This is a genomic window from Pseudomonas sp. FSL W5-0299, assembly GCF_005930655.1.
Lineage (GTDB): Bacteria > Pseudomonadota > Gammaproteobacteria > Pseudomonadales > Pseudomonadaceae > Aquipseudomonas > Aquipseudomonas mandelii.
The window spans coordinates 55,072-106,280 of the sequence record NZ_RXHX01000021.1 but is presented as its reverse complement, the minus strand read 5'-3'; the positions used below and the strand labels follow the sequence as shown (position 1 = coordinate 106,280).

At 60.8% G+C, this 51,209-nt stretch carries 49 protein-coding genes and 1 pseudogene (1 of these 50 running past the window's edge); 24 read left to right on the top strand and 26 right to left on the bottom strand.

The features are described from left to right. On the top strand, nucleotides 1-330 hold a 330-nt coding region (locus FHL16_RS34095), incomplete at its 5' end, for a hypothetical protein (RefSeq protein ID WP_371917157.1). A 192-nt stretch (nucleotides 331-522) separates the two neighbouring features. Here FHL16_RS34095 and FHL16_RS22510 read toward each other — a convergent pair. Next, a complete protein-coding gene (locus tag FHL16_RS22510) occupies nucleotides 523-882 on the bottom strand; it encodes a DUF6124 family protein (protein ID WP_010455249.1) in 360 nt (119 codons plus the stop codon). A 679-nt stretch (nucleotides 883-1,561) separates the two neighbouring features. Next, a complete protein-coding gene (locus tag FHL16_RS22505; protein WP_077749322.1) occupies nucleotides 1,562-2,458 on the bottom strand; it encodes a LysR substrate-binding domain-containing protein in 897 nt (298 codons plus the stop codon). Between the two features lie 118 nt (nucleotides 2,459-2,576). On the opposite strand from FHL16_RS22505, the gene FHL16_RS22500 reads away from it, so the two are divergent. From FHL16_RS22500 to FHL16_RS22490, 3 genes are read left to right on the top strand one after another with little or no spacing between them, the layout of a single operon-like run. Beyond that, nucleotides 2,577-3,584 carry an aldo/keto reductase gene (locus FHL16_RS22500; RefSeq protein ID WP_077749321.1) on the top strand — a complete coding sequence of 336 codons (1,008 nt, stop codon included), beginning with the start codon at nucleotides 2,577-2,579 and terminating at the stop codon, nucleotides 3,582-3,584. A gap of 11 nt (nucleotides 3,585-3,595) precedes the next feature. After that, entirely contained in the window at nucleotides 3,596-4,393 is a 798-nt protein-coding gene (locus FHL16_RS22495; RefSeq protein WP_077749320.1) for an SDR family NAD(P)-dependent oxidoreductase, read from the top strand. A gap of 26 nt (nucleotides 4,394-4,419) precedes the next feature. Continuing rightward, nucleotides 4,420-4,830 carry an SRPBCC family protein gene (locus tag FHL16_RS22490; RefSeq protein ID WP_010455221.1) on the top strand — a complete coding sequence of 137 codons (411 nt, stop codon included), beginning with the start codon at nucleotides 4,420-4,422 and terminating at the stop codon, nucleotides 4,828-4,830. Nucleotides 4,831-4,966: 136 nt separating this feature from the next. Here FHL16_RS22490 and FHL16_RS22485 read toward each other — a convergent pair whose 3' ends face one another. After that, complete coding sequence (locus tag FHL16_RS22485) at nucleotides 4,967-6,361, bottom strand: sensor histidine kinase (RefSeq protein ID WP_077749319.1); 1,395 nt, start codon at nucleotides 6,359-6,361, stop codon at nucleotides 4,967-4,969. Continuing rightward, nucleotides 6,339-7,022, bottom strand: a complete 684-nt coding sequence (locus FHL16_RS22480) for a response regulator transcription factor (RefSeq protein WP_010455216.1) — start codon at nucleotides 7,020-7,022, stop codon at nucleotides 6,339-6,341. Before FHL16_RS22480 ends, FHL16_RS22485 begins: the two co-directional genes overlap by 23 nt. 277 nt (nucleotides 7,023-7,299) lie before the next feature. Here FHL16_RS22480 and FHL16_RS22475 point away from each other — a divergent pair, with 277 nt between their 5' ends. The 5 genes from FHL16_RS22475 to hcnC all read left to right on the top strand — a co-directional run bounded on the left by FHL16_RS22475 (nucleotide 7,300) and on the right by hcnC (nucleotide 12,286). After that, nucleotides 7,300-8,241: a hypothetical protein gene (locus FHL16_RS22475; RefSeq protein WP_077749318.1), complete on the top strand. Its 942-nt coding sequence runs from the start codon at nucleotides 7,300-7,302 to the stop codon at nucleotides 8,239-8,241. Between the two features lie 304 nt (nucleotides 8,242-8,545). Further along, a complete protein-coding gene (locus FHL16_RS22465) occupies nucleotides 8,546-9,085 on the top strand; it encodes a hypothetical protein (protein ID WP_010455213.1) in 540 nt (179 codons plus the stop codon). Nucleotides 9,086-9,322: 237 nt separating this feature from the next. Continuing rightward, nucleotides 9,323-9,637, top strand: coding sequence for a cyanide-forming glycine dehydrogenase subunit HcnA (gene hcnA / locus FHL16_RS22460; protein WP_010455211.1), 315 nt, complete (start codon nucleotides 9,323-9,325; stop codon nucleotides 9,635-9,637). Beyond that, entirely contained in the window at nucleotides 9,634-11,043 is a 1,410-nt protein-coding gene (hcnB, locus tag FHL16_RS22455) for a cyanide-forming glycine dehydrogenase subunit HcnB (protein WP_077749317.1), read from the top strand. The genes hcnA and hcnB overlap by 4 nt, the downstream gene beginning before the upstream one ends. Further along, nucleotides 11,036-12,286, top strand: a complete 1,251-nt coding sequence (hcnC, locus tag FHL16_RS22450; protein WP_077749316.1) for a cyanide-forming glycine dehydrogenase subunit HcnC — start codon at nucleotides 11,036-11,038, stop codon at nucleotides 12,284-12,286. The genes hcnB and hcnC overlap by 8 nt, the downstream gene beginning before the upstream one ends. 109 nt (nucleotides 12,287-12,395) lie before the next feature. On the opposite strand, the gene FHL16_RS22445 is transcribed toward hcnC, so the two are convergent. Next, the gene (locus tag FHL16_RS22445; protein ID WP_077749315.1) at nucleotides 12,396-14,207 is read right to left on the bottom strand and encodes a monovalent cation:proton antiporter-2 (CPA2) family protein; all 1,812 of its coding nucleotides are present in this window, start codon (nucleotides 14,205-14,207) and stop codon (nucleotides 12,396-12,398) included. Nucleotides 14,208-14,364: 157 nt separating this feature from the next. Between FHL16_RS22445 and FHL16_RS22440 the strand changes: the two genes are divergently transcribed. Beyond that, nucleotides 14,365-15,279 (top strand): LysR family transcriptional regulator, encoded by a 915-nt coding sequence (locus tag FHL16_RS22440; RefSeq protein WP_077749314.1) that lies wholly within the window; start codon nucleotides 14,365-14,367, stop codon nucleotides 15,277-15,279. Here FHL16_RS22440 and FHL16_RS22435 read toward each other — a convergent pair. Both FHL16_RS22435 and tcuC read right to left on the bottom strand, forming a co-directional pair. Continuing rightward, nucleotides 15,269-16,045 carry a substrate-binding domain-containing protein gene (locus FHL16_RS22435; RefSeq protein WP_077749313.1) on the bottom strand — a complete coding sequence of 259 codons (777 nt, stop codon included), beginning with the start codon at nucleotides 16,043-16,045 and terminating at the stop codon, nucleotides 15,269-15,271. The genes FHL16_RS22440 and FHL16_RS22435 overlap by 11 nt on opposite strands. 25 nt (nucleotides 16,046-16,070) lie before the next feature. Beyond that, nucleotides 16,071-17,363 carry an MFS transporter gene (gene tcuC, locus FHL16_RS22430; RefSeq protein ID WP_010455198.1) on the bottom strand — a complete coding sequence of 431 codons (1,293 nt, stop codon included), beginning with the start codon at nucleotides 17,361-17,363 and terminating at the stop codon, nucleotides 16,071-16,073. 205 nt (nucleotides 17,364-17,568) lie between these two features. On the opposite strand from tcuC, the gene FHL16_RS22425 reads away from it, so the two are divergent. Continuing rightward, nucleotides 17,569-17,877, top strand: a complete 309-nt coding sequence (locus FHL16_RS22425; protein WP_077749312.1) for an RcnB family protein — start codon at nucleotides 17,569-17,571, stop codon at nucleotides 17,875-17,877. A 9-nt stretch (nucleotides 17,878-17,886) separates the two neighbouring features. Here FHL16_RS22425 and FHL16_RS22420 read toward each other — a convergent pair whose 3' ends face one another. Then, nucleotides 17,887-18,960 carry a sensor domain-containing diguanylate cyclase gene (locus FHL16_RS22420; protein WP_010455194.1) on the bottom strand — a complete coding sequence of 358 codons (1,074 nt, stop codon included), beginning with the start codon at nucleotides 18,958-18,960 and terminating at the stop codon, nucleotides 17,887-17,889. A gap of 165 nt (nucleotides 18,961-19,125) precedes the next feature. On the opposite strand from FHL16_RS22420, the gene FHL16_RS22415 reads away from it, so the two are divergent. Next, nucleotides 19,126-19,464, top strand: a complete 339-nt coding sequence (locus FHL16_RS22415; RefSeq protein WP_077749311.1) for an FKBP-type peptidyl-prolyl cis-trans isomerase — start codon at nucleotides 19,126-19,128, stop codon at nucleotides 19,462-19,464. 72 nt (nucleotides 19,465-19,536) lie between these two features. On the opposite strand, the gene FHL16_RS22410 is transcribed toward FHL16_RS22415, so the two are convergent. Next, complete coding sequence (locus tag FHL16_RS22410; RefSeq protein ID WP_306092901.1) at nucleotides 19,537-19,884, bottom strand: pyocin S6 family toxin immunity protein; 348 nt, start codon at nucleotides 19,882-19,884, stop codon at nucleotides 19,537-19,539. A 151-nt stretch (nucleotides 19,885-20,035) separates the two neighbouring features. After that, nucleotides 20,036-21,067 (bottom strand): annotated as a pseudogene (locus tag FHL16_RS22405) (D-cysteine desulfhydrase family protein). A gap of 116 nt (nucleotides 21,068-21,183) precedes the next feature. Between FHL16_RS22405 and FHL16_RS22400 the strand changes: the two are divergent. Further along, nucleotides 21,184-22,065, top strand: coding sequence for a LysR family transcriptional regulator (locus FHL16_RS22400; protein ID WP_077749310.1), 882 nt, complete (start codon nucleotides 21,184-21,186; stop codon nucleotides 22,063-22,065). A 33-nt stretch (nucleotides 22,066-22,098) separates the two neighbouring features. Here FHL16_RS22400 and FHL16_RS22395 read toward each other — a convergent pair whose 3' ends face one another. Both FHL16_RS22395 and FHL16_RS22390 read right to left on the bottom strand, forming a co-directional pair. Continuing rightward, entirely contained in the window at nucleotides 22,099-22,842 is a 744-nt protein-coding gene (locus FHL16_RS22395; RefSeq protein ID WP_077749309.1) for an SDR family NAD(P)-dependent oxidoreductase, read from the bottom strand. A 208-nt stretch (nucleotides 22,843-23,050) separates the two neighbouring features. Next, the gene (locus FHL16_RS22390; protein WP_077749308.1) at nucleotides 23,051-24,175 is read right to left on the bottom strand and encodes a cytochrome P450; all 1,125 of its coding nucleotides are present in this window, start codon (nucleotides 24,173-24,175) and stop codon (nucleotides 23,051-23,053) included. 82 nt (nucleotides 24,176-24,257) lie between these two features. Here FHL16_RS22390 and FHL16_RS22385 point away from each other — a divergent pair, with 82 nt between their 5' ends. From FHL16_RS22385 to FHL16_RS22375, 3 genes are all read left to right on the top strand, one after another. Continuing rightward, a complete protein-coding gene (locus FHL16_RS22385; RefSeq protein ID WP_077749307.1) occupies nucleotides 24,258-25,013 on the top strand; it encodes an ArsR/SmtB family transcription factor in 756 nt (251 codons plus the stop codon). Between the two features lie 80 nt (nucleotides 25,014-25,093). Next, complete coding sequence (locus FHL16_RS22380) at nucleotides 25,094-26,314, top strand: putative DNA modification/repair radical SAM protein (RefSeq protein ID WP_077749306.1); 1,221 nt, start codon at nucleotides 25,094-25,096, stop codon at nucleotides 26,312-26,314. Continuing rightward, on the top strand, nucleotides 26,311-27,144 hold the full coding sequence (locus FHL16_RS22375) for a TIGR03915 family putative DNA repair protein (RefSeq protein WP_077749305.1): 834 nt from the start codon (nucleotides 26,311-26,313) through the stop codon (nucleotides 27,142-27,144). The genes FHL16_RS22380 and FHL16_RS22375 overlap by 4 nt, the downstream gene beginning before the upstream one ends. 56 nt (nucleotides 27,145-27,200) lie before the next feature. On the opposite strand, the gene FHL16_RS22370 is transcribed toward FHL16_RS22375, so the two are convergent. The 5 genes from FHL16_RS22370 to FHL16_RS22350 form a co-directional block, all read right to left on the bottom strand. Then, nucleotides 27,201-28,220, bottom strand: coding sequence for a branched-chain amino acid aminotransferase (locus FHL16_RS22370; RefSeq protein WP_010455177.1), 1,020 nt, complete (start codon nucleotides 28,218-28,220; stop codon nucleotides 27,201-27,203). A 242-nt stretch (nucleotides 28,221-28,462) separates the two neighbouring features. Beyond that, nucleotides 28,463-29,845 carry a dihydrolipoyl dehydrogenase gene (gene lpdA / locus FHL16_RS22365; RefSeq protein ID WP_077749304.1) on the bottom strand — a complete coding sequence of 461 codons (1,383 nt, stop codon included), beginning with the start codon at nucleotides 29,843-29,845 and terminating at the stop codon, nucleotides 28,463-28,465. A 3-nt stretch (nucleotides 29,846-29,848) separates the two neighbouring features. Then, nucleotides 29,849-31,126: a dihydrolipoamide acetyltransferase family protein gene (locus FHL16_RS22360; protein ID WP_077749303.1), complete on the bottom strand. Its 1,278-nt coding sequence runs from the start codon at nucleotides 31,124-31,126 to the stop codon at nucleotides 29,849-29,851. Further along, entirely contained in the window at nucleotides 31,127-32,185 is a 1,059-nt protein-coding gene (locus FHL16_RS22355; protein ID WP_010455171.1) for an alpha-ketoacid dehydrogenase subunit beta, read from the bottom strand. 1 nt (nucleotide 32,186) lies between these two features. Beyond that, on the bottom strand, nucleotides 32,187-33,422 hold the full coding sequence (locus FHL16_RS22350; protein ID WP_010455169.1) for a 3-methyl-2-oxobutanoate dehydrogenase (2-methylpropanoyl-transferring) subunit alpha: 1,236 nt from the start codon (nucleotides 33,420-33,422) through the stop codon (nucleotides 32,187-32,189). Between the two features lie 185 nt (nucleotides 33,423-33,607). On the opposite strand from FHL16_RS22350, the gene bkdR reads away from it, so the two are divergent. Then, complete coding sequence (gene bkdR, locus FHL16_RS22345) at nucleotides 33,608-34,096, top strand: Bkd operon transcriptional regulator BkdR (protein ID WP_025111414.1); 489 nt, start codon at nucleotides 33,608-33,610, stop codon at nucleotides 34,094-34,096. A 92-nt stretch (nucleotides 34,097-34,188) separates the two neighbouring features. Here the strand turns inward: bkdR and FHL16_RS22340 are convergent, their stop codons facing one another. Beyond that, nucleotides 34,189-35,052, bottom strand: coding sequence for an MBL fold metallo-hydrolase (locus FHL16_RS22340; protein ID WP_077749302.1), 864 nt, complete (start codon nucleotides 35,050-35,052; stop codon nucleotides 34,189-34,191). Nucleotides 35,053-35,213: 161 nt separating this feature from the next. Between FHL16_RS22340 and FHL16_RS22335 the strand changes: the two genes are divergently transcribed. The 4 genes from FHL16_RS22335 to nahK all read left to right on the top strand — a co-directional run bounded on the left by FHL16_RS22335 (nucleotide 35,214) and on the right by nahK (nucleotide 41,385). Then, complete coding sequence (locus FHL16_RS22335; protein WP_077749301.1) at nucleotides 35,214-36,020, top strand: sulfite exporter TauE/SafE family protein; 807 nt, start codon at nucleotides 35,214-35,216, stop codon at nucleotides 36,018-36,020. A 175-nt stretch (nucleotides 36,021-36,195) separates the two neighbouring features. Further along, nucleotides 36,196-37,380: a porin gene (locus FHL16_RS22330; protein ID WP_010455156.1), complete on the top strand. Its 1,185-nt coding sequence runs from the start codon at nucleotides 36,196-36,198 to the stop codon at nucleotides 37,378-37,380. 275 nt (nucleotides 37,381-37,655) lie between these two features. After that, nucleotides 37,656-38,819 (top strand): nitric oxide-sensing protein NosP, encoded by a 1,164-nt coding sequence (gene nosP, locus FHL16_RS22325; protein WP_010455155.1) that lies wholly within the window; start codon nucleotides 37,656-37,658, stop codon nucleotides 38,817-38,819. Beyond that, entirely contained in the window at nucleotides 38,788-41,385 is a 2,598-nt protein-coding gene (nahK, locus tag FHL16_RS22320; RefSeq protein WP_077749300.1) for a hybrid sensor histidine kinase/response regulator NahK/ErcS', read from the top strand. Before nosP ends, nahK begins: the two co-directional genes overlap by 32 nt. A gap of 180 nt (nucleotides 41,386-41,565) precedes the next feature. Here nahK and FHL16_RS22315 read toward each other — a convergent pair whose 3' ends face one another. The 6 genes from FHL16_RS22315 to FHL16_RS22285 all read right to left on the bottom strand — a co-directional run bounded on the left by FHL16_RS22315 (nucleotide 41,566) and on the right by FHL16_RS22285 (nucleotide 46,843). After that, complete coding sequence (locus FHL16_RS22315) at nucleotides 41,566-42,231, bottom strand: response regulator transcription factor (RefSeq protein ID WP_010455152.1); 666 nt, start codon at nucleotides 42,229-42,231, stop codon at nucleotides 41,566-41,568. Between the two features lie 56 nt (nucleotides 42,232-42,287). Beyond that, nucleotides 42,288-42,845 carry a PQQ-dependent catabolism-associated CXXCW motif protein gene (locus FHL16_RS22310; RefSeq protein ID WP_077749299.1) on the bottom strand — a complete coding sequence of 186 codons (558 nt, stop codon included), beginning with the start codon at nucleotides 42,843-42,845 and terminating at the stop codon, nucleotides 42,288-42,290. A 297-nt stretch (nucleotides 42,846-43,142) separates the two neighbouring features. After that, entirely contained in the window at nucleotides 43,143-43,934 is a 792-nt protein-coding gene (locus FHL16_RS22300; protein ID WP_077749298.1) for an ABC transporter permease, read from the bottom strand. After that, nucleotides 43,931-44,662: an ABC transporter ATP-binding protein gene (locus FHL16_RS22295; RefSeq protein ID WP_077749297.1), complete on the bottom strand. Its 732-nt coding sequence runs from the start codon at nucleotides 44,660-44,662 to the stop codon at nucleotides 43,931-43,933. The genes FHL16_RS22300 and FHL16_RS22295 overlap by 4 nt, the downstream gene beginning before the upstream one ends. Then, a complete protein-coding gene (locus tag FHL16_RS22290; RefSeq protein WP_077749296.1) occupies nucleotides 44,659-45,618 on the bottom strand; it encodes a YVTN family beta-propeller repeat protein in 960 nt (319 codons plus the stop codon). The genes FHL16_RS22295 and FHL16_RS22290 overlap by 4 nt, the downstream gene beginning before the upstream one ends. 40 nt (nucleotides 45,619-45,658) lie before the next feature. Then, nucleotides 45,659-46,843 carry an ABC transporter substrate-binding protein gene (locus tag FHL16_RS22285; protein ID WP_010455147.1) on the bottom strand — a complete coding sequence of 395 codons (1,185 nt, stop codon included), beginning with the start codon at nucleotides 46,841-46,843 and terminating at the stop codon, nucleotides 45,659-45,661. A gap of 159 nt (nucleotides 46,844-47,002) precedes the next feature. On the opposite strand from FHL16_RS22285, the gene FHL16_RS34735 reads away from it, so the two are divergent. The 3 genes from FHL16_RS34735 to FHL16_RS22275 are packed head-to-tail and all read left to right on the top strand — an operon-like array spanning nucleotide 47,003 to nucleotide 49,025. Further along, nucleotides 47,003-47,125 (top strand): hypothetical protein, encoded by a 123-nt coding sequence (locus tag FHL16_RS34735; protein ID WP_255311831.1) that lies wholly within the window; start codon nucleotides 47,003-47,005, stop codon nucleotides 47,123-47,125. Between the two features lie 2 nt (nucleotides 47,126-47,127). Next, nucleotides 47,128-48,390, top strand: coding sequence for a sensor histidine kinase (locus tag FHL16_RS22280; RefSeq protein WP_077749295.1), 1,263 nt, complete (start codon nucleotides 47,128-47,130; stop codon nucleotides 48,388-48,390). Continuing rightward, entirely contained in the window at nucleotides 48,387-49,025 is a 639-nt protein-coding gene (locus FHL16_RS22275) for a response regulator (RefSeq protein WP_010455143.1), read from the top strand. The genes FHL16_RS22280 and FHL16_RS22275 overlap by 4 nt, the downstream gene beginning before the upstream one ends. Nucleotides 49,026-49,164: 139 nt before the next feature. Here FHL16_RS22275 and FHL16_RS22265 read toward each other — a convergent pair whose 3' ends face one another. Continuing rightward, nucleotides 49,165-49,812, bottom strand: a complete 648-nt coding sequence (locus FHL16_RS22265; RefSeq protein ID WP_077749294.1) for a pentapeptide repeat-containing protein — start codon at nucleotides 49,810-49,812, stop codon at nucleotides 49,165-49,167. Nucleotides 49,813-50,047: 235 nt separating this feature from the next. Then, on the bottom strand, nucleotides 50,048-51,209 hold the 3' portion of the coding sequence (gene exaA / locus FHL16_RS22255) for a quinoprotein ethanol dehydrogenase (protein ID WP_077749293.1). 731 nt of this gene lie beyond the right edge of the window; 1,162 of the gene's 1,893 nt are visible here — the last part of the coding sequence; its start codon lies off the right edge, out of view; it ends in the stop codon at nucleotides 50,048-50,050.

Below are 51,209 nucleotides of genomic sequence, written 5' to 3'. Positions count from 1 at the left end.
GGCGTGGTGCCTGCCGACATCGCGCTGCTGAACGACATTGTGCAGGTGGCCGGCACGGGGGAAGCGTTCGCAGCCTTGCGTAAGAATGGTACCGTCGTAGCTTGGGGCAACCAGCGTATGGGTGGGGATACGTCAGCGGTTGAGGACCAACTGATCAATGTACAAGCCTTATACTCCAGCTACGAGGCGTTCGCCGCCCTGACCTCCGATGGTCGCGTTGTAACCTGGGGTAACCCGGGAAAAGGAGGCGACAGCAGTGCAGTGCAAGACCAGTTGGTCGGTCAGGTTTCCTATCAGGTAAGTGCAGTTTCGCGTGGAGTGAGTGTTTAAGGGACGGATCGATTGACTACGCATCGCAACACTGGACTGGGGATTGAGCCAGTGGTGATGCTGGGTGAGTTGGCGGTGGAAATAAAAAGGGGATGCATCTATTTATCTGTCCGCTGGGCCGCGAAGCGGCCCCAGGAAAATGGGACCGCTGCATAACTCAACGTCAGTTATTCACTCACCGCAGAGCGGCACTTATATGGGCAGATCGATCTTATCCAACACTCGGTTCGCCGTGATCTCCGCCATCATGATGCTGTTGGAAATCCCCAGCAGGGCGTAGCGCGACTCTCCCTCCAGGTGATCCACCAACTGATGGACCATCACGTCGACCGAGGCGAGTATTTCCACCAGATAAACCGCCAGGGTTTCGGCCGTGGCCTCGGGGTCTACGGAGAACAGAGTGCTGCGGGTTCGCGGGGTGGCTTTGATGTCGGCGTTCGATGGGAAGTGGAAGTCGAGGGCGCGCTCGGCGGCTTCGTTGAGCTTTTTTGAATCGGGTTCGTAGGGGGAGACCGGATCGGTGTCCGGTGGGTTGGGCGTTACTTTGAACATATGCTGAGTTTCCAAATTGGGTGCCACCCCTCTTGCGACTAAACGTAAGGGGAGGCAGCTGCACGCAGGTTAGTCGACCGGGAAACTCAGCAATCCGGCGCGCCCGAAAGCGCCCTGCGTACAGCCACCATCAGATACAGGAATGAAAGACCTGCATGACAGATGCACGCACAACTGAGTTAACGCGGGCGACTAAACCCGATCACTGATGAGCAGTGACGGGAATCAAGTTACCGAGCGGCCCCAAGGCGCACAAGCCGGCGGATTCTGGCGCAGCCGTAGGCAACGGCGCAAGGATTTGTAGCTTTCAGGACGTATCTTCGAGAGTGTTTAAACAAACACCGTTTCAGGCTTAAACAGACGCGCGCGACAGCATCAATTCATCCACCCAGCTTTGTGGGTTGCACAGACCGATTGAGCAAATCTCATCTGTTGGTTATGCGGTGTTTGGGGCGGCCTCATCGCGAGCAGGCTCGCTCCCACAGGGGTATGCGTTCCAGATGTAGGCGCGAGCCTGCTCGCGATGAGGCCAGCCGCCCCGACACATATTTTTGATCGTTCCCATGCTCTGCGTGGGAATACCTCCAGGGACGCTCCGCGTTCCCGCGTTTGAAAGGGACGCAGAGCGTCCCGGGCTGCATTCCCACGCGGACGGTTCGACGCCTCGACGCGGGAACGATCAATGCGGGCCCGATTCGGTCAGCACCTTCCTGAACGTCTCCACCAGCGGCCGCAAATTGATCCGGTGCCACGCCGCCCACAAGGGCGTGGTAAACGAAATCCACGGCACTTCCCGCAGCACCACACCCGGCGGCGCATTGCGGCTCAAGCCTTTCTGAATCATCGCAATGCCCAGCCCCGACGCCACCAGCCCCAGCGCAGTGAAGGGCTCGGTGGCTTCCATGCGGATGTCCGGGGTGAAACCGGCGCGGATGCAGGCGCTGACGAAGTCTTCGCGGCTGGCGCAGTTCTGTCGGTGTTGCACGCCGATCCATTCCTGACTGGCCAGGTCGGCCGGGGTCAGTGTGGCCTGGTGGGCGAGGGGATGGTGTTCGGGCAGGGCCAGTAGCATCGGGTCGTCCAGCACCTGAAACCCCAGCAGGTCCGGGTCGTCGGCGACGGGCGGTTCACTGACCAGGGCGATATCCAGACTACGCTGGCGCAGGCCTTCGAGTTGTTCGGCGGAACTCAGGTTGTACAACGCAACGTGCACGTTCGGCCGGTCGACGCGCAGCACCCGCAGGGCATTGGGCAGTACGCCAGCGTGCATGGCGTTTTCGATGTAGCCGATGCACAGGCCGCCTTCTTCGCCGCGACCGAGGCGTTTGCCCAGGGATTCGAGGCGGCTGGCATGGGTCAGGAGGGCGCGGGTTTCGGCGAGGAAGGTCTGGCCGTCGCGGGTCAGGCGGATGCGCTGCTGGCTGCGCTCGAACAGGGTCAGGCCCAGGCGTTCTTCAAGCTGGGCGATCTGCCGGCTCAAAGGTGATTGGGAGATGTGCAAGCGTTCGGCGGCGCGACCGACGTGTTCTTCTTCGGCGACGGCGACGAAGTAGCGCAATTGGCGGATGTCGATCATGTAAGACCTATAGGGACTCAAGTACTGCGCATTATGTCTTGGACGGTCCGATCATCGCAATCTAGGATCTGCCCAACGGTCACTCAGCTGACCTCTGACACTGACGAGGATTTGAACCATGAGCTTGAAAGACAAACTGCCCGGCGCGCTGGGTTTCGGCACGGCCCCGTTGGGCAACATGTTCCGCGCCATTCCTGAAGACGAGGCGCGGGCCACCGTTCACGCGGCCTGGGATGCCGGCGTTCGCTACTTCGACACCGCGCCGTTTTACGGTTCGGGCCTGTCGGAGATTCGCCTGGGTGCTGCACTGGCCCAATACAACCGCGACGACTACGTGCTGAGCAGCAAAGTCGGCCGGGTCATCCTCGATGAAGTCGAAGATGCATCGGCCCGTGACCTGGGCGAAAAGAGCGGGGTGTTCGAACACGGCCGCCCGAACAAAATCGTCAACGACTACAGCGCCGACGCCACGATGCGCTCCATCGAAGACAGCCTCAAGCGCCTGCAAACCGATCGCCTGGACATCGTCTGGGTGCATGACATCGCCCAGGATTTTTACGGCGACCAGTGGCTGGAATACTTCAACCAGGCCCGCACCGGCGCGTTCAAAGTGCTGACCCGTTTGCGTGAAGAAGGCGTGATCAAGGGTTGGGGCCTGGGCGTGAACAAGGTCGAACCTTGCGAGCTGACCCTTGATCTGACCGAAGCCCAACCGGACGGTTTTCTGCTGGCGGGTCGCTACACTCTTCTCGACCACGACCGGGCCTTGCAACGTCTGATGGACGCGGCCTTGGCGCAGAACGTCGAAATCGTGGTCGGCGGCCCCTACAGCTCGGGCATTCTGGCCGGTGGAACCCATTTCGAATACCAGAAAGCCAGCCCGGCGATCGTCGACAAAGTGGAGCAGATCAAACGCATCGCGGCGGCCCACGGTGTCGACATCAAGGCCGCTGCGCTGCAGTTCTCACTGGCTAACCCGGCCGTGGCTGCGGTGATTCCGGGCTCCAGCCGTCCGGACCGGATTGCCGAAGATGTTGCGGCACTGTCGGCCGTGATCCCCGCTGCATTCTGGCAGGCGATGCGTGACGCGAAACTGGTGAGCGAACGCGCGCCATTGCCCCTCTGAGGAGTTTGAGCATGAAAATCGATCTGACTGGAAAACTCGCCATTGTCAGCGGCAGTACCGCCGGCATTGGCCTGGGCATCAGCAAGGCGCTGGCCGAATCCGGCGCCACGGTGGTGGTGATCGGCCGCGAGACGGCCAAGGTCGAGCAGGCGCTGGCGAGCATTCGCCAGAGCGTGCCGGGCGCGCAATTGCGTGGCCTGACCGCTGACCTCGGCACCGCCGACGGTGCCGAAAAGCTGTTCGCCGCCGAACCGCGCGCGGACATCCTGGTGAACAACCTCGGGATCTTCAACGAGGTGGATTTTTTCGACACGCCGGACAGCGAGTGGACGCGCTTCTATGAGGTTAACGTGATCTCCGGCGTGCGCCTGTCCCGGCATTACGTGCCGGACATGGTCAAGCAGGGCTGGGGCCGGGTGATTTTCCTGTCCTCGGAATCCGGGATCGCCATCCCCGCCGACATGCTTAATTATGGCGTGACCAAAAGCGCCAACCTCGCGGTGTCCCACGGCCTGGCCAAGCGGCTCGCGGGCACTGGCGTGACGGTCAATGCGATCCTGCCCGGCCCGACATTGACCGATGGCCTGGAGCAGATGCTCAAGCAGGCCACCGCCGAATCGGGGCGTAGTGTCCGGGAAGAAGCCGATGCGTTTGTGCGCAAGGCCCGGCCGACCTCGATCATCCAGCGTGTGGCGAATGTCGAAGAAGTCGCGAACCTGGTGGCCTACATCGCCTCGCCGCTATCCTCGGCCACGACGGGCGCGGCATTGCGGGTCGACGGCGGTGTCGTCGACAGCATGGCCATCTGAATTTATTGATTGAGAGAGAGGATTACATGGCAAAGGCATCTGCATTTATCGACATTCCGGCTTCGGCCGATGAGGTGTGGCAATTGATTGGCGGTTTCGACACGCTGCCGGACTGGCTGCCGTTTATCCCGAAAAGCGAACTGAGTGAAGGCGGGCGAGTGCGCAGCCTGCAAACGGCGGATGGGGCGAAGGTGGTTGAGCGGTTGGAGACGTTTGATAACGCCGGGAAGACTTACAGCTACTCGATTTTGCATGCACCGTTTCCGGCGACTGAGTACCTGGCGACGATAAAGGTCGAGGCTCAGGGGCAGGGGGCTCGGGTGACGTGGTCGGGTCGCTTTACGCCCGACGGTGTCAGTGAAACAGAGGTTGAGGCGTTGTTTGCCGGGATCTATCAGGGCGGTCTTGAAGCCCTGCGGGCGAACTACCCAGCCTGATAACACCATAAATCCCCTGTAGGAGTGAGCCTGCTCGCGATGACGTCTTCAGCTTCAACATAGAGATTGACTGATAGACCGCTATCGCGAGCAGGCTCACTCCTACAGGGGGATGTGTTCGTTCAGGGAGACCGGGTCAGGTCTGGGGAATCAGATCGTGGCCGCAATCGAGCACCAACCGCGCACCGCCCAGTTCACTGGTGCCCACTTCAAGCGCAAACCCATGCAGGCTGACAATCGCCGCGACGATCGACAGCCCCAACCCGAACCCGCTTTTCTGATTCCCACTCTCGGCACGGTAAAAGCGCTGGAACACCGCTTCGCGTTCGCTTTCCGGGATACCCGGCCCTGAGTCGAGCACTTCGATTCGCGTGTGCCCTGCGTCATTGACCCCGCGCAAAATCACCTCGCCACCGGGCGGGGTAAATTTGATCGAGTTGCTCAGCAGGTTCGCCACGGCTTCAAACAACAGCGCCCGATCGCCGTTCAACATTGGCAGTGACGCAGGCAATTGCAGCTTGAACAGCAGCTCGCCTTCTTCCGCCAGCGGCAGGTAAAAATCATGCAGCTCCTGCAACAACGGCACCGGATCCAGCTGTACAAAACCGGAACGCCGCTGGCGGTCCTCCAGTTCGGAAATCCGCAGCAGTCCACGAAACCGCGCCATCAAGGTATCGGCTTCACCGAGCACCGAGTCCAGCTGCACGGCCAGCGTCGAGCCGTCATCCGCCTGCTGCTGGATTCGATACAGCTGCGCCCGCAAGCGTGTCAGCGGTGTGCGCAGGTCATGGGCGATGTTGTCGCACACGCCCTTGACCTCGTTCATCAAGCGTTCGATGCGTTCGAGCATGGCGTTGACGATGGCCGCGAGCATGTCCAGCTCATCGCGGCGATTGGACAGTGGCAAACGCCGGGTCAGGTCGCCGGCGACGATGGCCTCGGCGCTGGCCTGGATTGCACGAATCCGCCGCAGCGGACGCCGCCTCAACAGGTGCCAACCGGCGATGCCGGGCAAAATGGTCAGCGTCACGCCCCAGAGCAACGCGTGCAGAATGATCCGGGTCACGGCAAACAACGAACCGTTATCGCGAACCAGCACCAGCCAGCGACCGTCCTTGGTCTGGGTCGCGACGGCGTCGCAACTGTCGGTGGGCAGGCTGGGGTCGTCAGACTCGGCGCAGTCGCCGAGCATGTGGATCTTGCCATCCAGCGGCAAGCCTTCGGGCATGTGCCGCAGCGCACCGCTGAGGTAACGGTGCTGCGAATCGAACAGGCCATAGGCGTCGATGCCGCGAATGTCGAAGGTCATGCTGACGGCGAGGGCGTCGGCCAATTGTTCGCCTTGAAAGTGCGAAAACAGGTGCTGGCGCTGCATCAGCGAGTGTTTGGCCAGATTGTCCAGGTACGCGGACACCTCGTAGTACATGACCCCCATCAGAATCCCGCTCCAGATCACGAACAGTGAACTGTAGAGCGCGAGCAAGCGGCTGCTGGATGAGCGCCAGCCGTTAGAGGGGTTCAGCAATGACATAACCCGAGCCTCGCACGGTCCGAATCAGTGGGACTTTGCCAGGCGGGTCGATCTTCTTGCGCAGCCGGCCGATGTGCACATCGATGAGGTTGGTGCCGGGGTCGAAGTGATACCCCCAGACTTCTTCGAAAATCATCATCCGCGACAGAATCTGCCCGGTGTTGCGCATCAGGAATTCCAGCAACTTGTACTCGGTGGGCAACAGCGTCAGCAGTTGATCGTCGCGGCTGGCTTCGTGGCTGATCAGGTTCAGCTCAAGATCGGCCACCCGCAGCGTGGTTGCCTGGGCCGTGACCGTATTCTGGCGACGCAACAGGACTTCAACCCGGGCGGCCATTTCATCGGTGGCAAACGGCTTGGTCAGGTAATCGTCCCCGCCGGCGCGCAAGCCGCGCACTCGTTCATCGACGTCGGAGAGGGCGCTGATCATCAGGATCGGCGTGGCCACGCCCATGGTCCGCAGCGTGGTGACAATGGCCAGGCCATCGAGCTCCGGCAACATGCGGTCGAGGGTGATCAGGTCGTAGTTGCCGCTGACCGCACGCTCCAGACCTTCGCGGCCGTTGTTGACCCAATCGACGTCGAGGCCGTGGCTACTGAGTTCGGCGACGATTTCCCGGGCGGTCACGGCGTCGTCTTCGATGGTCAAGATGCGGGTCATGGGGCCTGCCTGATTAGAGGTGCTCAACATAGAGCGGCATTTTGCCAAGAAATGACCGCCGGCTTTCTAAATAAAACTTCATGCGAGCTCGCTTTTGATCAATGCATAAAACCCGCCGCTATTCAGCCATCCTTGCAAAATGCAACGGGGTTGGAAGTTCAAAATTTATAAGTCATTGAAATAAAACGATTTATTTAAAGTTGGCGACTGGCACGGTGACTGCACTTCCTTCTTCGAAGAGTTGTAACACCATCTTTCTGCCTGGAGCGATAAAACAATGAATAGATCCTCTGATGGTTTCTATCCCGCCTACGAAGAATCAAGCACGCTATCGGGTGTGTCCTGGGGCGCGATCTTTGCCGGTGCCGCTGCAGCGGCGGCGTTGTCGCTGATTCTGGTGCTGCTGGGATTTGGTCTGGGATTCTCGGCTGTTTCACCCTGGGCCAATGAAGGCGTGAGTGCCAAGGGCCTGGGGATCTCGGCGATCATCTGGCTGGCCGCTACGCAAATCGTCGCATCCGGGCTCGGTGGTTACATCGCCGGTCGCTTGCGGGTGAAGTGGGCCAACATGCACGGCGATGAAGTCTATTTCCGTGACACTGCCCATGGCTTCCTGGCCTGGTGCGTGGCCACGCTGGTCACCGCGACACTGGTCGTCGGTTCGGTCAGCAGCATTGTCAGCGGTGGCGTGCAAGCCGGGGCGAGTGTGGTCGGTGGCGCTGCCAGTGTTGCGACTCAAGCGGCGGGCACCGCGGCGGGTAATACCGACAGTGACCAGTACGGCTATTTCGTTGACAGTCTGTTCCGCGATGATCGTCCGGCTGCCGTCAGCGATGACGCCGCCCGCAGCACCGTGACTCGCATCTTCGTTCGCTCCCTGAGCAATGACGGTCAGCTGTCCGCCGAAGACCGGACTTACCTGGCGCAATTGGTCGCCCAGCGCACCAACCTGACCCAGGCCGATGCCGAGCGCCGTGTCGATGAAGTCTACGCCCGCACCCAGAAAGCCGTGGCCGACGCCAAGCTCGCTGCGCAACAAGCGGCTGACACTGCCGCCAAAGTCGCTGCCTGGACATCACTGTGGATGTTCATTGCACTGCTGATCGGTGCGTTTTTTGCCAGCCTTGCCGCGACCTTCGGCGGCCGTCGTCGGGATGCCGTGGTGTATCTGGAAACCGACACCTACGTGACCACCACTTCCGTGCCACCTGTTCGCTAACCCAGGAGAATTACCATGCGCTCATTACTACTGTTTTTTCTTGGCGTGCCCATCCCGATCATCATCCTGATCGCCCTGTTCATGCATTGATCGACTGAGGCTCTTGCCTCTGCCGCTTCCGCCTCGGGTGGAAGCGGCGTTTTGCTTTCTGGCGGCCAATAAAGCGAAGATGCCCCACTGTGGGAGCGAGCCTGCTCGCGATAGCGGACTTTCAGTCGATGATGATGTCGCCTGATGCACCGCTTTCGCGAGCAGGCTCGCTCCCACCTTTATTTTGCATTGACTCAAGAAGGGGAGAAGTACGTTGGACAAAAAGGAAATCAAGCGGCAACTGGTGGCGATGCTCGACGCCGGGCGCTCCAAAACCGAGACGTTCAAGGCGTTCTCCGGTGGGGCGGTCAAGGATCGGGTGCTGGCTTACTGGATTGGCGCCCGGCCCGATCCGGCATTGCGGGAAAAGCATTCACGCAAGGTCACCCTTCTGATCGCGCTGACCTGCGTACAGGCCTTGCTGGGTGCGGTGTCCGGGTTTTACCTGGGCGCGATGATCGGTTCTGGTGCGGTCGTGTTTTTCACCCTGTTTGCGGTGTTGGTACCGCTGGCGTTTGCCTGGGGCTTCTACAAAAACGTGGCACAGGCCTACACCATTTACGTGATTCTGACCGTCAGCCAGATTTCGCGGATGTTCAAGGGATATGAAGAAGACCCGGTGATGACCGTGGTCGGCGTCGTTATCACCCTGGGCATGGTGTTCTTCGTCGCCTTGGTAAAAAACCTGTTGTTCCCGGACCTGGGCTTCGTGGGATCGAAAAAGGTCAAGGGTCAGTACGTTTTCTCTAACTGATCGGCAGGTTGGGGGGGCGGAGTCTTTCACTGGCCTGGATCAATATTCTCTTCTGCAATATCTCCTACCGTAAAAGATCCAAGCCCCTTCTGTGGCTTCGACTACATTGCTTTGACGCGCACCCTGTTGCGCTGTCGAAGTACCGGTGCGAGCCTTTTACCGAGTCGTTGGCCCGCAAGGTGTAGTGCAGCAAGGAGCTGTGGAACCTCACCTGAACTCTCATGGAAGAACATCGCAATGCCTCGCCTAGACAGAATGTTTGATATCCAGCCGCTACCGCGCGCGGATATGACTGTGCATATCAACGGCCAACCGGTCAGCGCCGCCCTCGGTGAAACCGTCCTCTCGGTCATTCAATCCCTTGGCCTGCGCCAGGTGGCCCGTAACGATCACGACCAAATCAGCGGCGCCTATTGCGGCATGGGCGTGTGCCAATGCTGCCTGGTGAAAATCAATGGTCGGCACAAACGTCGCGCCTGTCAGACCGTGGTGCGTGACGGCATGCGGGTCGAAACCCAAGTCAACCGCATCGTTGAGCAGGAGGGTGTATGAGCCTGCTTCCAGTGATCGTCGGCGGTGGGCCGGCAGGGATGGCGGCGGCCATTGAACTGGCCCGGCACGGCGTGCGTTGCACGTTGCTTGAAGAAGCTTCGCGGCTGGGCGGCGTGGTCTATCGCGGACCGTTGCGCGATGGCGTGCAACTGGACTATCTGGGGCCGCGGTACTCGGAGGCGCTGGCCACCTTGCATGGCGAGTTCCAGGCGCAAGCAGCGCTGATCGAGGTGCGCCTGAATCACCGCGTGATCGGTGCCGAAGGCACGCGCGCGTTGGTGGTGCTGGACAGCGAGGAGCAGTTACAGAAAGTCGACTACCCGCAATTGCTGCTCGCCGCCGGTTGCCATGAACGCAGCGTGCCGTTTCCTGGCTGGACCTTGCCCGGGGTGATCCTGCTGGGCGGCCTGCAATTGCAGATCAAGAGCGGGGTGGTCAAGCCTCAAGGCCCCGTGGTGATTGCCGGCACCGGCCCTTTATTGCCGTTGGTGGCCTGTCAGCTGCACGCGTGCGGTGTGACCGTCGCGGGTGTTTACGAGGCCAGCGCGTTCGGCAAGATCGCTCGGGAAAGCCTGTCACTGCTGAACAAGCCGCAGTTGTTCCTCGATGGCTTGAGCATGCTCGCGTTCCTCAAGCTGCACGGCATCCCCATGCATTACGGCTGGGGCGTGGTGGCGGCGCAGGGCGAAGGAGAGCTGAATGCCGTGACCGTGGCGCCATATTCCAGCACTTGGGTGCCGGACCTGAGCCGTGCCGAGCAGATTGCTGCGCAAACCCTGGCGGTTGGCTACGGTTTTATCCCGCGCACCCAACTCAGTCAGCAGATGGGCCTGAACCACGGGTACAGCGACGACGGTTATCTGCGGGCCAGTGCCAATATCTGGCAGCAAAGCAGCGAGCCTCACGTGCACCTGGCCGGTGACATGGGCGGCATTCGCGGTGGCGAAGCGGCGATGCTCGCGGGACGGATTGCGGCCACATCGATCCTGCTGCAACGGGACGTGCTGGACGCGGAACTGGCCCTGGTACGGCGCAATCGCTATTTGTCGAAACTCAAGGCCATCGTGCGCTTTCGCGCGGCGGTCGACCGATACACCGAGCGCGGCGCCGGGCAAACCGCGCTGCCGGCCGCCGATACGGTGATTTGCCGTTGCGAACACGCGACCCGCGCCGACATCGACCGGGCGCTGGAGCAAGGCGTGCAAGACCTGGCCAGCCTGAAAATGCGCACCCGGGTGAGCATGGGCGATTGTCAGGGGCGGATGTGCGTCGGCTATTGCACCGACCGCTTGCGCGAAGTCACCGGTCGGCAAGACGTGGGTTGGTTGCGGCCGCGTTTCCCTATCGATCCGATTCCCTTTTCTGCGTTCCACTCCGTCGGCACGGAGGCCGCGAATCATGAGTAAGTTCTATGACGTGGTCATCGCCGGTGGCGGTGTGATCGGGGCGTCCTGCGCCTATCAGTTATCCAAGCGCAAAAACCTCAAAGTCGCCTTGATCGACTGCAAGCGCCCGGGCAACGCTACCCGCGCGTCAGCCGGCGGCTTGTGGGCGATTGGCGAGTCGGTAGGACTTGGCTGCGGGGTAATTTTCTTTCGCATGATGTCAGCCAACCGCAAGCGTGAAGCCCAGGGTTCGGCGGTGGTGGTGGATTCCAGCACGCCGCACATCCTGCCGCAGTCGTTCTTCGATTTCGCCTTGCAGTCCAACGCGATGTACCCGGCGCTGCACCGCGAGTTGAAAGACCGTCACGGGATGGATTTCAAGTTCGAAAAGACCGGCCTGAAATTCGTGATCTACGACGAGGAAGACCGGCTCTACGCCGAACACATCGTAGCCTGTATTCCCCATTTGGCCGATCAGGTGCGCTGGCTCGACCAGGCGGCGCTGCGCGCGGCCGAGCCGAGTGTCAGCCATGAGGCGAGTGGTGCGCTGGAATTTCTCTGCGACCATCAAGTCAGTCCGTTCCGACTGGCCGATGCCTACACCGAAGGCGCGCGACAGAACGGCGTGGACCTGTATTTCAACACCAACGTCACCGGGGTTTTGCACCAGGGTTCTCGCGTCAGCGGTGTGCAGACGGCCGAAGCCGGGGTGTTTCACTGCAGCACGCTGATCAACGCAGCGGGTGCCTGGGCGGCGGATTTGAGTGAGCAGGCCACCGGTATCCGGATTCCGGTGAAACCGGTGAAGGGGCAGATTCTGCTGACCGAACGCCTGCCGAAAATCCTCAACGGTTGCCTGACCACCAGCGATTGTTATGTGGCGCAGAAAGACAACGGCGAGATCCTGATTGGCAGCACGACGGAGGATAAAGGCTTCGACGTGAGCACCACCTACCCGGAAATTGCCGGGTTGGTGCAGGGCGCGGTGCGCTGTCTTCCCGAGCTGGCGGATGTGAATCTCAAGCGGACCTGGGCGGGGCTGCGGCCGGGGTCGCCGGATGAGTTGCCGATTCTCGGGCCGATGAACGGGGTGGAGGGTTATCTGAATGCCTGTGGGCATTTCCGCACGGGGATTCTGACGTCGGCGATTACCGGGGTGCTGCTGGATAAACTGGTTAACAACGAACCGCTGCCGCTGGATATCACACCGTTCTTGGCGGATCGGTTTGCCGAGGAGCGCGTTGGGCTGAAGAAGTTGGCCTGACATTACACCGCGTTATCGTTCTTCGCGGGCAAGCCTCGCTCCTACAGGTCTGGTGTCCTTGTAGGAGCGAGGCTTGCCCGCGAAAGCGGCATAAGACTCACCCAATGACTCAAGCCTTGCCCGCTTCCCGCTCCTCCATCTCATCCGCCTCAAACAACCGCGCCAGTTCCGCCCGAGCTTCCTGGGCGGTCTGCAGCACCTTCGCGGCATCGTCATAAACCGCATGCTGAGCCTCCAGCACCTGTTCATCGTGATGCTTGAAGCGCTTGATCCGCGCATCGGCCTGCGCCTGGGTCAGCCCCAGTCCGACCAGGGTGCGACGACTCATTTCCAGGCTCGAATAATAGGTTTCACGAATCGCCTCGGCGCCCAGGTCCACCAGCCGGTGCACGTGCTGACGGTTACGGGCCCGGGCGATGATCTTGATGTGCGGATAGAGCTTGTGCACCACCTCGGCGGTCTTGATGTTGGTGTCCGGGTCATCGGTGGCGATGACAAAGTACTCCGCCTGCTCGACCTTGGCCGCGCTGAGGATTTCCGGGCGCATCGGGTCGCCGTAGAACACCGGCACGCCGCCGAAACTGCGGGACAGCTCGATGGTTTCCACAGACGTGTCCAGCGCCACGAACTTGATGTTTTGTGCCCGCAGAATCCGCGCCACGATCTGCCCCATCCGGCCCATGCCGGCGATCACCACACGCGGTGCGTCGGTGTCGATGTCGCGGAATTTCTCCGGCACCACCACAGGCTGCACCTTCGGCGAATACAGGCGTGCGCACAGCAGCAACAGCAGCGGCGTGACCGCCATGGACAGGGTGATCGTCAGCACCAGCAAGTCGTACAGACGCGCCTCGAACAACCCCTGGTCGCGGCCAATCTTGAACACCACAAACGCGAATTCACCACCGGCAGCGAGCACGATGCCGAGGCGAATCGCACTGACCCTGCCCAACCCGCCGGCCAATCGGCCCACCACAAACAGCAGCGGCAGTTTGATTGCGATCAGCAACAGGGTCAGGCCCAACACCGTGATTGGCGCGCTGAGCAGCAGGCTCAGGTTGGCGCCCATGCCGACGCTGATGAAAAACAGGCCCAGCAACAGGCCCTTGAACGGTTCGATCTGCGCTTCCAGTTCGTGACGGTATTCAGAGTCCGCCAGCAGCAACCCGGCGAGGAACGCCCCAAGCGCCATCGACACGCCGACCAGGTCCATCAGCCACGCCGTGCCGATCACCACCAGCAACGCGGTGGCGGTAGACACCTCGGGCAAACCGGTCTTGGCCACCACGCGAAACACCGGACGCAGCAGATACCGCCCGCCGATCACCACCACCGCGATGCTGCCCAACACCCGCAAACCGTGATTCAAATCCTCGGTCGCCGTCGTGGTGTGATCACCGCCCGCCAGCAGCGGCACCATGGCAATCAAGGGGATCGCGGCAATGTCCTGGAACAGCAGAATCGCGAACGCCAAACGCCCGTGAGGGCTGGTCAGTTCCTTGCGCTCGGCCAGGCTTTGCAGGCCAAACGCGGTAGATGACAACGCCAACCCCAGGCCGAGGACGATGGCGCTGTTCAACGGCTGGCCAAAGACAAACAGCGCCAGCACGCCGATCACCGAACCGGTCAGCAACACCTGCGCCAGGCCCACGCCAAACACCGATTTACGCATCACCCACAAGCGACGCGGCGACAATTCCAGGCCGATGATGAACAGCAGCAGCACCACGCCGAGTTCGGAGATGTGACTGACGCTTTGTGGATTGCCGATTAATCCCAGCACAGATGGACCGATGATGACACCGGCAAACAGATAACCCAGCACAGCCCCCAATTGCAGGCGTTTGGCCAAGGGCACGGTGAGCACCGCGGCGAACAGGAACACAACGGCGGCTTGTAAAAGGTTGCCTTCATGGGGCATGACAAAACTCCAGCTACTCGGTACGGCGGGGGCGACAGGATAAAGGTTGGGACTTCACACGTCAGCAAAGAGCGGGAGTCATGCTGTTACAACTTGCATCAATTGGTTACATTCATAGGATAAGCTGATCAATCTGTCTGTCCTTCGAGTGCACACCATGGCGATCAATTTCGACCTCAACGATCTGCAAGCCTTCCGTGCCGTGGTCGAGCAGGGCAGCTTTCGCAAGGCGGCCGATACCGTGCGCATTTCCCAGCCAGCACTGAGCCGGCGAATTGAAAAACTCGAAGATGCCCTCGGTGTGCGCTTGTTCGAGCGCACCACCCGCAAGGTCAGCCTGACCCAGGCCGGCCGTGGTTTTATGCCGAGTGTCGAGCGATTGCTCGATGACCTCGACGTCGCGTTGCTGGGCATCAGTGAAGTGGCTTCAACCCGGCTCGGCCATGTCACGGTCGCCTGTGTACCCTCGGCGGCTTATTACTTCATGCCGCGCGTGATTGCCCATTACCACCGGCAATTTCCTCGGATCAAAGTCAAGGTACTCGACTCCAGCGCACATGACGTGCTCAGCGCAGTGGTCAACGGTGAGGCGGATTTCGGTCTGAGTTTCATGGGCGCGCTGGAGACCGAGGTCGAGTTCGAGCCGCTGGTGCAAGAAAGTTACGTGGTGGCCTGTCGGCGCGATCATCCGTTGGCCGGCCGTAGCAGCGTGACCTGGGATGAGTTTTATCAGCAGGATTACATCTCGCTGGACAAGACGTCCGGCAATCGTTTTTTGCTGGACCAGGCACTGACCGGCATCGTGCCGCAGCGGCCGAGTATCTGCGAGACCCGCCATGTCACGACGATGATTGGGCTGGTGGAGGCGGGATTAGGGGTGGCCGCAGTGCCGTCGATGGCGATGCCGGCAGCCGATCACCCGATCCTGACACGAGTGCCGCTGACCGATCCGCAGGTGATGCGCAGTGTCGGTCTGATCAAACGCCGGGGGCGAACCCTGACCCCGGCGGCGTTGGAGCTGGAACGGCTAGTGGTGGAAATGAAAGTGCAGCCACCTGTTCTCAGCGGCTGACCGAATCCAGGCCGGTTGCTTTCACGTCCGACTGGGCGGCTGCAGAGGCCATATAGTCGAGCAGTGCCTTGGCTTCGGCGGGGTGTTGCGCGCCGACTGGAATGCCAGCGGCAAAACGTGTCACCGACTGCACCGATTCCGGAAGCTTCGCTACAAAACTGACCCCCGGCACGGGCAGCAATTCGCTGACTTGCTGGAATCCCAACTGATAGTCGCCCGTGGCAACCACCGAGCCGACCGGGATTTTCGGGATCATTGTGGATTTGGGTTTCAGTTGATCTTCGATGCCCAGGCGCTTGAACAGTTGATTCTCGATGTATACGCCGCTGGCGCTGTCGGAGTACGCCACCGACCGGGCGTCAAGCAGGGTCTTTTTCAAGCCGTCCACCGAGCTGATGTCTGGCTTCGGCGCGCCTTCGCGCACCACCAGGCCGATCCGCGAATCCGCCAGTTCCACCCGTGAAGCAGGGTCCACTTTGCCTTGTTTGATCAGGTCGTCGAGGGCGTAGCCGACCATGATCACCACGTCGGCCTTTTCACCTCGAGCGAGGCGATTGGGGATCGCTTCCGGTGCCTTGCCCATCGATGGCCCCAGGGCGGTGTCGAGCGTGTTGCCGGTGGATGCGGCGAACTTGGGGCCGAGGATTTTGTAGGCAGCGGTAAAGCCACCGGAGGTCATCACGCGAATCTCTTCGGCCTGGGCGACAGCATTCAGGCCAAGGCTGGCCGCCAAGGCCAGGGCTGCAAGGTTAAATAGCTTCTTCATGGGCATCTTCTCGAAAAGGACGGGTTCAAGACATCGCCGGTTGCAGGCGACCGGTCGAGCGGCGGTAGAGATACAGCGTCGCGCACAAGGCGCAGAGCGCGGCGAAACTCATCCAGTAGCCGGGCGCGGCTTTGTCGCCGGTGTACTGAATCAGGAAGGTCGACATCGCCGGGGTGAATCCACCGAATACCGCCGTGGCCAGGCTGTAGGCCAGGGAGAAACCGGCGACCCGCACCTCGACCGGCATGATTTCCGTCAGCGCGGCGATCATCGCGCCGTTGTACAAGCCGTAAATGAACGACAGCCACAGCAACACCAGCAGCATGTGCATGAAGCTCGGCGCGTTGACCAGGAAGGTCAGCGCCGGATACGCGGTGGCAAGGGTCAGCAACGCCATGGCGATCAACACCGGACGTCGTCCGATACGATCGGACAAGGCCCCGCCCAGGGGCAGCCAGAAGAAGTTCGACACCCCCACCAGCAAGGTCACCAGCAGCGCATCGGACGTGCTCAGGTGCAGCACGGTTTTGCCGAACGTCGGTGCGTACACGGTGATCAGGTAAAAGGCGGTCGTGGTCAGCGCGACCATCATCATTCCGGCGAAGACGATCACCCAGTTCTGCGCCAGTGTGCGGAATACATCGCCCATGCTCGGACGGTGTTTGCGCGCGGTGAATTCTTCGGTTTCTTCCAGGTTGCGCCGCAGGAAGAAAATGAACGGCACGATCAGGCAGCCAACGAAAAACGGTATCCGCCAGCCCCAGTCGGCAATCATGGCCGGCGCCATCCATTGATTCAGTCCATACCCCAAGGCCGCCGCGACAATAATTGCCACTTGCTGACTGGCCGACTGCCAACTGGTGAAAAAGCCTTTGTTGCCGGGCGTGGCGATCTCCGAGAGGTACACCGAGACCCCGCCCATTTCCGCACCGGCCGAGAAGCCTTGCAGCAATCGGCCGATCAGGACGATGGCCGGTGCGAACAGCCCGATGGTTTCGTAACCGGGCACCAACACAATCAATATCGTGCCGCTGGCCATGATCGACAGCGTCACAATCAACCCTTTTCGCCGACCCACATCGTCGATGTAGGCACCCAGCACCACCGCGCCCAACGGACGCATGAGGAAGCCTGCGCCAAACACCGCGAAGGTCATCATCAGCGAGGCGAATTCGCTACTGGCTGGAAAGAAGACAGCGGCGATCTGCGTGGCGTAAAAGCCAAAAAGGAAGAAGTCGAACTGCTCTAGGAAGTTGCCGGAAGTGACCCGGAAAATTGCTCCGGCGCGAGAGCGCCCGGAAGGGATTGCTGTTGTCATTGACCTGTACTCCACCGCTTTTATGACGTGCATTGCCTGGGCGCAGTGCACGGTTCTTATTGAGGCGAATGGTGGAGCAGGGTGATCGATATGATAAGTGCATTGTTGGCATGCATTAATGCGTGAAGCGGATCAATGTGTGCGAACGGAATGATTCACCGCGGACACAGTCGGAGTTGGGTATGCCATCAACCAAGGATCACCCATGAACAGCAAATCCCTCATCGCCGCCCTGGCTATCGCTGCTGGCGTTGCCGGCATCAGCCCCCTCGTTCAGGCGGATGAACCCGCCGCAAAAACCGTCCAGCCCGGCGTCAATAACACCCGCGAACTGGTGGTCGGCGACCGCGCCCCGGACATGTATCAACACACAGATAAAGCGCTGCGCAACTGGAAGGCGAAAGGCCTGAAAGCACCCAAGGAACAGGCTCAGTGGGTGCAGATCAATGACAAGTACATGATGGTGATGATCACCAACGGCACGATTGTGGACATTACGCCGGTTGAGCGTTAGGTCGAACGGCTACTCGCTGTGAGCGCGCACCGGGCTTTCAGTGCCCAATCGATACTGATTATTCCCGCTGCGTTTCGCCTCATACATCGCCAGGTCCGCTATATGAATCAACCGGTCCATGCTCGGCGCATGGTCCGGGAATACCGCGACCCCGAGGCTGGTGCCGATGTGGCGTTGGTCGTTGCCGATGGTGATGGGCGGTGACAGTTCGACGAAGATTTTCTGGCAGATGGTGCGAGCCTCGTCTTGCAGGCTGACGCCTTGGGGCAACCCTTGCAGAATGACCACGAATTCATCGCCGCCGATCCGGGCAACGGTGTCGGTCGAGCGCAGGATTTTCTTCAATCGCGTAGCGGTCGTGATCAGGACCCGGTCGCCGGCCGCATGACCGTAGTGGTCGTTGATCGCCTTGAACCCGTTGAGATCGACAAACACTAATGCCACCCGGGTGGCGCTGACCCGTGCCTGTTCGAGCGCTTCGCACAGACGTTCTTCAAGCACCAGGCGATTGGGCAGGCCGGTCAACGGGTCGTAATGGGCCAGGTGTTGCAGGTAACTGGCCGAGGCTTTTTCCTCGGTGATGTCGCGCACCACACCCATCATCTTGATGGTTGCGTCATGGTCGTTCTTGACCACGTTGCCGGTTTCCCGCAGCCAGCGAATGCTGCCGTCGGGCCAGACCACGCGGTATTCCTCGTCATGGTTTTCACCGGTTTCCAGGCATCGCAACTCCCCGGCCCGAACGTTGGCCCGGTCGTCCGGGTGTACGCAGGCGCAGAACAGTGCGTAGGAGGGTGTGACTTCGCCGATCTTGAAACCGAACATCCCGTAGATCGCGTCCGACCAGTAGAGCTTGTCGGTGTCGACATCCCAGTCCCAGGTGCCGATGCGGGCGAAGTATTGGCTGCGCTTGAAACGCTCGGCGTCGCCGTCCTGGCGAATGTGCAGGCCTTCGGACAGGCTGGCGATCAGCGCGCGTTGCTCGGCCAATTGCTTTTGCAGCGAGCGCTCGCGGCAGATCAGCGCAATGATCAGGGCAAGCATCACTGAGCCGATGGCTGCGCTGGTCCAGACGTCATTCATTCAGGGGTTGCCATCGTGTCGTATTGATCCGAGTGTCTTGGTGTTGCTTATCTTAGTTGAGGTTAATGCCGAAAACCGTTCCGAATGGGTTGCCAATGGCGCACATTTCTGGGAAAACGGCGCCCATTGGGGCCTGTCGGGTGTGAGAACAATAGAGTGAACGTGATGAATGATGAATTGCAGATAATCGATCTTGAAGTGGGCGGCGGCAAAGCCGCCGTCAAAGGCGCACTGATCACCACCCAATACCGCGGCTGGCTGGAAGACGGCACCGAATTCGATTCGTCCTACAGTCGTGGCAAACCTTTTCAGTGTGTGATTGGCACAGGGAGGGTGATCAAGGGTTGGGATCAGGGAATTATGGGCATGCAGGTGGGCGGTAAGCGCAAATTGTGGGTGCCGGCGCATTTGGCCTACGGCGAGCGGACGATGGGCGCGATCACGCCGAATTCGAATTTGATTTTCGAGATTGAATTGCTGGAAGTGCTGACGCGGGATGATTGATTGGCGCGTGGGCTGAAATGGCTGGTGCTGCGAGGAGGCAAGCCCCTCGCTGCAATCAAACAGCTTTCCCCACTATTCCCGCACGCCTATGAAGAGGTCCAGGTCAGTCGGTAGCTGCACATCAATGGCGATGGCGATTTTTATAATTTGCTCGGCAGTCAGTAAACAATCCCCATAGGCGCTTTCATCAAGATTGTTCCAGCCAAGTACATTCAATATTGCAGCTTCAAATTCAGGTAGAACGGTCAGTTCGTACCTTAAGAAGTCACCCTCATCATCACCTTTTGAAAATCCACTGATCCAGAAAACGTAGTGGGCCTGCTGATCTATTCCCGAGTGATCCTGGCGGTTGTTGCAAGCCGGGTGCCCGTCGCGTGACGGTGGGTTTTGAACCGCAGGTGTGTCTGTCTTGCTAGCCATGAGCATCCTTGTTTCAACTTTTGTAAACGATGCGGACGCTATAGCAATGGGCATTAAATGGATGTAAGTTTTTTCTGAATGTTCGGTCGTTTTTTCCAAATTTGGTGAGGGAAGAGGCACCCTCACCACAGATTCCCGTTAACCTTTCGGATCAGACCTGAAACGTCTCCCGATACGCATACAACCCCGGCGTTCCCCCGGTCATCACAAACAGCAGATTGTCACCGCGCTGGAAACGTCCCTGCCTGATATCACCCAACAGCCCGGCAAACGCTTTCCCGGAATACACGGGGTCAATCAACAGACCTTCCGCGCGAGCCATCAGGCGCACCGCGTCGAGCATGGCGGGGGTCGGCAGACCGTAACCGTCGCCCAGTTGACTGCCATCAATCACAATCTCTGACGCCTCAACGACGGCGCTGCTGCCCAATAACGTCAGTGCGTCCTGAGTCAGTCGCACGGTTCTGTCCGCTGACGTGTCCCGATCAGACAAGACCGAATACGATTTGACCATCGACGTACCCCGACCCAGCAACTGGAACCCTGCAGCGAGTCCGGCGTGGGTGCCGGCGCTGCCATTGGGCACGACCACCTGGTTGAAGGTGAGGCCGAGTTGCGTTTCCTGCTGCGCGATCTCCGCAGCGCAGCGTGCGTAACCGAGGCTGCCCAGCGGCGTTGAGCCACCCGTTGGTATCACCAACACTGTGCGCCCGGCTTCCCGAAGGTGGGCGGCGCGTTTCTCGGCCTCGGCGAGTGAGTCGCTGCCGCCGGCAAGCACCCGTATGTCGGCGCCGAACAACTGATCGAGCAGGACGTTGCCGTTGAGCTCGTAGTCCACTTCGGCTTTGGGCACCTAGCGGGTCAGGATCAATTCGCAGGCAATGCCCAGGCGGGCGCACACGGCGGCCGTTAGCCGTGCATGGTTGGACTGGAGACCGCCGATGGTGATGACCGTGTCGACCCCGGCCGCCAGCGCCGCGCCGAGGTGGAATTCGAGTTTGCGCAGTTTGTTGCCGCCACCGCCGATCAACATGTGATCATCGCGCTTGAGGAACAGGCCGATGCCTTGTGCCTTCAAACTCAGCAGCTGTTCCAGGCGTTCGGCGCGCTGAATCGGCGTCGGGCCTTGCAACAGGTCTGCCCGCGCAAAAGAACTCAGTGACATGTCCAGTAAGGTTTGCATCAATGGCGCCTCGTTATGCACTTTATTGCAGTGACTCTAGGGACAAAGTCCCGGGTGATAAACGCATCGCCGGTTATTACTCCTTTAACCTGATGTATTGAATGCAAGGCAGGGACATGAGCAAACTCAGGCAAATGGAAGTCTTCGTCGCCGTGGTCGAGGCGGGCAGCTTCGCCGATGCGGCCAGTGAAGTCGGGATGTCGGCGGTCATGGTCGGGCGGCATATCCAGGGGCTGGAGAAAACCCTCAATACCCAGCTGATTAAACGCACCACGCGTCGGCAATCCATCACGGGCGAGGGGCGGCTGTTTTACGAAGAAGCCAAACTGGCGCTGGAGCAAGTGAACTACGCGTTCAGTCGGGTGGAAGCGTCCAGCCCGGAACCCAGCGGCCTGTTGCGCATCACCGCGCCGATGAGTCTCGGCGTTTCCCTGGTCGGGCCGCTGGTGTCCGAATTCATGCAGCGTTATCCGCAGATCCAGGTCGAGCTGATTTTGAGCAATGAAGTGATCGATCTGTACGAGACGTCATTCGATCTGGCGTTCAGGATTTCCGAGCTGATTGGCGTCAACCTGCTGGCCACGCCGTTGCCGCCGTATCGCATGGTGATCTGCGCTTCGCCCCGGTATCTGGAAAGATGGCAGGAACCGCAGTCCCCCGAGGACCTGCACCGGCACCGAATCCTCACTCATACGTCCTGGAACAACCGGTTTGCCTGGCCGCTGAGAAACGGCGCCAGCGAAGTGCCCTGGCCCGAAAGCGCCGTGTTGAAGAGCAATGACGGTCAGGTGTTGTTGCAGGCGGCCGTGGCTGGGGAGGGGATTTTGATGCAGCCCGACTTTCTGGTGTCGGCGGCGTTGGCCAAAGGTGAGCTGGTGAGGATCATGGACGCCTACGTACCGCCGCCCAAACCGGTGCAGATGGTGTATCCGCGCTCCAGGAAATCGTTGCCAAAGTTGCACGCCTTTGTCGAGTTTGTCGCGGATCGACTGGCGTGATCGTGGCGTCCTGAAGCGCAGACAAATGCGGGCCTAGCGCAGAGTGTACCCGCTGTCGACCACCCAATCCTGGCCGTACACGCTACGTGCGCCACGGCTCAATTGGAACAGGATGACGTCTGCCACGGCACCCGGTTTTAGAAACTCTCCGTCGAGCAGCCGCTGGTTCACCGAGTTGGCGACATCGCCCAGTTCCGCAGGCTTCAAGCCTAGCGTCGACCAGATCGGGGTAGCCGTAGGGCCTGGCGATACGGTGTTGATACGGATGCCGTGAGGCGCCAATTCTACGGCCAGGGTCCGGACGTGCGCCATCAGCGCTGCTTTCGAGGCGATGTAGGCGGCCAGACCAGGAAAGGTCACGTTGGCCAGGAACGTGCCGATGAACACCACCGACGCGGTCGCCGCAAGGTGGCTGCGCAGGCAGGCCAAGGTGTTCAGCGCACCGGCGCCGTTGACCGCCCACTGTCGGTCGAAGGCGGCTACATCCAGGCCATCGGCCAGTTGCGCAATGCCGGCATTGGGCACCACGAAATCCACTGGCCCCAAGGCTTCGGCGCGGGTGCCCAGCCGGGCGAGGTCCTCTTGGCGGGTGATATCTCCGGCCACCCAGGCGAGTTGATCCTTGTAGCGTTCCGCCAATTCGCCCAGGCCACCTATCTGGCGTGACATCGCCAATACGCGAGCGCCTTGCTCCAATAGCTGTTCGGTAACAGCCAGGCCGATGCCGGAACTCGCGCCAGTAACGACGGCCAAGCGATTGTGAAATTCGTTGAGCATGCAGTAATCCTCTTCCTGATAATCCAGCCTGTCTTTTACGGGGCGATCGTTGGTTGATCGAAAGCGTAAATGTGTGATCAAAAAACGGGCCAGTCCGGGATGTCAGGCAGGACGCGGGTTGTGGGGGCTATGTTGTTACTTTGACTCCATTGAAAAGTAGTCGTAACGACTGCGCGGTAGTCAAAATGACACTTGGTGGCGATGACCTTCATTGCGGCGACGGGGAATACTCGCTAAAGACTGGAATACGCCCGTTCAGCGAAGGCCGGTACTTCCAGGCCAATCGATCCAGTGCAGGGGGATGCAGCAGAATTTCGCTCAACGTGGCACTGGCAATCCCCAACGCCAGCAGTTGCCCCGGACATTGATGCCGCCCCGCACCAAACGTAAAACTGCGCCGCTGCGGGCGATCCAGAATAAATGCGTCGGGACTCTCATTGAGTTGGGGGTCTCGATTGGCCGAAGCCAGCAGCACCAGAATCACATCGCTGGCATTGAGACTTACACCCTCGATTTCGCACGGTGCGGCGACAAACCGGCGGGTGTTCTGCACCGAAGGGTCGAAGCGCTGAACTTCGGCGATCAAGTCGTCAACGGGTGTCGAGTCGCGTAGCAGCGACAGGTTTTTAATCAACGCCAACATTGCGTTGCCAATCAGTCCGGCGGTGGCTTCATACGTCTGGGAAAACAGCCCGATCAGATTGGCAATCAACATTTCAGGATCACCCGCGCAACGCGTCCGAATCCCGCTGAGCAGTGAGCTTTTATTGCCCGAATCATCCAGCAATTCAACGAAATGCCCCCTTAATTTCTCAGCGGCAGCGTGGGCAGTCTCCAATTGCAGCGGATCACTGAGCGGCGACAGACACGCCACGAAATCCGCCGTCAGCTCACTGATCGCCCGGCCCTGAGCCGGTGAAAACCCCAACAGCGCCGCCACCACACAAACCGGCCCTCGGAACATGGCGTTATACAACCCGTCGGCATCCGGCGTGATCAACCGCGCGCTCACCAGTGCGTTGACCTCGTCCACATCAATCAGCGCCAAACCCGGCTCAATCGCCGACCTCGGGCAACGCTGGCGCTCGCCCTCATTCATCCGCATCAATTGCCCGAATACCTTGCCGGCCATGCCGTCGGCAATCCCTTTGGGTATCGGCTCAGCGGCCGGTCGGACATGGCAATCCCGGTGCGCCAGCACAGCCGCAACGGCCTGGGCGCTGCTCGCCACCCACAATTTCAGTCCTTGGTGAAACACCAGCCCACCCTCGGCGCGCAGCCGGGCGTAATAGGGATAGGGATCGGTATGAGTCGCAGCGATGATCGGGTCCATGGGTCGCAGCCTTGTTCGTGGTGGGAGAAGTGTTGCTACTATCTCCAGTTCGAAACGGCCTTGATTCGTCCGGGAGCGAAATATGAACGTTGAACAACACGACATCGGCGTCTCTCAAGTGGCCGCGGCCATCGCGGAACCGGCCCGGACGAAAATCCTCTGTTCGCTGATGGACGGCTACGCCCGCACCAGCACTGAGCTGGCGGCGATTGCCGATGTCAGCGCTTCCACCGCCAGCGCTCACCTGGCCAAGCTCAAGGAGCTGGCGCTGCTGCGTTTGCACGTGCAGGGTCGCCATCGTTATTACAGCCTCGCCGACCAGCGCGTGGCCCAGGCCCTGGAAGCGCTGATGGTGATCGGCCAGAACACTGCGCCGACCTTCAACTCGCGTACACCGGATCGCCTGCAATTCGCCCGCACCTGCTATGACCACATGGCCGGGACGCTGGCGGTGCTGCTGCACGACCGAATGCTGGAAAAAGGCTGGTTGCTGGAAACTGACGAGCAGGCTTATCGCCTGAGCGACAGCGGCGAGGCGTTGATGGAAAGGTTGGGCATTGAAGTCAATGACCTGAACACCTTGCGTCGCCGCTTCGCGTGCCCATGCCTGGACTGGAGCATGCGTCGGCCACATTTGGGAGGTTCGCTGGGGGCGGCGTTGCTGCAAATCGCGATCAAGCGCAAATGGGTGACGCAGGATCTGGACAGCAGGGCGCTGGCGTTGACGGCGCTGGGGCGCAAGGAATTGGGTGCACAGTTCGACCTGACGCTGGCGCAGCCAACCGTGCAACCCATCCGCGAACAACGCCCACCGCAACCTGCGCGTGATGTGGTCTGACCCGACCAAGGGTTCGCTGATGACTTGTGCCTTGAAGGTCGACCCTATACTGTATATCCACACAGTAATAGGCGTGCCCCATGGAACTCATCGACAAGCTCAGCATTCTCGCCGACGCCGCCAAGTACGACGCGTCTTGCGCCAGCAGTGGCGCGCCCAAGCGTAGTTCCGAGGGCAAGAGCGGCCTGGGCTCGACCGACGGCATGGGCATTTGCCACAGCTACACGCCGGACGGCCGCTGCGTGTCGTTGCTGAAGGTTCTGCTGACCAACTTCTGTCTCTATGACTGCCAGTATTGCGTCAATCGACGTTCCAGCGACGTGCCACGCGCACGCTTCACGCCGGAAGAAGTGGTGACGCTGACCATGGATTTCTACCGGCGCAACTGCGTCAGTGGGTTGTTTCTCAGTTCCGGGATCATTCGCTCGGCGGACTACACCATGGAGCAACTGATCCGCGTGGCCAAACTGCTGCGCGAAGACCACGAGTTCCGGGGCTACATCCACCTCAAGACCATTCCCGAAGCCGATCCGGCGCTGATCGAGGAAGCGGGGCGCTATGCCGATCGCTTGAGCGTGAACATTGAACTGCCTACCGACGCCAGCCTGCAAACCCTGGCCCCGGAGAAACAGCTGGGCTCGATCAAGCAAGCGATGCAAACCATCTACACCGGTGTCCAGACCGTACTCAACGAACCCCGCGCACCGAAATTTGCCCCGGCCGGGCAGAGCACGCAGATGATCGTCGGTGCTGATGACACCGATGACAGCACCATTCTCCATAGCGCCCAGGCGTTGTACGGCAACTTCAGTTTGCGAAGGGTCTATTACTCGGCGTTCAGCCCGATCCCCAACAGCCCGAAAAGCGTGCCGCTGGCCGCGCCGCCATTGATGCGCGAGCACCGTTTGTATCAGGCGGACTTCCTGTTGCGCAGCTACGGCTTTACCGCTGGCGAACTGTTCAAGGGGCCCGGGCACCTGGCGCTCGACATCGATCCGAAACTGGCGTGGGCATTGGAGAACCGCGAGATCTTCCCACTGGACCTCAATCGCGCCGAGGCATCGTTGATCGCACGCATTCCCGGTATTGGCCTTCGCACCACCGAGCGTCTGGTGGAATTGCGCCGTCAGCGCCGCATCCGCTACGAAGACCTGACCCGGATGCGTTGCGTGCTGGCCAAGGCCAAACCGTTCTTCATCACCAGCGATTACCACCCGCAGCAGGCCGAGGTCACCAGCCATTTGCTGTATCAGCAATTGCGCGACCGGCCGCAGCCGCAACAAATGGGGTTATGGGGATGATCAGCCTCGATTGCGATGACCTGTTCGACACGTGGCGCCAGCAGGCGCGCTGGCTGCTCAGCCATGAGGTGGACCCGAGCCGGGTGAGTTGGGCCAGTGAAGGCATCTGCGATCTGTTCGCCAGCGACGATGCGCCACCTCAAACCCAGGGGCCGTTTCACGCACGAATACCGCGAACGCTGTTGGACACCCTGGAGCGCGCCGCTCGTTATCGGGGGGATCAGCGCTGGAGTCTGTTGTACGAAGTGCTGTGGCGGGTCAGTCATGGAGACCGCACCGCCATGCTGGCCGGAGACAAATTAGGCAGTGAATTTCATAGAAGAATCAAACAGGTACAGCGTGAATCTCATCACTTACATGCATTCGTACGATTCGTCGCAATGCCTGAAGGTGAGGGCCCGCAATACGTTGCCTGGCATGAACCGGCCCACGACATCCTGCACAGCGCCAGTGAACATTTTATCGGGCGCATGGGCCGGCATCGCTGGTTGATTGCAACGCCCAGGGACGGGGTCTACTACGACGGTGAGCAGTTGATCCACCAACGCCAGTGCCCAATTGAATGGCAGCAGCTGGCGCAAAACGTCGACGACCCGCACAGCGACATGTGGCTGACCTACTACAGCCACATCTTCAATCCGGCGCGCCTGAATCCGAAAGTCATGCAAGGGCATTTGCCGGCCCGGTTCTGGAAAAACCTGCCGGAAGGAGCGCTGATTCCGGGACTGATCACCCAGGCACGCACGGGTAAGCAACAGGACGGCCAGGCGAGTGGAATCAAGGGCAGGGGAGGTAAACGTATTGCGCGGGGAGAAGCCGGGCAGCGCTGATAAAAAAGCCCCCCATCGCCAAAGCGATGGAGGGCTTCGATGCCGCTGGCGTCAGATCAAACCTTGACGATCCAGCCCGCTGGCGCTTCGACGTCACCGGTTTGAACACCGGTCAGCTCTTTGTAGAGCTTCTGGGTGACCGGGCCGACTTCGGTTTCGCTGTGGAACACATGCAGATGGTCGTTGTAGCTGATGCCGCCGATCGGTGTGATCACCGCAGCGGTACCGCAAGCGCCGGCTTCCTTGAAGTCGGACAGCTTGTCGATGAACACGTCACCTTCAACCACTTCCAGGCCCAGACGCGATTTGGCCAGCTCGATCAACGACAGGCGGGTGATGCCTGGCAGGACCGACGGCGAGTTCGGCGTGACGAACTTGTTGTCGTGGGTGATCCCGAAGAAGTTGGCCGAGCCGACTTCTTCGATTTTGGTGTGGGTCATCGGGTCCAGGTAGATGCAGTCGGCGAAGTGGGCTTTCTTGGCCTGGGAACCTGGCATCAGGCTGGCCGCGTAGTTGCCACCGACCTTGGCTGCACCGGTGCCTTGTGGAGCGGCGCGGTCGTAGCTGGAGATCAGGAAGTTGTGCGGGGTCAGGCCACCTTTGAAGTAAGCGCCGACCGGAATGCAGAAAATCGAGAAGATGAACTCGGGGGCGGTACGCACGCCGATGTTGTCACCCACGCCGATTACGAACGGACGCAGGTACAGCGCGCCGCCGGTGCCGTAAGGCGGGATGAAACGCTCGTTGGCGCGGACCACTTCCTTGCACGCTTCGACGAACTGCTCGGTGGACACCTGCGGCATCAGCAGACGGGCGCAGCTGCGTTGCATGCGGGCGGCGTTCTGATCCGGGCGGAACAGGTTGATCGAACCGTCCTTGCAACGATAAGCCTTCAGGCCCTCGAAGCATTGCTGGCCATAGTGAAGGGCAGTGGAGCCTTCGCTGATGTGCAGCACGTTGTCTTCGGTCAGGGTGCCTGTGTCCCACTCGCCATTACGCCAGTGCGACAGATAGCGCTTGTCTGTCTTGATGTAGTCAAAACCCAACTTGTCCCAATTGATGCTTTCGTTACCCATGACACCCTCTATCACTTAACAACCGCCGAAACGGTTCAAGGCTTCTGACGTTTTTCTGGATGGGGACAACAATACTTCATTACGGGCCTGTTTCGCAGCCCGGACTATCGGATGACAGACAGATAAATCGAGTTGACCTCAAGAAATCGCTGGCAGGCTGGCTCCCACGGGAGAAGGCATTGCAAATGTGGGAGCTGGCCTGCTGGCGATGGGGTCATCTATGCCGCCATCCATGTTCTGAATCACAGGTGCAGTGCATGCCCCAAAGCGCGCAACGCGGCTTCTTGCACCGCCTCGCCCAGCGTCGGATGCGCATGAATCGTGCCGGCAATGTCTTCCAGCCGAGCGCCCATTTCCAGGCTCTGGCCAAACGCCGTCGACAACTCCGAAACGCCCACACCCACCGCTTGCCAGCCAACAATCACATGATTGTCACGGCGTGCCACGACGCGCACGAAGCCGCTTTTCGATTCCAGCGTCATCGCCCGGCCATTGGCCGCGAACGGGAAACTGGAAACGATGCAGTCCAGGCCGGCAGCCTTGACGTCGTCCGGGGTCTTGCCGACCACCACCAGTTCCGGGTCGGTGAAGCACACGGCAGCGATGGCGGTCGGGTTGAACTCGCGGGATTTGCCGCTGATCAGTTCGGCCACCATCTCGCCCTGAGCCATGGCCCGGTGCGCGAGCATCGGTTCGCCGCTCAGGTCGCCGATGGCGTACACGTTGCGCATACTGGTCTGGCAGCGGTGGTCGATCTTGATCGCCGAGCCATTCATGTCCAGATTCAGCGCTTCAAGGTTCCAGCCCTGGGTGTTCGGCTTGCGACCGACGGCTACCAGCACCTGATCCGTTTCCAGGTTCAGGGTGTCGCCACCCGGTTGCAAAACTTGCAGTGTATTACTAGAAGAATCAAAGCCTTGGACGCTATGCTTCAAGTAAAGCTTTACACCGAGCTTTTTCAGTTCGTCGTGTACCGGCTGGGTCAGTTCGGCATCGTAGGCCGGCAGAATGCGCTCCTGCGCCTCGACCACGCTCACGTCAGCGCCGAGTTTGCGATAGGCAATTCCGAGCTCCAGACCGATGTAACCGCCACCGACCACGACCAGGCGTTTCGGCACGGACGTCGGGGCCAGGGCTTCGGTGGAGGAGATGATCGGTCCGCCAATCGGCAACATCGGCAGGTTCACGCTTTTTGAGCCCGTGGCCAGCACCAGGTGCTCGCACTGGATTCGCGTATCGCCTACTTCCACGGTTTTGCCATCTATCACTTTCGCCCAGCCTTGAATGACCTGGACTTTGTTCTTTTTCAACAGCGCCGCGACGCCGGTGGTCAGGCGATCAACGATGCCGTCCTTCCACTCGACGCTTTTGCCGATGTCGAGAGTTGGCGCGGAGACGCTGATGCCCAGCGCAGAGTGCTGGCTGTGGTGTTGCGTCTGGTGGAACTGTTCAGCGACATGAATCAACGCCTTCGACGGAATGCAGCCGATGTTCAGGCACGTACCGCCCAACGATTCGCCTTCCACCAGAATGGTCGAGATGCCCAACTGGCCGGCACGGATCGCCGTCACATAACCGCCAGGGCCGCCGCCGATGATCAGCAGAGTGGTGTTCAAAGTCTGCATCTCTTACTCCACAAACAGGGTGGCGGGTTGTTCGAGCAAACCACGGATGGCCTGGATGAATTGCGCCGCGTCCATGCCATCGACCACGCGGTGATCGAAGGAGCTGGAGAGGTTCATCATCTTGCGAATCACGATCTGGCCTTTGACCACCATCGGGCGTTCGACGATCTTGTTGACGCCGACGATCGCCACTTCCGGCAGGTTCAGCACCGGCGTGCTGACGATGCCGCCCAGCGCGCCGAGGCTGGTCAGGGTGATGCTCGAGCCGGACAGTTCATCGCGGCTGGCCTTGCCATTCCGTGCGGCCGTGGCCAAACGGGCGATTTCGGCTGCGTTGTCCCACAGGCTGCGGGCTTCGGCGTGACGCACCACCGGCACCATCAAGCCGATGTCGGCTTGCGTGGCGATGCCCACGTGGACGGCGCCGAGGCGGGTGATGACCTGGGCTTCGTCGTCGTAACGGGCATTGATCTGCGGGAAGTCGCGCAGGGCGACAACCAGGGCACGGACCAGGAACGGCAGCAATGTCAGCTTGCCTCGGGTCGCCCCGTGTTTTTCGTTCAGGTGCGCGCGCAGTTCTTCAACGGCGGTGACGTCGATTTCTTCGACATAACTGAAGTGCGCGGCACGCTGAGTGGCATCCTGCATGCGCTGGGCGATCTTGCGGCGCATGCCGATGACCTGGATTTGTTCTTCGTCATTACGCTGGGCGTAAGCGGCGGCCACGGTCGATTGCGGCTGCTGACCCTGGGCCAGATAGGCGTCGAGGTCTTCGTGCAACACGCGACCGGCAGGGCCGGTGCCACGGACCAGACGCAACTGGATGCCGAGGTCCAGCGCATGTTTGCGCACGGCGGGGGAGGCCAGCGGGCGTTCGTCGGCTTCGCGAGCGACCATCGGGCCTTGGCAAACGGCGGCTCGGGGCGCTGCTGCAGCGACCGGTTTGCTTGCAACCACGGGCTCAACTTTCGGCGTCGCAACCGGCGCTTCTTTCACCGCAGGGGCTGCCGGCTGAGCCGGCTCTTTAACGTTGCCCGCGCCTTCGACTTCAATGCTGATCAGGATGCTGCCCACCGCCATGACTTCGCCTGGCTGTCCGCCCAGCGCAATCACCTTGCCGTGCACCGGAGACGGGATGTCGACCATCGCCTTGTCCGTCATGACATCGGCGAGCACCTGATCTTCGACGACCATGTCGCCAACCTTGACGTGCCATACCGACAATTCAACTTCTGCAATGCCTTCGCCAATGTCCGGCATTTTAATAACGTGCGTGCCCATTCAGACCTCCATGACCCGTTTCAACGCCGCGCCCACTCGGGACGGACCAGGGAAATACGCCCACTCTTGCGCGTGCGGGTAGGGAGTGTCCCAACCGGTGACGCGTTCGATCGGCGCTTCCAGGTGATGGAAGCAATGCTCTTGCACCAGGGCGACCAGTTCGGCGCCGAAGCCGCACGTGCGGGTCGCTTCGTGAACGATCACGCAGCGGCCGGTTTTCTTCACCGATTTGACGATGGCGTCCAGGTCCAGAGGCCACAGGCTGCGCAGGTCGATGACTTCAGCGTCGATCCCGGTTTCTTCTGCGGCGACTTGCGACACGTAAACGGTGGTGCCGTAGGTCAGGATGGTCACGTCCTTGCCGGGACGGGCGATGGCGGCCACGTCCAGCGGCACGGTGTAGTAACCGTCCGGGACCTGGGCGGCCGGGTGTTTCGACCACGGGGTTACCGGGCGGTCGTGGTGGCCGTCGAAGGGGCCGTTGTACAGGCGTTTTGGCTCGAGGAAGATCACCGGGTCATCGTTTTCGATGGAGGCGATCAGCAGGCCTTTGGCGTCGTAAGGGTTGGACGGCATGACCGTGCGCAAGCCGCAGACCTGAGTAAACATTGCCTCAATACTTTGGCTGTGGGTCTGGCCACCGTAGATGCCGCCGCCGCAAGGCATGCGCAGGGTCATCGGTGCGGTGAACTCGCCGGCCGAGCGATAGCGCAGGCGCGCGGCTTCGGAAATGATCTGGTCCGACGCCGGGTACACGTAGTCGGCGAACTGGATCTCGGCGACCGGGCGCAGACCGTAGGCACCCATGCCCACGGCAACGCCGACAATGCCGCTTTCTGAGATCGGCGCATCGAACACCCGGGAGGTGCCGTACTTGGTCTGCAGGCCTTCGGTGCAGCGGAACACACCGCCGAAGTAACCGACGTCCTGGCCGAACACCACGACGTTGTCGTCACGCTCAAGCATCACATCCATGGCCGAGCGCAGGGCCTGGATCATGGTCATGGTGGTCGTGGTCATGGCGGTTTCCAACTCGATATTATTGTTGTGATCGTTCATGTCAGATCCCCAACTCTTGACGCTGGCGCTTCAAGTGCTCCGGCATCTCTTTATAGACGTCTTCGAACATGGTCGCGGCGCTTGGAATCTGGCCACCGGCCAGGGTGCCGTACTGCTCGGCTTCTTTCTGGGCGGCAATCACTTCGGCTTCCAGTTCGGCGCTGACGGCAACGTGTTCCTCTTCGGACCAGTGGCCGATCTTGATCAGGTGCTGCTTGAGGCGCGCAATCGGGTCGCCCAACGGGAAGTAGCTCCAGTCGTCGGCAGGACGGTATTTGGACGGATCATCGGAAGTGGAGTGAGGGCCGGCGCGGTAGGTGACCCATTCGATCATCGTGGGGCCGAGGTTGCGGCGAGCGCGTTCGGCGGCCCAGGCAGAGGCGGCGTAGACCGCGACGAAATCGTTGCCGTCGACCCGCAGGGAGGCAATGCCGCAACCCACGCCACGACCGGCGAACGTAGTGGCTTCACCACCGGCAATCGCCTGGAACGTCGAGATCGCCCACTGGTTGTTGACCACGTTGAGGATCACTGGCGCACGGTAAACGTGGGCAAAGGTGAGGGCGGTGTGGAAGTCGGATTCAGCGGTGGCGCCATCGCCAATCCACGCCGAGGCGATTTTGGTGTCGCCCTTGATCGCCGAGGCCATGCCCCAGCCCACACCTTGTACGAATTGGGTGGCGAGGTTGCCGGAAATGGTGAAGAAGCCATAGTCCTTGACCGAATACATGATCGGCAACTGACGGCCCTTGAGCGGATCGCGCTCGTTGGACAGCAGTTGGCAGATCAGGTCTACCAGCGGTACATCGCGTGCCATCAGGATGCTTTGCTGGCGGTAGGTCGGGAAGCACATGTCATCGACGTTCAGCGCCAAGGCTTGGCCGCTGCCGATGGCTTCTTCGCCAAGGCTCTGCATGTAGAACGACATTTTTTTCTGACGCTGGGCGACCACCATGCGGTTGTCGTAGATCCGCGTCTTAAGCATGGCGCGCATGCCTTTTCGCAGGATCTCGACCGGTACGCCTTCAGCCCATGGACCGAGGGCATTGCCCTGGTCGTCGAGCACGCGAATCAGGCCTTTGGCCAGGTCGGCGGTGTCGGCGGGTTCAACGTCGATTGGGGGTTTGCGCACCGTGCCGGCGTCGGTCAGACGCAGGTAGGAGAAGTCGGTTTTGCAGCCAGGACGGCCCGATGGTTCGGGAACGTGCAGATGCAGCGGTTCATACGCTTGGTTCATGGCTTCTACGCTCGATCTTGTGAATTTCTTGTAGTGAGCTGACCGTCATTCTTCGATAAAAGAAATCTTGTCCTACAACAATCATAGGCCCGGCGCAGAAGAATATTTATCTCTGTTTCGTTGCGCGGGAGATCATTTGAGGATAAAAAACCTGCATAAACATAAAAAACAGGTGGTTTTGTCTCATGCGCAAACTGGACCGTACCGATATCGGCATTTTGAACAGCCTTCAGGAGAACGCCCGTATCACCAACGCCGACCTCGCACGCTCGGTGAACCTGTCGCCAACGCCGTGCTTCAACCGGGTCAAGGCGATGGAAGAATTAGGGCTGATTCGCGAGCAAGTGACGCTGCTGGACGCCGACTTGCTGGGTCTGCACGTGAACGTGTTTATTCATGTCAGCCTGGAGAAACAGGTGGAAGAGGCGTTGCAGCATTTCGAGGAAGCGATTTCGGATCGCCCGGAAGTAATGGAATGCTATTTGATGGCGGGGGACCCGGACTATCTGATCCGGGTGCTGGTGCCGACCATTCAGTCGCTGGAACGCTTCATGATGGACTTCCTGACCAAAGTGCCTGGAGTGGCCAACATCCGTTCAAGCTTTGCGCTCAAGCAAGTGCGCTATAAAACCGCACTGCCGTTGCCCGCCAACGGCCTGACCTTGGGGGCCTAGAGTGATCATTCCCACGCTCTGCGTGGGAATGCCGCCAGGGACGGCTCCGCGTTCCGCTTCTGGATGTGACGCAGAGCGTGGGAACGATCGCTTCAGAGTTTATTCAGGGGGATTTTCAGGTAGGTCACGCCATTGTCCTCCGCCGGCGGCAGATTCCCCGCCCGCACATTCACCTGAATCGCCGGCAGCAACAGCGTTGGCATGCCCAGCCCGGCATCACGCTGGGTGCGCATGGCGACGAACGCCGCTTCGTCGATGCCGTCATGGACGTGGATATTGCTTTTGCGTTGCTCGCCGACCGTGGTCATGCAGCGGGATTCGCGGCCTTCGGGTGGGTAGTCGTGGCAGACGTAGAGCCGGACACTGGCGGGGAAGGCCAGCAGTTTTTGGATCGAGGCGAACATCTGGTGGGCATTGCCGCCGGGGAAGTCGCAACGGGCCGTGCCCACGTCTGGCATGAACAAGGTATCGCCTACCAGAATCACGTCACCGTCGATCAAATAGGCCATGTCCGCCGGGGTGTGGCCGGGCACATGCAGGGCCGTGGCCTTGAGGTGGCCGATCATGAATGATTCGTCCGGGGCGAACAGGTGGTCGAATTGCGAACCGTCACTGCGAAATGTCGGCTCAAGGTTGAACAGGGCCTTGAACACGCCCTGGACCTTGCTGATCGACTGGCCGATGGCGATTTTGCCGCCCAGCTCGCGACGCAGATACGGTGCGGCGGACAGGTGATCGGCATGGGCGTGGGTTTCCAGCAGCCATTGCACTTGCAACTGATGCTTGCGAACGAAGGCGATGATTTTGTCCGCCTGGGTGGTGGCGGTGCGACCGGCGGCGGGGTCGTAGTCGAGGACCGGGTCGACGATGGCGCATTGACTGCCAGCACCTTCATGAATCACGTAGCTGTAGGTCGAGGAGGCAGGGTCTAAAAAAGCTTCAATCAAGGCAGGCATGGTGGCCGTTTCTTTCAGGACGAGCCAAGAGGGTAGTGTCATTTTCCCTGCGCTGACCAGCCCCGCGTTAAATGCTGAAGGAAAAAATTCGCACGCGCTCTATCCTGTCAGACATCGATACCGGGCGTTCCCGGCTTTTTCCCACGGATTACGAGCGTTTTATGCTGTTGGCAGGTTTTTTTGGCGTGGTGATGGGCCTCGTCCTGGGATTGACCGGGGCAGGGGGCGGCATTCTTGCAGTGCCGGCCTTGGTGCTGGGGCTGGGATTGACCATGACCCAGGCTGCGCCGGTGGCGTTGTTTGCGGTGGGCAGCGCGGCAGCGGTCGGGGCCATTGATGGTTTGCGCCATGGCCTGGTGCGCTATCGCGCGGCGTTGCTGATCGCACTGCTGGGGGCGATTTTTTCGCCGGTCGGCATCTACTTCGCCCATCAGTTGCCGGAAAAAATCCTGATGATCCTGTTCAGTCTGCTGATGGTCATGGTGGCCTGGCGGATGTTGCGTCGCGAGCGCCAAGAAGAAGGACCGAGCGACCACGGCCACGCCAACTGGGGTCAGAAGAACTGCATGCTTGATCAGCAGACCGGGCGTTTTTCCTGGACCGCCAAATGCACCGCGACCCTCGCGGCATTGGGCGCGGTGACCGGCGTTGTTTCCGGGTTGCTCGGGGTCGGTGGCGGCTTCTTGATTGTCCCGGCCTTCAAGCAACTGACCGATGTGCAGATGCGCGGCATCGTCGCCACCTCCTTGATGGTGATCAGCCTGATTTCCGCCATCGGTGTGATCGGGGCATTTCATGCCGGGGTCAGGATTGATGCCCTGGGCGCAACGTTCATTGTCGCCAGCGTAGTCGGCATGATCGTCGGCCGACAACTGAGCGCGCGCGTCCCGGCTCGGGCCCTGCAAATCGGTTTTGCCAGCGTGTGTGTCGTGGTCGCGGCCTACATGCTGTTCAGAGCGGCGACCTAGCCGGTCTTACACCTAAAGTTCCGGGCCGTGCCTGAGCCCGGTCTTACACCGAATTTGTCGCTCACGCCCGGCCACTCCAAAGCACTTCAAAACCGCCCCCAAGGCAGCGTATGCCGCCGCCCGTCCCCTTTCGATAATCGCCTCCGACATCCAGTCCCCCGCTGCGGAGCGCGTCATGCACAACAATAAGAACTTCAAGCATCGTTACTTGCCTGCCTTCATCGCCAGCCTCTCGACCCTCGGTTTGAGCACGATGGCCGAGGCCGAGATCGTGCTGTACGACAAGGACCAGACCACGTTCTCAACCGACGGCTACATCAACGCCTTCTACGTGAACAGCGATGTGGACCGTGCCGGCGACCAGTACGACCGGAAACAGGCGCGGGTGAAGATGGGCTATCTGCCCAATTACCTGGGTTTCAACATGGGCAAACAGGTCGATGACCTGAAGCTCGGTGCGCGGGCCTCGTTCTGGGTGACCATCAACGACAGCCAGACCAATGGCACCGACACCGCCATCGACGTGCGGCAGTTCTACGGCACCGTGGCCAATCCGGAATGGGGCGAAGTGTTGATCGGCAAGGACTTCGGCCTGTTCGCCCGCTCCAACATTCTGCTCGATGAAATGCTCGCCGGTTACGGCCAGGTGAGCGATACCCTGGGGTTGGTGGACGGTGGCGGCGTGTCGTTCGGCAATATCGGTACGGGTTACCCGTACCCGTTCCCGACCTCGCAGATCACCTATCGCACCCCGGTGATGGAGGGGTTGCGGGTGGCCGTGGGAATTCTCGACCCGGTGGACACCAACGACAGCAGCCCGTTGGGCAAGGCGTATCAGGAGAATCCGCGTACCGAGAGCGAGGTCACCTATCAGTTCGATGTCGGCGGCGCGAAGATTTACAGCTGGGTCAACGGCAGCTACCAGACCTCGGACAATACCGACTCCACCGTTGAATCGGTCACCTCCAAAGGCGTCGGCTACGGTGTGCAGGCGAAGATGGGCGGGTTGTCGCTGACCGGCTCCGGTTTCCAGGCCAAAGGGATTAACCCGTTCTTCACCAACAACGCCGGCGAACCGACCCTGCGCAACGTCGACAGCGACGGCTACTTGCTGCAAGGCTCGTACAAACTGGGCAAAAACCGCCTGGCCTTGTCTTATGGCAAGACTAATGACGACGGCAATGGTGTGGTCGGCAGCGGCGCGGACTATGAAACCCGCGGCATTGCGTTGTTCCATGACGTCAACGACAACCTCAAACTCGTGGCCGAGTACAACCAGTTCGAAATCAACGGCCACGACACCAGCGCCCAGAACGAAGACACCGATACCTTCGCGGTGGGGGCGGTGTTGAACTGGTAACAAGCTGATCTGTGAACCCTACCCCTGTGGCGAGGGAGCTTGCTCCCGCTGGAGCGCGTAGCGGTCCCTATTCTGGTCGCGCATCGGCCGGTTGGGGGACTGCTGCGCAGTCCAGCGGGAGCAAGCTTCCTCGCCACAAAAGCTTCAGCCATCAAGCCGCCAACCCGCCGACTCTCATCCCATCGAAGCGGCTACCCGCTACCCAAGTAGCATACGTCGCAGCCCGCAGGCTTCGTACACTCGTGTCTCATACACGCGCACCTGCGGGGGTGGTCATGCAGCAGGTCCAGAGTGAAGGGGTGGTCAGCGGCATGTCCCAGGCCACCGATGCCCAACAAGTGGCTCAGGAGCTCGCGCGGCAGTTATTGCACCCGCATCTGGGCTTCGTGTTGTTCTTCTGCTCCGCCGAGTACGACTTGCAGGCGCTGGGCCAGGCCTTGCATCTGAGCTTCGGCGGCATTCGCCTGGTCGGCTGCACCAGCGCCGGGGAGATCACGCCCCTGGGCTACGGCCGCAATTGCGTGACGGCGGTGGGATTCGACCATCGGCATTTTTCCATCGACGCCGAACTGATCAGCGAGATGGAGCGCTTCAGCCTGATCGACGCCCAGCAAATGGTCGAGCGCCTGGCCAGCGGCTGTCGCAGCAACACCCTGGCGCCGATCAAGGGCAACAGCTTTGCCCTGACCTTGCTCGATGGTCTGTCCAGCCGCGAAGAAATGGTCCTCGCTGCGTTGAGCGCGGCGTTGGGCGACATCCCGCATTTCGGCGGTTCGGCCGGCGATGACAACTACCTGACCCACACCCACGTCTATTTCGGCGGCGAGTTTCACAGCGGCGCGGCGGTGGTGGTGCTGGTCAACACCTGGCTGGATTTCGAGGTGTTCACCACGCACCACATCTTGCCGAGGGCGGAGAAACTGGTGGTCACCGGAGCCGACAGCGCCTCGCGCCGGGTCTTTGAACTGAATGCCGAGCCGGCTGCCGAGGAGTACGCCCGACACATCGGCGTGCCGGTGGCCGAACTCGATCACCGGGTCTTCGCCGCACACCCCTTGGCGGTGCGGATCAACGATCAGTATTACGTGCGGGCGATCCAGCAGGTTCATCCAGACCTGAGCCTGAGTTTCTACTGTGCCGTGGAAAACGGCATCGTCCTCACCGTCATGACCCCCGGCCCGATGCTGCCGAACCTGCAAACCTTGTTCGAAGGCTTGCAGGAGCGCCTCGGCGATCTGTTACTGACCATCGGCTGCGACTGTTTTCTCAGGCGTCTGGAGCTGGAAGACGGCGGCAGCCTGGAGCAGATCGGAACGTTTTTGCGCGACCAACGGGTGATGGGTTTCAACACCTACGGAGAACAGTTCAATGGCATGCACATCAACCAGACCTTCACCGGGGTTGCCATTGCCCGAGGCCGGTCCCCTGGACATCGTTGAGCTGCAGGCGCAGCTCGCCAGCCTGCGCCACGACAATCATAAACTGCAGCGCATCAACGGCGCGCTGATCGAGCGGATCGAATCCGGTGTCACGCGCGGCAATGATCCCTACGCGGCGTTCCAACATTCGGTGGTGCTGGCCGAGCAGGTGCGTGAGCGCACCGACGCCTTGAACCAGGCCATGGCCGAGCTCAAGTCGGGCAATCACTTGCTCAGCGAAGCGCGCCTGCGGGCGGAAACCGCGCATCAGCATCTGATCGATGCCATCGAGAGCATTTCCGATGCCTTTGTGCTGTTCGATGCCGAGCAGCGCATCGTTTTGTTCAACAGCCGTTTCAAGGCGTTCTGGGACAACAGCCGGGTGCGGATCAACGCCGGCATGCGCCTGGTCGAGGTGAAACGGCTGATGTCTGCCACCGGGTTGTTCACGGAAGAACCCCGTGGGCATGCCGACGAAAACCTGATCTATCGCTTGCAGGACGGCCGCTGGCTGCAAGTCAGCGAACGGCCCACGCAGGAAGGTGGGCGGGTGATCCTGTTCACCGACATTACTGACGTCAAACTCAGCGAAACCGTGCGCCGCGAGCAAGCCGTGGCGCAGAAATCGCACTTGCTGCAACGGGCGGTCGACAACCTGTCCCAAGGCGTGGCCATGGTCAATGCCGAAGGCATCCTGGAACTGTGGAACCGACGCTTCCTCGAACTGAGCGGGCTCGCCCCGGTGGCGGCCCATCGGCCGTTTGCCGAAGTGATCGGCGACAGCGAGTTGACCCTGCTGACCCCGGCCAGTCGCGATGCCAACGGGCGGCACGTGCAGGAATGCGAGCAACGTCTTTACGATGGCCGGGTGCTGGAAATCCGCACGCATCCGTTGCCCACCGGTGGCTTCGTCAACACCTTCACCGACATCACCGAACGTTACCAGCACGCCGAAGCCCTCAGCGAAAGCGAGCGCTGGATTCGCCTGATCACCGACCATGTCCCCGCGCTGATCGCCTACCTCAATGCCGATCTGGTCTACGAATTCACCAACAAGGTCTACGAAGAATGGTACTGCTGGCCTCGCGGCGTGATGCTCGGGCAGAGCCTGCGCGAAGTTCACAGCGCGCAGCATTACCAGCGCCTCGAGGCCTACGTGGCCAGGGCCTTGGCCGGTGAGAGCGTGACGTTCGAATTTGCCGAAACCAACATCAACAATCAGGAGCGCTACATGCTGCGCTCCTACGTGCCCAATCGCCTGGCCACCGGGGAAGTGGTGGGGATCTTCGTGTTGATTCGTGACATCACCGAGCGCCGCCGCACGGCCGAGGCGCTGCACCAGGCTTATCAGAATCTTGAGTTGCGGGTACGCGAACGGACCACCGAACTGACCACCCTCAATGACCAATTGCTGCGTGAAATCGACGAGCGCCGGCGCGTGGAATCGCGTTTGCGCGAGGCCAAACTTGAGGCGGAGCAGGCCAACCTGTCAAAAACCAAGTTTCTCGCCGCCGTGAGTCACGACCTGCTGCAACCGCTCAACGCGGCTCGGCTATTCACCAGCGCTTTGCTGGAACGTCGCGAGCCGGTGGCCAATGCGATTTTGGTGCGCAATGTCAGCAATTCGCTGGAGGACGTGGAAAACCTGCTAGGCACGCTGGTGGATATTTCCAAACTGGATGCCGGGGTGATCAAAGCCGACATCGCGCCGTTCGCCCTGAGCGAGCTGCTGGAAAACCTCGCGGCCGAGTACACACAGGTGGCCCGCAATGAAGGGCTGGAGCTGCATTTCATCCCGTGTTCGGCGCTGGTGCGCAGCGACATTCAGTTGCTGGCGCGGATCCTGCGCAATCTGCTGAGCAACGCCATTCGTTATACCTACAGCGGTCGGGTGGTGCTCGGATGTCGGCGTCATCATCAGCGGTTGACGATCGAGGTCTGGGACAGCGGGATGGGCATTGCCGAAAATCGACTGGAAGAGATTTTCCAGGAGTTCAAACGGGGCGATGTGCAGCGTCCGGATCAGGACCGCGGGTTGGGGCTGGGGCTGGCCATCGTCGAGAAGATTGCCGGGATTCTCGGTCATCGCGTTCACGTGCGTTCGTGGCCGGGCAAGGGCTCGATGTTTTCCGTCGAGGTGCCGTTGAGCGCCACGGCTCCCAAGGCTCAGCCAGCGTTGTTGATGAGTGAGCCGATGCTCGAGCGTCTGCGCGGAGCGCGGGTGTGGGTGCTGGATAACGACGCGGCGATTTGCGCTGGCATGCGCACGTTGCTGGAAGGGTGGGGGTGTCGGGTGGTCACGGCACTGTCGGAGCAGGACCTGGCGCGGCAGGTGGACAACTACCACGAAGAAGCCGACTTGCTGATCGCCGACTATCACCTCGATGACGAGCAGAACGGCGTCGATGCCGTGGCCCGGATCAACGCCCGGCGCGGTTCAGCGATCCCGGCGATGATGATTACCGCCAACTACAGCAATGAGCTCAAGCAGCAGATTCGCGAGTTGGGGCATACGTTGATGCATAAGCCTGTACGGCCGATGAAGCTGAAAACGGCGATGAGTCATTTGCTTGGCCCATCCCGTTAGCCGCGTCGGGCATCAGACCTGTGGTGACTAGGCTTTCTGTGGCGAGGGAGCTTGCTCCCGTCCGGCTGCGAAGCAGTCGTAAATCAGGCGACTCGGTTTACCTGGAAGTTTGAAGGGGGCCGCTTCGCGACCCAACGGGAGCAAGCTCCCTCGCCACAGGGATCTGGGAATGCCCAACATTCAACGCCGCAGATAAGACCCGAAATCAATATCCCCGGCACTCAGAATCGCTTGCACCCGGTTGTGCACATTGAGTTTGCGCAAGATCGCCGAGACATGTGCCTTGACTGTGGTTTCGGCGATTTCCAGGGTGTAGGCGATCTGCTTGTTCGATTCGCCTTTGGTCATGCGTTCCAGCACCAGCAACTGCTTGCGGGTCAGCGCCTGGAGCAGTTCGGGCGGGAAGCTCGGGTTGTCATTCATGCGCCGATGGGTGCCTGACTTTTGTGTGCGAATGATGTCCGGCGGCAAGTACACATTGCCATTGAGAATCTGCTGGATGGCCTCGGTCATCTGCACCCGGGGCGAGGATTTGGTGATGAAACCCACTGCGCCATAGGTGATGGCTTGCAGCACGATCTGCTTGTCCTGCTCGGCTGAAACAATCACCACCGGAATGGTCGGCGCCTCGTTGCGCAGGTTGATCAGGCCATTGAGGCCGTGCATGCCCGGCATGTTCAGGTCGAGCAGGATCAGGTCCAGGTCGTCGTGCTCCTGAGTCAGCAGCAGGGCACTGTCGAGGTCGGCGGTTTCCATCACCTCGCTGCCCGGAAAACCATCGCTGATGACGTTATGAATGGCTTCGCGAAACAGCGGGTGATCGTCGGCAATCAGAATTTTGTACATAGCCTTTCACCTCATTATTTTCATTATGGTGTGGCAACAACACGCACGCGTAAAGGTCAGGGGAAGGGCTCGGGCCGGGCCGGTTCAACGGGCAGGTTGGCGGCTTGCCAGGCGTCCAGGCCGTCGCGGTACCAATACAGTGTCTTATAGCCCATGGCCGCGGCGCGTTTTACCGCATTCCAGCTCAGCCAGCAGTCGGAGCGGCAGTAGAAAACCAGCGGTTGCGCCAAGTCTCCTGCGGTCAATGCGTTCAGGTTACGCGCAAAATAGCCCTGCCAGTCAGCTGTGAGGTCGCCGTCGCCGGTATTGGCCAGCCAATGGCTGCCGGGCAGGTTCTCGTGGGGCTGGTCTTCGATGAATCGTCCTTGCAGCCATTGGCGGCGATAGACGTCGATCAGCACCGGACGCGGTGTCTGGGTGAGCAGAGTTTGCAGGGCGGCGGTGTCGACGATGGCCGCGCCTTGAAGCTGATTCGGGGTCGGGCTGCGATAGAGGTTGATGCGATAGCCGTCGGCGGAGAACAGCGGTGTATCGGCGTGCGCGGCGCCCAGCAGCAGGCTCAGCGACAGCGCAGCAAGGGAAGGGCGCAACAGACGACGTTGGGCACGCGGCATTGGGGTTCAATCCTTATAGTTATGAACCCATTACATGCCAGTCTCGGGGCGTTGGGAATGCGACGATAGACAGGAAAACCAGTACTAAAGTAGTAATTTCCCTCGCCAGTGCACCACAAATCCCCTGTAGGAGTGAGCCTGCTCGCGATGGCGGCTTAACATTCAACATCTCTATTGACTGACACTCCGCTATCGCGAGCAGGCTCGCTCCCACAGGGGGTCTTCATTTGTTCGCAATATCTGTAGGACGCAAATCCCGTGTGGGTGCGAGTCTGCTCCCACAGGGGATTGATGGTGTCAGCTGGTTTTGCGCAGGGCGGCGTGTTGCGGGTTGAAAGTGAGGACTGCGAGCAGGGCGAACAGCAGCGTCAGCCCCATGCACACCGCCAGCGCCAGTAGATTGAAACGCTGATACAGGGCAAACCGCACCAGTTCCACAGCGTGGGTAAACGGGTTCAGCGCGCACAGCCAGTACAGCCACTCGCTGGATTCGCGCATCTTCCACAGCGGATACAACGCCGACGACAGGAAAAACAGCGGGAAGATCACGAAATTCATAACCCCGGCGAAGTTCTCCAGTTGCCGGATCGCATTGGACAGCAGCAGGCCCAGCGCACTGAGCATCAACGCCACCAGCAACAACGCCGGCAAGGCGATCAACAGCCCCATGGCCGGTGGCTGCACGCCGTACACCCAGGCAATCGCCAGAAAGGCATACACCTGCAACAGCGAAATCAGCGAAGTGGCCAACAGTTTGCTGCACAGCAGGAAGGTCCGGGGCAGGGGGCTGGTCAGCAGCACGCGCATGCTGCCCATCTCCCGGTCGTAAACCATCGACAGCGAACCTTGCATGCCGTTGAACAGCAGGATCATGCAGGTCAGCCCCGGGATGATGTAGACCTCATACGGAATGTAGGTGTCGTAGGGCTCAATGATCGCGATCCCGAGGGCCGCGCGAAAACCGGCGGCGAACACCAGCAGCCACAGCAATGGCCGCACCAGCGCGCTGAGAAACCGCGTGCGCTGCAACACAAAGCGCAGCCATTCACGCAGCACGATGCCGCTGAAGCATTGCCAATACGCATTCATCGGGCGGCTCCTGATGTCGTGAGGCGAGTGAAGGCCGAACCGAGGTCGCCGCCATGCGCCTGGCTCAAGGCATCAGCCTGCCCGCTGGCCACCAGACGGCCCTGATGAAGAATCAGCAAGTCATCGCTCGGCTGCACTTCATCCAGCAAGTGGGTGGTCCAGAGCACGCTGATGTGCTGCTCGCGACACAGGTCGCGAATGTGTTGATTGAGCGCCAGCCGGCTGGCCGGATCGAGGCCGACACTGGCCTCGTCGAGCAGCAACAGCCGTGGCTCATGCAGCAAGGCGCGGGCGATTTCCACCCGGCGCCGGTGACCGCCATTGAGTTCACGCACCCGCTCGCGACGGCGTTCGGTCAGCGCCTGCCGCGCCAGCTCGGCGTCGACCCGCAGGCCGGTCTGGCGCCGGGACATGCCATGCAGCGCGGCGTGATAACGCAGGTTCTGCTCGACACTGAGGTCCAGGTCCAGCGTGCTTTGCTGGAACACCACGCCCAATTGCTTGAGCGCCGGACGCGCCGCGTTGCGCAAGGAGCAGCCGCCGACCCGGATGTCCCCACGCTGCAAATCATAGAGCCGGGTGAGCAGGGCAATCAGCGTCGATTTGCCCGCGCCGTTCGGCCCCAGCAACGCCGCGAAACGCCCGGGCGCCAGGCTGAAATTCACCTGCCGCAACGCCTCCCGCGCGCCATAGGCGAAGCTCAGCTCGCTGACTTCCAGTGCGTTCATGGCGTCACCACCACGCCCCACGGATAGCGCCCGACTTTCACCGATTTGGTCACTTTGAGGCTGTCGACATCAATCACCGATACATCGCCGCTGACGCCGTTGGTGGCCAGCAACTGTTTTTGATCGGGGGTGAACGACATCTGCCAGACCCGACGACCGACCAACAGATAATCAAGAATCTCGAAGGTCTTGGCGTCAATCACCGCCACATGATTGGCCGGGCCGAGGGCGACGAAACCGTACTTGCCGTCGGCGCTGAGCTTGATGCCCACCGGCTGGACCTTGTCCGGGTGCACGCCCTTGATCTGGAAAGTCAGGGTCTTGAGGACCTTGCGGGTGGCGACGTCGAGAATGGTCACCGTGCCGCCGATTTCCGCCGAGGCCCAGAGTTGCGAGCCTTCAGGTGAAAACTCGACGAAACGCGGCCGCTGATCGACCAGGGTGCTGTCGGCCAGGGTCTGGGTGCTGGTGTCGATCCAGTGCAGCATGTTGGTGGTTTCGCTGGTGTTCACCGCCCACTTGCCGTCTGGGCTGACGGCCATGCCTTCGGGTTCGACGCCAACGCTGATCTGGCTTAGCACCTTTGAGGTTTCGGTATCGATCACCGTCACCAGTGCATCGTCTTCGTTCGAAACGTAGAGCCAGCGATTGTTGGGATGCAGGGCGAACTGCTCGGGGTCTTTGCCCGACGGCAACTCCTTGATGATCTTGCGGGTGGCGACGTCCATCACCTGGACCCGGTCCGAATCGCTGGCGCAGATGTACAGCAGCTTGTTGTCGTGGGACAGCAGCAAACCGCGCGGCCGTTGGCCGACGGGCAGGGTGTCGGTGACTTGCAACGTCTGCAGGTCGATCAGGCTCAGGGTGTTGTCCTTTTCGTTGGAGACCCAGGCGGTGCTGGCAGCGGCGTGCCCGGCGGCGAGCAGCAGGGCGCAAGAGAGCAGAGTGCGACGCATGGCGGATTCCTTTTTGTTGTAGTTCTTGTGGGAAGCTGGCTCAGGGAAAGCGGCAGCTGACCTCGGGCTTGTCGTAGCCAAGGCTGTCCATTTCGTTGAAAGGGTGCAGGAAGCCGTCTTGCGGCGACGTGCTGACCAGCGCTCGGGGCTGGACGATGGGAATCGGTTGGCGCAACTGACCGTTCCACGGGCGATAACTGAGCTTGCGCCCCTTGAAACCGTCCAGCGGCAATTGATCGCTGATTTCCAGGGTGCGGATCGCCACGGGATCGACCTGTCGCAGTTTGCTCACCGCACTGGCGATGCTGCGCACGGCGATCCAGGCGGCGAAGTCGCGGTCATTCATCCAGCGCCCGGCCAGGGCTTCGAAGCGTTTCTGCAATTGGGCGGCACCGTAGGTTTCCACGGTTTTGTGCCAGCCCACGGGGGTCAGGCCCTGCGTGCCGGCGACCGGCCGTGGGTACCAGGTCTGGTAGGGCACGTATTCACCGAAATCGCCACGTTCGTCCGCCACCAGCACCACATCGTATTCGGCGGTCTGGGTGAACAGCGGCATGTCGGCCTGGGCGCTGCGACGCTGATCGTTGTCGAAGCTCCAGGCTTTTTCCGCCACCAGTGTCAGGCCGAAGCGTTTGGCGGCGCGGCGCAGGGCGGCGGCGTAGGCCTGATCGTCCGGGGTCGGGCCGACGATCAGCAGCGCCCGTTGCCATTTGCGAAGCACCAGAAATTGCGCCAGGGCATCGGCGAGCATCGCCCGGCTCGGCAGGCTGTGCAGCACGTTTGGCAGGCAGTCGGTGGTGCGCAGGCTGTCATCCGGGCTGCCGGCATTGAACAGCAAGCTGTCGGGCAGCACGGCGCTGAGCCGACGCAGGCTCTCCACCGGCGCATTCACCACAAACAGGCGCAGACCCTGTGCATGTTGGGCCTTGGCCGCTTCAATCAGGGCATCCGGGCTGTCGGCATTGGCCGTGACGAGGCTGTAACTCTGGTTGAGAAAACGCCCGGTGCTGTTGCTGTCGGTGATCGCCAGTTCGGCGCCGCGAAGCCCGGCATCGACCGGTTCGGGAATCACGTTGGACAGCAGCGGACCGGGGTCAGGCCGGTAGCCCAGGTAGCCGATCCGCACCTGCAACGGCGCATCCGCCGCCTGGCTCTGCGTCGCCAGCCCGGCGGCGCAGGCAATCGCCAGCAGGTAGATCAGGGCGTAAGGGGCAAGCTGGCGCATAAAGGCACTCCATTACAGGTAGCGCCAGCATAGGAAGCCTGCGAGGCAGATTGAAATATGCAGAAAGTACCAGTCAGGCAGTACCAAGGTAGTAGCTCGCCCGGAGCGGCGCGGTTTTAGCATGGGTCATCACGGCCATCACACTGGAGGAGATTGACCATGCGTATTCTCAAAGCGCTGCTCCTGCCGTTGTTGTTGATCCTGACCCTGATCGGCGTCGACAAGCTCCACAGCCCCCGCCCGGTGTCATTGCTGGTCTTGCCCGCGACACCGGGGCGCTAACCGTGTCGGCCCTGTGGCGGATCAACCTTTGGGTCTGCGGGTTTTTCGTCCTGGTCACCCTGGCGTGCATGGGGTTGCTGGTGCATCAGGCGCTGGCGGACGTGGAGCGTGAGCTGCAATCCGCCGAGGCGGTGGTCGAGTACCTGAGCGAAACCGCCGAGCGTGATCCCGCCAGCCTCCAGCCGCGATTGACGGGCAGCCTGCGGCATGTGCGGGTGCGCTGGCTGGAGCCCGGCGAAGCGGCACGGCTGCCGGTTCAGGCCGGACTCGATGCGTGGCTCGGGCGGCTGTTGTTCGCCGAAGCCCGGCACAGTGCGCGAGTTCTGGATTTGCACGATGGCCGGCGCGTGCAGATCGCGGTCGATCCACGGGATGAGATCGACGAAGTCTGGGATTCGCTGCAGCAATTGCTGGGCCTGTGTGGCCTCGCCTTGATCTTGAGCCTGCTCACCATCCGCTGGGCCGTGCGCCGTGGCATGGGCTTGCTCGATGAATTGTTGCGCGCGTTGCAGCAGGTCTCGGGCGGCCAGCTCAAGGTGCGATTGCGCGCGGAAGGTATGCCGGAGGTACGGCAGCTGGCAGCGCATTTCAATCGCATGACCACTGCGCTGGAGCAGTCGCGCGCCGATAATGCCCATCTGACACAGACGTTATTGGCGGTGCAGGAACAGGAGCGCACTCATCTGGCGCAGACCCTGCACGATGATCTCGGCCAGTACCTGGCAGGGATTCGCGCCCAGGCCTGTCTGTTGCGGCTGGTGACGGATCAACCCGTGGTGATGGAACGCACGGTGCGTGAGCTGGAACACAACTGCGAACACCTGCAACAGGGATTTCGGGCGCTGGTGCATGACCTCTATCCGGTGGTACTGCAACACCTGCCGTTGGCAGAAGCCTTTGGCCTGCTGGTGGAGCAATGGCAGGGGCGGCACGGCATTGACTGCCAGCTGCGGATCGGCGCGCAATTGCCGCCCTTGTCCGCGCCGGACAAAACCCAGCTCTATCGCCTGTTGCAGGAAGCGCTGACCAACGTCGCCCGGCATGCGCAGGCCACCCGGGTGCGGGTTCGCCTGCAACATCGAGGCGCGCATCTGCACCTGTTGATTCGCGATAACGGGCGCGGCGCCACACAACCGCAGCGGCCCGGCGTCGGTTTGTATTCGATGTACGAACGCGCCCGCAGCGTCGGCGGCGAATTGCGGGTCATCAGCCACCCCGGCGCCGGATGGGCGCTGGCCTTGAGCATGCCTTTGGAGGTGTCATGAATATTCTGCTGGTCGATGACCATGCGGTGGTCCGTCAGGGCTACGCGAGTTTGTTGCGGGCGTTGTTGCCGGCAATGGAAGTGCGTGAAGCCGCCACCGGCGAAGACGCGCTGATCCGGGTTCAGGAAGCCGTGCCGAACCTGGTGATCATGGATTTCGGTTTGCCGGGGATCAGCGGGCTGGAAACCACCCGACGTTTGCGTCAACGGCTGCCGCAACTGCGGGTGCTGTTTTTCAGCATGCACGATGAACTGCCCTTGGTGCGCCAGGCGCTGGAGGCGGGTGCCTCGGGTTACTTGACCAAGAGCTCGGCGCCGCAAGTGCTGATTGAGGCGGTGCAGCGGATCCTCGCCGGCCATGCCTACATCGAACAGCCCCTGGCCACCCAACTGGCGTGCCACCCGCAACAGGACGCCAGCGACCCGCGATTGCAGAGCATGACCCAGCGCGAGCTGGAGATTTTCGTGATGCTCGCCAAAGGCACGCCAGCGCGGTTGATTGCCGAACAGTTGAGCATCAGCAGCAAAACCGTCTCCAACCACCTGACCTTGCTCAAGAGCAAATTGCAGGTCACTTCCCATGCCGAACTGGTGCATTTGGGGATTGATATGGGGGTGGTGCGCAAGGCGGGCTGACTCGACAGTGCCGGCAACCCATATCCACTGTGGGAGCGAGCCTGCTCGCGAATACGTCGGCACATTCAACCTCTCAGTTGACTGTTACACCGCTATCGCGAGCAGGCTCACTCCCACAATGGTTTTGTGTGCATACAGTTCATTTGTTCCAGGTCGTCGGGCAACCGCTGCAGCCCTCCATGTTCGCATCCTGAAAATTCGCATAATGCTGCCGCGACCCGCTGAGGTTGGCCTGTTCCAGATTGCTTTCACTTAATTTGGCTTCTTGCAGGTTGGCGTCACTGAGGTTGGCACCTTTGAGGTCAGCCTTGCTCAACCAGGTCATTTCCAGGTCCGCGGCACGCAGATTGGTGTTGTGCATTCTCGCGCCGGAGAGGCGGGCGAATTGCAGGTAGGCGCCGCTGAGGTTGGCGTCCTGGAATTGCGCGCCTTGGGCAAACATCCCCCAGCCCTGAATCGCCATCAACGTTGAACCGGTGAAATCCGCCAGCCGCAGGTTGCTTTGTTGCAGGCTGGCGCGGGTCAGGTTGGCGCCTTGCAGCTGCGCTTTTTCCAGGTTGGCGAGGTCGAGTCGGGCGTGCCGCAGGTCGGCATCGCGCAGGTCGGCGCCGCTGAGGTTCATGTTGCGCAGGTCCTGATTGCTCAGGTTTGCGCCTTTGAGATTGGCGCCGGGGCATTGGCTGTGATCGGCGATGGTGCAGCCGTTGATGATGAGTGGGGAGTCGTCGCCGTTGTCGGCGAAAACCGGAAGGGCGGCAAGCAATAGCAGTAGAGGCAGGTACTTCATGACAGGTCCTCGAAAGGTGGAGGGCAGCTGGATACACAAAAAACAACGGTTATGTGGGTTCCTGTGGCGAGGGAGCTTGCTCCCGCCCGGCTGCGCAGCAGTCGTAAATCCAGGCAACTCGGTGTTGCTGAAAAATGAGGGGGCCGCTTCGCAGCCCAGCGGGAGCAAGCGCCCTCGCCACAGAAAAGCTTGTTGAGCACCAGAAAACCCCCTGTGAGCACAGGGGGCAAGTGGATTACTTCTGCGCAGTCTTGTTGTCCCAACTCGGAATCTTGAACACCCAGAACGACCCGCCCTGAGCCACCGGCTTGGTCAGCTCGGCCATGTCACCGCCCCACAACGGCACCGCACCGCCGTAACCGACGGTCACGCCGACGTATTGCTCGCCGTCCTGTTCCCAGGTGATCGGCGGCGAGACGATGCCGCTGCCGGTCTGGAACTTCCACAGCTCAGCGCCGGTTTTCGCGTCGAACGCCTTGAGGAAACCGTCGCCGGTGCCGGTAAACACCAGGTTGCCTTTGGTGGCCAATACGCCGGCCCACAGCGGCAGCGCTTCCTTGTGTTCCCAAATCACTTTGCCGGTGGTGGGGTTCATGGCGCGCAGGGAGCCGACGTGATCGTCGTACATGCGTTTGATGCGGAAACCCATGCCCAGATAGGCCGAGCCCTTCTTGTAGTTGACCTCTTCGGTCCAGTATTCCTCTTTCCAATGGTTGCCCGGAATGTAGAACAGCCCAGTGTCCTGGCTGTACGCCATCGGGTTCCAGTTCTTGCCGCCGAGGAACGGCGGCGACACTTCCACTGACTTGCCCTTGGTCTCGCCCGGCAACGGTTTGGCCGGACGCTGGCCTGGATTTTCCACCGGTTTGCCGGTCTTGAGGTCGATGTGGCTGGCCCAGGTGATGTTGTCGACGAAGGGAAATGCGTTCTGCAATTTGCCGTTGTTGCGATCGACCACGTAGAAGAAACCGTTGCGGTCCGCGTGGCCGGTGGCCTTGATCGTTTTGCCGTCCTTGTCCTTGTAATCGAATAGCACCAGTTCGTTGTTGCCGGAGAAATCCCAGGCATCGTTTGGCGTGTGCTGATAGAACCATTTCACCTCGCCGGTGCTCGGGTCGACGCCGACCTGGCCAGAAGTGTAGAGGCTGTCATAGTCGTGGGGGTTGCCATCCTTGGCGGTGCGCGCCCAGGTATTCCACGGGCCGGGGTTGCCGGCGCCGACGATGATGGTGTTGGTTTCCGGATCGAAACTGGCGCTCTGCCAAGGGGCACCGCCGCCGTGGCTCCAGGCTTCGACCTTGCCGGTTTCGGTGGTCGGGTCATCCGGCCAGGACGGTGCCTTGACGTCGCCGGTGGTGGTGCTGTCCTTGCCGTTCAGCCGGCCCATGTGGCCTTCG

What these genes read in the sequence shown, in the direction of transcription:
- FHL16_RS22510 (WP_010455249.1), bottom strand. Translation starts at nt 882, where the DNA reads ATGTTCAAAGTAACGCCCAACCCACCGGACACCGATCCGGTCTCCCCC.
- FHL16_RS22505 (WP_077749322.1), bottom strand. Translation starts at nt 2,458, where the DNA reads ATGATCGACATCCGCCAATTGCGCTACTTCGTCGCCGTCGCCGAAGAA.
- FHL16_RS22500 (WP_077749321.1), top strand. Translation starts at nt 2,577, where the DNA reads ATGAGCTTGAAAGACAAACTGCCCGGCGCGCTGGGTTTCGGCACGGCC.
- FHL16_RS22495 (WP_077749320.1), top strand. Translation starts at nt 3,596, where the DNA reads ATGAAAATCGATCTGACTGGAAAACTCGCCATTGTCAGCGGCAGTACC.
- FHL16_RS22490 (WP_010455221.1), top strand. Translation starts at nt 4,420, where the DNA reads ATGGCAAAGGCATCTGCATTTATCGACATTCCGGCTTCGGCCGATGAG.
- FHL16_RS22485 (WP_077749319.1), bottom strand. Translation starts at nt 6,361, where the DNA reads ATGTCATTGCTGAACCCCTCTAACGGCTGGCGCTCATCCAGCAGCCGC.
- FHL16_RS22480 (WP_010455216.1), bottom strand. Translation starts at nt 7,022, where the DNA reads ATGACCCGCATCTTGACCATCGAAGACGACGCCGTGACCGCCCGGGAA.
- FHL16_RS22475 (WP_077749318.1), top strand. Translation starts at nt 7,300, where the DNA reads ATGAATAGATCCTCTGATGGTTTCTATCCCGCCTACGAAGAATCAAGC.
- hcnA (WP_010455211.1), top strand. Translation starts at nt 9,323, where the DNA reads ATGCCTCGCCTAGACAGAATGTTTGATATCCAGCCGCTACCGCGCGCG.
- hcnB (WP_077749317.1), top strand. Translation starts at nt 9,634, where the DNA reads ATGAGCCTGCTTCCAGTGATCGTCGGCGGTGGGCCGGCAGGGATGGCG.
- hcnC (WP_077749316.1), top strand. Translation starts at nt 11,036, where the DNA reads ATGAGTAAGTTCTATGACGTGGTCATCGCCGGTGGCGGTGTGATCGGG.
- FHL16_RS22445 (WP_077749315.1), bottom strand. Translation starts at nt 14,207, where the DNA reads ATGCCCCATGAAGGCAACCTTTTACAAGCCGCCGTTGTGTTCCTGTTC.
- FHL16_RS22440 (WP_077749314.1), top strand. Translation starts at nt 14,365, where the DNA reads ATGGCGATCAATTTCGACCTCAACGATCTGCAAGCCTTCCGTGCCGTG.
- FHL16_RS22435 (WP_077749313.1), bottom strand. Translation starts at nt 16,045, where the DNA reads ATGAAGAAGCTATTTAACCTTGCAGCCCTGGCCTTGGCGGCCAGCCTT.
- tcuC (WP_010455198.1), bottom strand. Translation starts at nt 17,363, where the DNA reads ATGACAACAGCAATCCCTTCCGGGCGCTCTCGCGCCGGAGCAATTTTC.
- FHL16_RS22425 (WP_077749312.1), top strand. Translation starts at nt 17,569, where the DNA reads ATGAACAGCAAATCCCTCATCGCCGCCCTGGCTATCGCTGCTGGCGTT.
- FHL16_RS22420 (WP_010455194.1), bottom strand. Translation starts at nt 18,960, where the DNA reads ATGAATGACGTCTGGACCAGCGCAGCCATCGGCTCAGTGATGCTTGCC.
- FHL16_RS22415 (WP_077749311.1), top strand. Translation starts at nt 19,126, where the DNA reads ATGAATGATGAATTGCAGATAATCGATCTTGAAGTGGGCGGCGGCAAA.
- FHL16_RS22410 (WP_306092901.1), bottom strand. Translation starts at nt 19,884, where the DNA reads ATGGCTAGCAAGACAGACACACCTGCGGTTCAAAACCCACCGTCACGC.
- FHL16_RS22400 (WP_077749310.1), top strand. Translation starts at nt 21,184, where the DNA reads ATGAGCAAACTCAGGCAAATGGAAGTCTTCGTCGCCGTGGTCGAGGCG.
- FHL16_RS22395 (WP_077749309.1), bottom strand. Translation starts at nt 22,842, where the DNA reads ATGCTCAACGAATTTCACAATCGCTTGGCCGTCGTTACTGGCGCGAGT.
- FHL16_RS22390 (WP_077749308.1), bottom strand. Translation starts at nt 24,175, where the DNA reads ATGGACCCGATCATCGCTGCGACTCATACCGATCCCTATCCCTATTAC.
- FHL16_RS22385 (WP_077749307.1), top strand. Translation starts at nt 24,258, where the DNA reads ATGAACGTTGAACAACACGACATCGGCGTCTCTCAAGTGGCCGCGGCC.
- FHL16_RS22380 (WP_077749306.1), top strand. Translation starts at nt 25,094, where the DNA reads ATGGAACTCATCGACAAGCTCAGCATTCTCGCCGACGCCGCCAAGTAC.
- FHL16_RS22375 (WP_077749305.1), top strand. Translation starts at nt 26,311, where the DNA reads ATGATCAGCCTCGATTGCGATGACCTGTTCGACACGTGGCGCCAGCAG.
- FHL16_RS22370 (WP_010455177.1), bottom strand. Translation starts at nt 28,220, where the DNA reads ATGGGTAACGAAAGCATCAATTGGGACAAGTTGGGTTTTGACTACATC.
- lpdA (WP_077749304.1), bottom strand. Translation starts at nt 29,845, where the DNA reads ATGCAGACTTTGAACACCACTCTGCTGATCATCGGCGGCGGCCCTGGC.
- FHL16_RS22360 (WP_077749303.1), bottom strand. Translation starts at nt 31,126, where the DNA reads ATGGGCACGCACGTTATTAAAATGCCGGACATTGGCGAAGGCATTGCA.
- FHL16_RS22355 (WP_010455171.1), bottom strand. Translation starts at nt 32,185, where the DNA reads ATGAACGATCACAACAATAATATCGAGTTGGAAACCGCCATGACCACG.
- FHL16_RS22350 (WP_010455169.1), bottom strand. Translation starts at nt 33,422, where the DNA reads ATGAACCAAGCGTATGAACCGCTGCATCTGCACGTTCCCGAACCATCG.
- bkdR (WP_025111414.1), top strand. Translation starts at nt 33,608, where the DNA reads ATGCGCAAACTGGACCGTACCGATATCGGCATTTTGAACAGCCTTCAG.
- FHL16_RS22340 (WP_077749302.1), bottom strand. Translation starts at nt 35,052, where the DNA reads ATGCCTGCCTTGATTGAAGCTTTTTTAGACCCTGCCTCCTCGACCTAC.
- FHL16_RS22335 (WP_077749301.1), top strand. Translation starts at nt 35,214, where the DNA reads ATGCTGTTGGCAGGTTTTTTTGGCGTGGTGATGGGCCTCGTCCTGGGA.
- FHL16_RS22330 (WP_010455156.1), top strand. Translation starts at nt 36,196, where the DNA reads ATGCACAACAATAAGAACTTCAAGCATCGTTACTTGCCTGCCTTCATC.
- nosP (WP_010455155.1), top strand. Translation starts at nt 37,656, where the DNA reads ATGCAGCAGGTCCAGAGTGAAGGGGTGGTCAGCGGCATGTCCCAGGCC.
- FHL16_RS22315 (WP_010455152.1), bottom strand. Translation starts at nt 42,231, where the DNA reads ATGTACAAAATTCTGATTGCCGACGATCACCCGCTGTTTCGCGAAGCC.
- FHL16_RS22310 (WP_077749299.1), bottom strand. Translation starts at nt 42,845, where the DNA reads ATGCCGCGTGCCCAACGTCGTCTGTTGCGCCCTTCCCTTGCTGCGCTG.
- FHL16_RS22300 (WP_077749298.1), bottom strand. Translation starts at nt 43,934, where the DNA reads ATGAATGCGTATTGGCAATGCTTCAGCGGCATCGTGCTGCGTGAATGG.
- FHL16_RS22295 (WP_077749297.1), bottom strand. Translation starts at nt 44,662, where the DNA reads ATGAACGCACTGGAAGTCAGCGAGCTGAGCTTCGCCTATGGCGCGCGG.
- FHL16_RS22290 (WP_077749296.1), bottom strand. Translation starts at nt 45,618, where the DNA reads ATGCGTCGCACTCTGCTCTCTTGCGCCCTGCTGCTCGCCGCCGGGCAC.
- FHL16_RS22285 (WP_010455147.1), bottom strand. Translation starts at nt 46,843, where the DNA reads ATGCGCCAGCTTGCCCCTTACGCCCTGATCTACCTGCTGGCGATTGCC.
- FHL16_RS34735 (WP_255311831.1), top strand. Translation starts at nt 47,003, where the DNA reads ATGCGTATTCTCAAAGCGCTGCTCCTGCCGTTGTTGTTGATCCTGACC.
- FHL16_RS22275 (WP_010455143.1), top strand. Translation starts at nt 48,387, where the DNA reads ATGAATATTCTGCTGGTCGATGACCATGCGGTGGTCCGTCAGGGCTAC.
- FHL16_RS22265 (WP_077749294.1), bottom strand. Translation starts at nt 49,812, where the DNA reads ATGAAGTACCTGCCTCTACTGCTATTGCTTGCCGCCCTTCCGGTTTTC.